We start from the raw sequence: 56,557 nt of genomic DNA on the forward strand, positions 1-56,557 counted from the left end.
AGCGTCGATCGCCAGCCGACCGACGCGGGACGGCTTGAGTCCTGCCGGGGGATTCTTCAGCAGCGGTTCAGCAACCTCCGCGGCCTTGTCCGGCGCATTGAGTTCGATCTGCGCTGCCAGTTCGTACAGCGCCGTGTTTCCCGGTCCGAACGTGAGATTGTGCTGCAACACGTCGGGGCCCTTGATCCGCTCGGCCAGCGTTGTTGCTCGCCTGACATGGTCCGCGGTGGCGTTCGTGTCTTCATGTCGAGACGCCAGGACGATGCCGCGGAGGTGGAGCGAACCGAGGTGGACGACGTGCTCTAGGCCATCACCCGGAGCGGACTCGTAACGCCCGATGGCCCGTTCGATGATCGCCAAACCGTCAGAGTACTCGCCAGCCGATTGGTACGTCCCTGCCTCGTTCCACGCGGCAGCGGCTTCGGCACTAGGGTTCCATGTCTGCTGTGCGGCCCATGTTTGGCGAGCCACGATCATGTCTGCCAGATCAGGCTGCCGGAAACGGTGCGCCACTGCATAGGCACAACTGTAAACGTCGGCCACCTGGCCCCACGCTATGGCGTCACCCTCGGACGCCATAGCGGTTGCAGTTGCCTGGCCGAGCAGCTTAGGGAGGCGTTGGAGCAGCGACAGGTAGTCGGTGTCTGCCCGCATCTGCGCAGCCTCTCTCAGGGAGGCAGCGAGTTCGGCGGGGGGCGGCACATCCTCTCTGGGCAGTGTGTGCCGACGGACAACGGCGCGAAGATCGTTCATCAGCTCGTGCTGCTTCGATGGATCCGCGAACGGATCACCGTAGATCCTCGCGGTCGTCACATGCAGGGCTGAGGCTGCGGCAGCCACGAGGGGTGGAGTAGCCGGACGAAGGCCGGTCTCGATCTTGCTCAGATACGAGAGCGAGATATCCATGAGACGGGCAAGTTTCGTCTGGCTTATCCCGCGAACCTTCCGCAGAACCGCGATGTTCTCACCCGCTGACGGCGCGCTGTGCATGGTCCCACCATCCCATGCGCAAGTCCGTTCGTCCTTGCCTCCAGCGGCATCTGACGCTCCGTTGTGCAACTTCCGTGTTAAGTGATCATGGTCCCTCAGTAGTTGCCTAGTTACCAACGGCAGTACCGACCGAGCCGGGGAGCGATCAGTGACTGAGGAAGTGGCCGCACCAACTCTCGCGTTCATCTACGACCGCGAGGCGACGTCTCAGACGGACAGCCTGAACCGTCGACTCGCGACCTGTCGCGCGTACGCGGCCCGTATGAAATGGGAGGTTGCCGGCCAGTGGATTGACCGTGGAGACGCCGCGCTGACGGACCGGCGGCCCCACTGGCGCGGCATGGTGGCCGCGATGGAGGCGCAGGGGCAGGGCAGTAGTTTCGTCTGCCTCGTCGCCGACTGGGGACGCATCAGCCACATCAGCGAGGAGAGCGTGCGTCTTTGCCAGCTCGTCAGCCTGGCGGGCGGAGTCTGTGTCACGGCCGGTGGGGAGGACGACTCCGAGGAAGGCGCCAGTCGTGGACGCCTCACTGCTCCGCCCCCGCCGCACGGCCGAGCGTTTGACGACGCTGGCAAGCTCCTGCGCAGGCGCGGCCAAGTGTTGGCGCCCGGCGTGACGCTGATGCCACGCGAGTCATGAGCGACGACCTGACACACTCCGCGAGCGGCATTGGCGCGTACCGCGTAACGCCCAGCGGGAAGATGATCGCCCTGCCGGACAGTTTGGCGCTGGGTCTGCTGACGGCGCTGGCAGAGCGGACAGAGAAGTCTGAGACGTCGAAGGCGGACAAGGGCAGAGCCGCACTGGCCGAAGCGGCGCGGGTTGCGGCGGATCCGACGGCCTCGCCGGACGACCTCCGTGCCATGGTCACGCTGCTCAGATGCAATCTCGCCGACATGATCATGGTGGCTGAGTCCCGTGCTCGTCAGATGGTGCGGATCACGGGCGACGACCACGACGTGGACGACCGCCCCACATAGACCCCCTGCCAGGCTCACGGCAGGGTGACGGCCCGGAGGTGCTTTGGTCGGCTCCCATCCGGGCCACGGCCCCCGACCCACTCCCTGTCACGTCTGTGACGGGCGGGGGCCGCTCAAAGCTCCGCTCGCTGGACGACGACGGCGGACCCGTCCAGCGGGCGGCCGGTGGGGCGCTGGTGAGGTCATCGTCAGCTTCCAGCGCCCCACCACACAAGAAGCCCCGCCCCGGTCGCGTGCTTGCAGGCCGGCGACCGGGACGGGAACCGCGCACCACCCACACAGAGAGGTAGGCGCATGAGTGACGCTACCGGCTTATTGGTCGGCAAGGAGCGGGCCGGAGTGATCCGGACCGTACTCAGCAACAACCCCGGCATGGCCGACGACATGGCGGAACGGATCGTCGACGAGGCGGTCAAGTTCACGGCCACCTGCGCGAAGTTCCCCCAAGCCCGGCTTCGGTCCCGGGTCGTCGACGAGGGATGGCACGCACTCATCCTCCACACCCGCGTGTACAAGGAGCTGTGCGACGACTTCGGGGTTTTCGTGCACCACACCCCGGAGCCGCCGGACCCGTCGCGGTACAGCCCGGGTGATCTGACCCGGACGCAAGAGATGATCGTGAAGACCGGCTTCACGGTTGACGACGCGCTGTGGCTCGCGCCGACGGATGAGTCGATCCCGGTCGCGGCCGACTGCTAGCACTCGCCCCCTGGCCCGTACGGGAGTTGCACAGGAGACGGTGGCGACGGCCCCAGCGATCCGAACTGACGAAGCCCTGACTGGTCGGGCAGACGCCCTCTACCATCGTCACAGGAGGTGTCCAGGATGATGCCATGGGTGAACCCGGAGAGGGCTGCTCTCGTGAATCTCGTAGACCAGCTCCGGGCGTCGGCCAAACGGCCGGGCAACGCGTGCGGCTGCACGAAACGCCGCAGGATGCCTGCGGTCGTCTTCGTCGGCCATGACGTCCGCCCGTTCCTGGTGCCGTGCAATGCCTGTGGTGGTACAGGTATCGTCCCGTAAGTCAGACCGAAAGCGGCCCCGTCCGTGCGTTCCCCGTGGCGCAGGGCGGGGCTTTTTCATGTCTGGAACTACATCCCTGGTCGATAGCGAAGGGGATGGTCTTCCGGCACCTCCACGAGAACGATCTTGACCCCGTCCGGATCGGCGATCCACATCTCGATCAGCCCCCAGGGCTCCTTCAGCGGTGGGCGCAGCACCTCCACGCCGTGGGCCGTGAGCTCCGCGTGGGCCGCCGTGACGTCGGCGACCTGCAGCCACAGCTGGAGGCCCGGGGCCGGCGGGGTGTCGGAGCGGCCGGAGACCTCGAGGAAGCCGCCGCCGAGGAAGTAGACCGTGCCGCGCTCGGGGCCCTCGCCGAACTCCCGGTAGACCGCGAGTCCCAGGGCCTCGCCGTAGAAGGCACGGGAGCGTTCGGGGTCGGTCGGCCGCAGCAGGGTGCGGCCGCTCAGTACATGCACCATGGCGCGACCTTACGCAAGGGGGGCGAGTTAAGGTCGACTGCCGTCGCAGGACGGTGTCGCATACCCCAGGGAAAGGACATCCGACGCCATGGAGACCGTGGACGCCACCCGGCCCGCCGCCGAGCCGACCTTCCGGGCCGCGACCGAGGCCGATGTGCCGGGGCTGGTCGCGCTGATCGAGTCGGCCTACCGGGGGGACTCCAGCAGGGCAGGCTGGACGACGGAGGCCGACATCCTGGGCGGGCAGCGCACCGACCCGGAGGGGGTCGCTGCCGTGGTGGAGGGGGAGAACGGCCGGATGCTGGTGGTCGAGCAGGGTGGCGAGATGGTGGCCTGCTGCCAGCTGGAGCACCGCGGCGACCACGCGTACTTCGGGATGTTCGCCGTGCGGCCCGCGCTGCAGGGCGCCGGGCTCGGCAAGGTGATCATCGCCGAGGCGGAGCGGTGGGTGCGGGCCGAGTGGGGTGCGCGGGAGATGCGCATGACGGTGATCTCGGCCCGCGAGGAGCTGATCGCGTGGTACGAGCGGCGCGGCTACGCCCGTACGGGGGAGACGACGCCGTTCCCGTACGGGGACGAGCGCTTCGGCATCCCGCGCCGCGCCGGTCTCGAGTTCGAACTGCTGGTCAAGCCGCTGGGGTGAGGCCCGCCCGAACGGCGCGGGCGCGGTCGCCCCGCGGGGGGCCGGCGCCCGCCGGAAGGGCAGCGGCCCAGGTCGCGCCGCCCGGGTGGGAGGCCCCTCCGGGCGGCGCGCCGCCGGTCACGCGGTGTAGCGGGCCGCTCGCCGGATCTCCGGGTAGTCGGTGGTGCCGCCGTCGAGGCCGAGTCCGCGGGCCAGCTTCAGGTGGTCCGGGGTGTTCACCGTCCAGCCGATGACCTTGAGGTCGGCCGCGTGGGCGCGCTGGACGAGCTCGAGGGTGAGCCGGCGGATGTTGAGGACCAGCATCCCGGCGTCGACCGCCTGCGCCCGGTCGATCACATCGAGGCCGTAGCGGCTGGCGACGAGCGCGGTGCGGGCGGTCGGCAGGAGGGTGCGGATCTCGGCGATGGCCTGGTCGTGGAAGGACAGCACGTCCACGCGGTCCAGAAGGTTGCGGCGGGTGATCACCTCGGCGAGGGCCCGCGCGGCCGCGGTGTCCTTGATCTCCGCCTGGAGGGGCGCCTGCACGGCGTCCACGACCTCCTCGAAGACCGGGATGCGCTCGCCCTGTCCGGCGTCGAGCTCGCGCAGCTCGGCGAGGGTGAAGTCGCTGATGGGCCCCCGGCCGTCGGTGGTGCGGTCCACGTCGGCGTCGTGCATCACCACGAGCGCGCCGTCCTTGCTCAGATGCAGGTCGAGCTCGATGACGTCCAGGCCCTCGCGCTCCGCCCGGAGGAAGGACCTGAGGGTGTTCTCCGGCTCGACGCCCATCACTCCGCGATGTCCGATGGTGAGAAAGGTCAACGGTGTCTCGCTCTTCTGTCGGCTCTGCTGGTCGTGCTGAGGCGGCTGCCCGGACCGGCGCTCAGCGTAACGGCCCCCCGCGACGCGGAGGTTAAGACAGGGCCGCGGCTGATGCGCGGGCCGGCTACCGAACCATGGAGCGCAGGAAAAACATCGGTCGGGAGGGGGTGGGGCAGGATAATTTGCGGTGCACCACTTGAGCCGGAGAAGCGTCGATGGATACGGTGTCGTTACGCGAGTTTCTTCGGTGGAGGTGTAGCTGTGACGGAAATTCTTTCGTCTGTGGTGGCGGAGGGTGTCATTCTGCCTGCGGAGCGTAGAGATCGCGTCGTGGAGCACCCGGCCTGGCCCGCACTCAAGGACGCCGTCGAGACGATCAGGCCCTGGCAGTCCAAGGACGGCTCGATCGACTTCGAGGCCGAGGGCGCTCCACCCGGCGCCAGGGTCCGGGAAACCGTCGACCGGGTCGTCGCGGCCGTCGAGGAACTGGCCCCGCTGCTGCCGCACGACGCCGCGTACCACCAGGCACTCGTCGCCGATCTGCGCCGCTGGGCCGAGGGCGGCTTCGGCGTGCCGGACTTCCTCGACTCACTGCTCGCCTTCCAGCCGGCCCGCGGGCGCGCCGACGGACTGCAGCACCTGGTCGTCTTCCCGATGTACACGCAGAACGGCAACCCGGACCGCAACCTCGAGGCGCTTGTCGTACGCGTGGTGTGGCCGGACTGGCTGGCCGAGCTCGAACGCACCCGCTACGACAACCCGCTCTACATCGGCCTGGCCTTCGAGGACTTCACCTCCGGCTACGACACCAACTCCGCGGTGCTCTTCCCCGAGACCATCGCCGTCCGCGAGGTCCCGGAGCGGTTCAGCTGGGGAGGGATCTTCTGCGACCGCGAGGCCGCCCGCTTCCGGCGGGTGAGCGAGGCCGCCGTCCAGGCGCTGGGCATCGAGCTCCCCGAGGACGTCCGCGACATGCTCGCCGACCAGCGGCGCTGCCAGGAGGCGTTCGCCCTGTGGGACATGGTCCACGACCGCACCCACAGCCATGGCGACCTGCCCTTCGACCCCTTCATGATCAAGCAGCGCCAGCCGTTCTGGATGTACGGCCTGGAGGAGCTGCGCTGTGACCTCACCGCCTTCAAGGAGGCCGTGAAACTGGAGGCCGAGGGGGTCACCCAGGCCCGCGACGTGCAGTACGCCGTGATCTTCGACCGGATGTTCCGGTTCCCCGTCACCGGCGACCGCGTACGCAACTACGACGGGCTCGGCGGCCAGCTGCTCTTCGCCTACCTGCACCAGCACGACGTCGTACGCTGGACGGACAACACCCTGCACATCGACTGGGTCCGCGCCCCGCAGGTCACCAACCAGCTCTGCGGCGAGATCGAGAAGCTGTACCGCGACGGCATCGACCGCCCCAAGCTCGTCCACTGGTTCAAGGCGTATGAGCTGGTGTCGTCCTACCTGGCCCCGCACCCCGGCTCGGTGTGGGCCAAGGGCCCCGAGGCCCTCGACCTCACCCAGCCGCCGCGCAAACTGGTGGACGACGTGCTCCCCGACGAGTTCCCGCTCAGCATGTTCTACGAGGCGCTTGCCAAGAAGCTGCGCGGCGTGGTCGCCTCCACCAAGGGCATCACCGCCGACAGCGACGTCAAGGCGGCCGCGTGAAGCCGGTGGCAGGGATGAGCGGAGGGCCCGAGGAGGCAACGACCATGACCACACTGACGTCGAGCCCCACCCCGAACGAGCCGAACGGCAAGGGGCCCCTGGACGGGGCCGTGGTCGCGGTGGCCGGCGCGGCGGGCCCGGCGGGCCGCGCCGTGCTGCTCCGCCTCGCCGAGGCCGGGGCCACGGTCATCGCCTCCGACGCGGACCCCGCCCGGCTGGCCGAGGCCGTGGACGCCGCCCGCTACGCCCACGGCGGGGCCACCGTCACCGGCGACACCGTCGACCTGCTCGACCTGCGCGCGGCCCGCGAATGGGCCGACCGCACCGAGAAGGAGTTCGGCCGGGTGGACGGCCTGGTGCACCTGGTCGGCGGCTGGCGCGGCAGCAAGACCTTCGCCGACGCCCCGCTCGCCGACTGGGACACCCTGCACAACCTGCTGATCAGGACCGCCCAGCACACCTCGCTCGCCTTCCACGACGCCCTGCTGCGCAGCGGCAAGGGGCGCTATGTCCTGATCAGCGCGGCGGGCGCCTCCCAGCCCACCGCCGGGAACGCCGCGTACGCCGCCGCCAAGGCCGCGGCCGAGGCATGGACCCTCGCGCTCGCCGACTCCTTCCGGAAGCTGGGGGACGAGGCAGGCCCCGCCGCGGCCGCTGTCATCCTGGTGGTCAAGGCGCTGGTGCACGACGCCATGCGAGCGGAGCGCCCCAACGCGAAGTTCGCGGGCTTCACGGACGTCAAGGAGCTGGCCGAGGCCATCGCCGGACTCTGGGACCGGCCCGCCCGGGAAGTGAACGGAACCCGTCTGTGGCTGACCCCCAACCCGTGAACCCAGGGCGCACCGACGCCCGCCGCCACCACGACCCCGATCTGCGCGGATTCGCCAGCGACAACTACGCGGGAGCCCATCCGGAAATCCTCGCCGCGCTCGCCCTGGCCAACGGCGGCCATCAGGTCGCCTACGGCGAGGACGAGTACACCGAGCATCTGCAGCGGGTGATGCGCAGCCACTTCGGGGCCGCGGCCCAGACCTTCCCGGTCTTCAACGGCACCGGCGCCAATGTGGTCGCCCTCCAGGCGCTCACCGACCGCTGGGGCGCGGTCATCGCGGCCGACACCGCGCACATCCACGTCGACGAGTGCGGCGCTCCCGAGCGTGTGGGCGGGCTGAAGCTGCTCACCGTGCCCACCGAGGACGGCAAGCTCACCCCCGAGCTCATCGACCGCGAGGCGTACGGCTGGGACGACGAGCACCGGGCCATGCCCCAGGTCGTCTCCATCGCCCAGAACACCGAGCTGGGCACCGTCTACACCGTGGACGAGATCCGCGCCATCTGCGACCACGCCCACGAGCGCGGTATGAAGGTCCACCTCGACGGGGCCCGGATAGCCAACGCGGCCGCGTCCCTGGACGTGCCGATGCGCGCCTTCACCAATGTGGTCGGCGTGGACGTGCTGACCTTCGGCGGCACCAAGAACGGCATGCTCTTCGGCGAGGCCGTGGTGGTCCTCAACCCGGACGCCGTCCGCGGCATGAAGCACCTGCGCAAGCTCTCCATGCAGCTGGCGTCCAAGATGCGGTTCGTCTCCGTACAGCTGGAGGCGCTGCTCGCCCGCGACCTGTGGCTGCGCAACGCCCGCCACGCCAACACCATGGCCCGGCGGCTGGCCGAGGGGGTCCGTACGGTCGAGGGGGTGCGGATCCTCCACCCGGTCCAGGCCAACGCCGTCTTCGCCCGGCTGCCGCACGATGCGGCCGAACGGCTGCAAAAGCGCTACCGCTTCTACTTCTGGGACGAGGCGGCGGGCGATGTGCGGTGGATGTGCTCCTTCGACACGACGGAGGAGGACGTCGACGGGTTCGTCGCCGCGCTCCGCGAGGAGATGGGCAGGGCGTAGCGCCTGCCCGGCCCGCGCCCGCTCCCGTCCGAGCGGAGGGGCGCGGGCGCGGGCGCGCAGCGGTCAGCGGCGGCCCCGCCCGGCCGCCTGGGCCGGGGTGGGCGCGGTGCCGCCGAGGTGGGCCGGGACCCACCAGGTGTCGTCCTCGTTCTTGGGCCGCACCGGGTACGCCCGCTGCGCCGCCTCCAGCAGCTCCTGCACCCGGGCGCGCAGCCGCTCGGTGAGCGTGTCCGACGGCTCGGTCGGATCGGCCTCCAGGGGCGCGCCCACCCGCATGGTGATCGGGAAGTGGTTGCGGCCCAGATCGCGCTTGTGGCCCTTGGTCCACAGCCGCTGGGTGCCCCACAGCGCCATCGGCAGCAGCGGTACGCCCGCCTCCTGGGCCATCCGGGCCGCGCCCGTCTTGAAGTTCTTGAGCGTGAACGACTCGGAGATCGTCGCCTCGGGGAAGACCCCCACGATCTCGCCCGAGCGCAGCGCCCGCAGGGCGTGCCGGTAGGCATCCATGCCCGCCGCGCGGTCGACCGGGATGTGCTTCATCGCCCGCATCAGCGGCCCGGCGACCTTGTGCCGGAAGACCGACTCCTTGGCCATGAAGCGGACCAGCCGCTTGGCCGGGCGCGCGGTCAGTCCGGCGAAGACGAAGTCCAGATAGCCGATGTGGTTGCTCACCAGAACCGCGCCGCCCCGCTGGGGGATGTTCTCGGTGCCTTTGATGTCGAAGCGCAGGTCCAGCGCCTTGAACATGGTGCGGGCGACGCCGATCACGGGCGGATAGACGAGCTCTGCCATAGGGGACCCTTCTCTTTTCCTGGGAGGGCTCTCCCGACGAAAGTTACGCGGCCGTAGGTTCGGGCTTCTGGCAGATGGTGCCCCATGCCGCGCCCCTCTGCCTACCGGGCGGACCACTGGGGCCGGGAGATCCTCATCACGTCGGGGCCGGGCGTACGCCGGGGCGGGCGCGGGGAGGAATGTCCCCCGGGAATCCGGTGCTGCATCCGTCGAGGGACGATCGACAGGGACGATCGAAAGGACAGCGGGTGCGAGGCGGACAGGGCGAGACGGACCGGAGCGGGCGGCTGGACGCCGCGGAACTGGGCGCGCGGCTGGGGGAGCGGGCGACGCTCGTGCAGTTCTCCAGCGCGTTCTGCCAGCCTTGCCGGGCCACCCGGCGCGTTCTCGCCGATGTCGCCCGGATGGTGGACGGCGTGGCGCATGTGGAGATCGACGCCGAGGCGCGGCTGGACCTCGTGCGCAGACTGGATGTCGTACGGACCCCCACGGTGCTGGTGCTCGACGCCGGGGGCCGCATCGTGCGCCGCGCGGCCGGGCAGCCGCGCACGGCGGATGTGATCGCGGCCCTGGGTGCGGCGGTCTGAGCCGCCGACGGTCTTTCGTTGGCAAGGTCACAGTTCAACCGGGTTGATTACGGGGAACGAGCTGGATGTACTGACGAGTAATATCTCCATCGGTGCAGGGGCCGACCCGGTCGCCGACGGCCCGGAATCCGGGCCGGAAGGCGCCTATGCTGCCTGCACAAGGCAGCTGACGAAGAGACGATGCAGTAGGAGAGCCGGCGTGAGCTTGAGGATCGTTGTCTGTGTGAAGTACGTGCCCGACGCCACCGGCGACCGGCACTTCGCCGAAGACCTGACCGTCGACCGCGACGATGTGGACGGCCTGCTCTCCGAGCTGGACGAGTACGCGGTGGAGCAGGCGCTCCAGATCGCCGATGAGGCCGACGACGCCGAGATCACCGTGCTGACCGTCGGTCCGGAGGACGCCAAGGACGCGCTGCGCAAGGCGCTGTCCATGGGCGCCGACAAGGCCGTCCACGTCGAGGACGACGATCTGCACGGCACCGACGCGCTGGGCACCTCGCTGGTGCTGGCCAGGGCGATCGAGAAGACCGGCTACGACCTGGTGGTCTGTGGCATGGCGTCCACCGACGGCACCATGGGCGTGCTGCCCGCGCTGCTCGCCGAGCGCCTGGGCGTCCCGCAGGTCACGCTGCTCTCCGAGGTCTCGGTCGAGGACGGCACGGTGAAGGGCCGCCGCGACGGTGACACGGCTTCGGAGCAGCTGGAGGCATCGCTGCCGGCCGTCGTGTCCGTGACCGACCAGTCGGGCGAGGCTCGTTACCCCTCCTTCAAGGGCATCATGGCCGCCAAGAAGAAGCCGGTGACCTCCTGGGACCTGTCCGACCTGGAGATCGAGGCGGACGAGGTCGGCCTGGAGGGCGCGTGGACCGCGGTCGACAGCGCCGCGGAGCGCCCGGCCCGCACCGCGGGCACGATCGTCAAGGACGAGGGCGAGGGCGGCAAGCAGCTGGCCGAGTTCCTTGCGGGCCAGAAGTTCATCTGAGTCCCCCCGCACCGCCAACCGCCCGCACTTTTCCGCAGGAGATCGATTCCCATGGCTGAAGTCCTCGTCTATGTCGACCACGTGGACGGTGCCGTCCGCAAGCCCACCCTGGAGCTGCTGACCCTGGCCCGCCGGATCGGTGAGCCGGTGGCCGTCGCCCTCGGCGGCGGTGCCGCCGACACCGCTGCCACGCTCGCCGAGCACGGCGCGGCGAAGGTGCTCACGCATGACGCCCCGGAGTACGCCGACTACCTCGTCGTACCGAAGGTGGACGCGCTGCAGGCCGCCTACGAGGTGGTGTCCGCCGGGGGCTCCCTGGCCGCCGTGCTGGTGCCCTCCTCCGGCGAGGGCAAGGAGATCGCCGCCCGGCTGGCCGTCCGGATCGGCTCGGGCCTCATCACCGACGCCGTCGACCTGGAGGCCGGCGACGAGGGGCCAGTGGCCACCCAGTCGGTGTTCGCGGCCGCGTTCACCACCAAGTCCCGGGTCAGCAAGGGCACCCCGGTCATCACCGTCAAGCCGAACTCGGCCGCCGTGGAGGCCGCCCCGGCCGCCGGTGCGGTCGAGGAGCTGTCCGTGACCTTCTCGGACCAGGCCACCGGCACCAAGGTCACCGCCCGTACCCCGCGCGAGTCCACCGGCCGCCCGGAGCTGACCGAGGCCGCGATCGTGGTCTCCGGCGGCCGCGGCGTCGGCGGCGCGGAGAACTTCCCGCTCGTCGAGGCGCTGGCCGACTCGCTCGGCGCCGCCGTGGGCGCTTCGCGCGCCGCGGTGGACGCGGGCTGGTACCCGCACACCAACCAGGTCGGCCAGACCGGCAAGTCGGTCTCGCCGCAGCTGTACATCGCCACCGGCATCTCCGGCGCGATCCAGCACCGGGCCGGTATGCAGACCTCCAAGACCATCGTCGCCATCAACAAGGACGCCGAGGCTCCGATCTTCGACCTCGTGGACTACGGCGTGGTCGGCGACCTCTTCGAGGTGGTCCCGCAGCTGACCGAGGAGATCAAGGCCCGCAAGGGCTGACGCCTCTGCCGGGCGGCCCTGTGCCACTGGACGGCCCCCGTGTGCGGACGATGCGCCGCGCACGGGGGCCGCTGGGCTTCCGGGGGGTGTTGACCTGGGATCGAGCCGCCGGATAACTTCGCTGTGCGGATTGTAGATTCCGAAATGCGGAAAGGCTGGCGGCGTGATGGAGGGTATGCGGATGGGGCAGCAGGAGACGTTCGCGACCAGCCTGCCCAGCGCCGTACGGGACGGGATCGCCGCCTCGCTCGCGGGCGTCGACGCCGAGCTCGCCCGCCGCTACCCCGGCGACCCCGGCACCCGCCAGCCCGTCCACACCGTCTACGTCCCCGCCGACCTGTTCACCGCGGGCACCGTCCGCGACTGGGGCGACCAGGCGCTCGCCGCGCTCGACGAACACGCCCCTGACCCCGCCGCGCTGGCCGCCGTCCTCGGCATCCAGGACGACCTCGCCGAGCCGGTTTACGCGCGGATGCGCGCCAAGCTGGTGCGCGAGCCGATCGAGGACCTGCGCATCGACTTCGAGGACGGCTACGGCCCGCGCCCCGACGCCGAGGAGGACGCCGCGGCCGCCCGCGCGGCGTCCCTGGTCGCCGCCGCCGTCGCGCAGGGCACCGCACCGCCGTACGTCGGCATCCGCATGAAGTGCATGGAAGCCGCCGTCCGCGACCGCGGCATCCGCACGCTCGACATCTTTCTCACCGGGCTGACGGACGCCGGAGGACTGCCCGGCGGACTCGTCCTCACCCTGCCGAAGGTCACCTACGCCGAGCAGGTCACCGCCATGGTCCGGCTGTGCGAGGCGTTCGAGCGGGCACACGGCCTGGCCGCGGGCCGGATCGGCTTCGAGATCCAGATCGAGACCACCCAGGCCGTCCTCGGCCCCGACGGCCGGGCCACCGTCGCCCGCATGATCGACGCTTCCGAGGGCCGGGCCACCGGACTGCACTACGGCACCTTCGACTACAGCGCCTCCTGCGGGGTCAGCGCCGCCCACCAGTCCATGGACCACCCCGTCGCCGACCACGCCAAGGCCGTCATGCAGGTCGCCGCCGCCGGCACCGGCGTCAGGCTCTCCGACGGCTCGACCAACGTCCTGCCCGTCGGCTCGTCCGAGCAGGTCCACGAGGCCTGGCGGCTCCACCACCGCCTGGTGCGACGGTCGTTGGCGCGCGCGTACTACCAGGGGTGGGACATGCACCCCGGCCATCTGCCGACCCGTTACGCCGCCGTCTACGCCTTCTACCGGGAAGGCCTGCCCCAGGCCGCGGCCCGCCTGGCGGCCTACGTCAACCGCGCCGGAGGCGCCATCGCCGACGAACCGGCCACGGCCAAGGCCCTCAGCGGCTATCTGCTGCGCGGGCTGGACTGCGGCGCGGTGGACGGCGCGGAGGTGGAGCGCCTGACCGGCCTGGACCGCGCCACCCTGGACGGCCTGTCGGGCCGGGCCCCCGCCACGAGCTGATCCCGGCCGCGGGCCGGGAGAGCCCGCCTCCGTGCGCTTCGTGCTCGTGGGCGCTGCACGCGACCCGGCTCCACGGGTTCGCGCCGCATGAGTTCACTCTGACGCCTCACCCGGGATGCGGTGCCGCCGGGGAAGGCGGGAGATGTTGTCATGACCGGCGCCCCCGACGAGTCACCGGGCGGCCCCCCGACACCGAAGCCGCCGAAGCCACCGCACGACCACGCCGCCGCTGGGGCGGGCGGCGGCCGGGTGCGCCGCCGCGGGCGCCGGCGCGTAGGCCAGATCGCCCGGAGCGCCGCGTCGGGGCTGCTGCTGTCGCTCGCCTGTCTGCTCGTACCGGTGTCCCTGGTGTCGGTGTGGCTCCATGACATCGTCCTCGACACCGACCGCTATGTGGCGACGGTCTCCCCGCTCGCGAAGGACCCCGCCATCCAGGACGCCGCACTGCGCCACGTACAACGGGCCCTGGACGCCCGCCGCGACGGCCGTGACCTCACCTCCGACATCGCGTCCTGGCTGCGCCGCCAGGGGCTGCCACCCGCGGCGGCCGACGCCGTCGAAGGGCTCGGGCCCAAGCTGGGCCCGGCCGTCGACCAGGCGTTGACGAGAGTGGCGGCGCGCGTCGTGCGCGGCCACCAATTCCCGGCGGTGTGGGTCGGCGCCAACCGGGCCGGCCACTCCGCCCTCGTCCATGTGCTCACCGGCAAGGGACACGGACCGGTCGGGGTGGACGGCGACACCGTGACCCTGGACGTGGGCGCGGCCGTCGAGAAGGTCAAACGGCAGCTGCTGAACGCCGGACTCTCCTCGGCGAGCGCCATCCCCGACGTCGACCGGCGCATGGTCCTGTTCCACTCCGCCCACCTGGGCCAGGTCAGAGCCGGGGCGCGCTTGCTGGACCTGGCCGGCGCCTGGCTGCCCGCACTGCCCGCGCTCCTCGGCACCTCGGGCGTCCTGCTCGCGCGCCGGCGCCGCCGCGCCCTGGCCCGCGCCGCGCTGGGAACCGCCGTCACCTCCCTCGCCCTGGGCGCGGTCCTGGCCGTCGCCCGCCGCTACTGCCTCGACCACCTGCCGCCCAGCGTGCTGCCCGGGCCGGCAGCGGCGGCCGTGTACGACACGCTGGTGCGCGGACTGTGGACCACCCTGCGCACCACCGCGGTGCTCGGCCTCGCCGTCGCGCTGGGCGCCTACCTGGCGGGACCCGGCCGGCTGCCCCGCGCGCGCGTGCCCCGGACCCGCCCGGCCCGGCCCTGGGCGCGCACCGGGCCGGACAGCCGGTAGCCGGGGCGGCCGCGAAGTGCCGCCGGGAGGTGCCTCTAGGCGAGGACGAGCACGATGAAGAGCAGACAGGTGGCGATGGTGACCACCCAGCTGTGCGAGGTCAGCCACTCCCGCACCCGGGGCATGGTCCGCCGCCCGCGCTCGCCGGCGAGCAGATAGACCAGCAGCGGCAACGCCGCGATCAGCACGGTCAGGCCGATGAACGGCAGCGCCGCCTCAACACCCACGCCCTGCTGTTCCAGGGACGCCCCCACGGTCAGCATGACCATGATGTCGGACGGCATGACCAGGATGACCAGGAGGCCGACGGTGAAGGCCTTACCGGGCCCCGCCTCCATCAGCGAGCCCAGCCACTTCGGCGGCTCGGCCGTCTCCCGCTTCACATACGCCTTCACCGCCGCGAACACCAACAGCGCCACCAGCACGATCTGGACGACCGTGCCGGCCGATCCGCGCTCGGACGGGCTGCCCGGCGCGACCACTTGACCCAGCAGCGCGAAGACACCCCGGGTGATCGTCACCCCCGCCGTTGTCGCGACCGCCACCCCGAGGAGGAACGCCAGGGACACCCGCACCGGCCGCGGCGTGGTCACCAGGATGACCGCGGACACGATCTGCGGCCCCGCCATCATGGTGACGGCGAGAGGGAGGATCTGCAGGTCCATGGGGCGCCCTCTCCGGCCTCCGGCTCGCGGGGAGTCCGCTTCCTCCGGCCGACTCCGCTCTCTCTCCATTCGTACGCGCCCGTGCGCCGGCGGGGCATCCGGTGCTGCGCCGACCGGGCTCGGAAGGCGCCGTACGCTGGGAGTAGTCGGCGCGGGTGGGAGCTTTTGTCGGTCTCACCGGGCGCGTCCGATGGGAGGCGGATGATGGACTATCCCTTGTTGAACGTGTTCATGACCACGCTCTGGTTCTTCCTGTGGATCCTGTGGTTCATACTGCTCTTCCGCGTGATCGGCGACCTCTTCCGGGACGACTCGATGAGCGGCTGGGCCAAGGCGGGCTGGTGCTTCTTCGTCGTCGTGCTGCCCTTCCTCGGCATCTTCGTGTACCTGATCGCACGCGGCCGTGGCATGGGTGAGCGCGAGGCGAAGGCGGCCCTGAAGGCGGAGGCGGATCTGAAGGAGTTCGTGCGCGAGACCGCTGCCAGCGGTCATGCCGCGGAGCTCTCCAAGCTCGTGGAGCTCAAGAACCACGGCGACATCACCAGCGAGGAGTACGAGCGCGCCAAGGCCAAGGTGCTCGCGGCCTGAGTCCGTGGCCCGGGCTCACGGCCTGAGCCCGGGCAGGAGGGCGGCCACCGCCGCGCTCAGTACCGCACCGCGGCGCCGATCTGCGCCGTGAGGTGTCCGCTGAGCTTGCGGTGGCTGCGCGCGGTGGCCTTCTTCGACGAGCGGGGCTGGACCGAGGAGACCGTGAGCACGGTCACATCGAGCAGACTCCCCTTCGCGTCGCGGAAGTTCACCTCCACGGCGTACTTCGCCGCGTTGTCCTTTTTGTTGGTCACGGTGATCGGCGCGACGGCATGGCCGTCCTGGGCGATCGAGACGGCGCCGGCTTTCACATCACCCTTGGCCTTCACACCGTTCTTGATCTTGTCCAGCTCGGCCTTCGCGGAGGCGGTCGCCGAGACGATGGCCTTGGAGACCTTGGAGGCGGGGGACGACGAGCCGCCGCCAGAACAGCCGACCGCCACCAGCGCGGTGGCCGCCACCAGACTTCCCGCGCAGAACGTCCGTACCCGGCACCGGGCCATCGCGCCTCACCTCGTCCCGTCCGCGCCGTGTCGCGGCGTGCCGCAGCGTGCGGAGTGCCGCCGTCGGTCCCACCCTGACGGCAGGAGGGCGCCGTGGCGACCCGGATGGTCCATCCGGGGGTCGAGGGCCGGGGCCGAGGGCCGGGAAGGCGGTTACGCGGCCGGCGGCAACTCGCCCGAGCCGCGCGCGATCAGGCGGGTCGGCAGGACCACCCGCCGCGGCTCGCCCCCCGCCCCGTCGAGGCGGCGGAAGAGCAGGTCCGCGGCGGTGCGGCCGAGTTGGGCCGAGTCCTGGGCGATCACGGTGATGCCGGGGGAGAGGAGATCGGCGAGCTCGAAGTCGTCGAAGCCGACGAGGGCCACCGGCCCGGGGCGCCCGGCCAGGACCCGTACGACGGTGACCGTCACCCGGTTGTTGCCCGCGAACAGCGCGGTGACCGGCTCCGGGGCGTCCAGCATCGCGATGGCCGCGGCCCGTACCCGCTCGGGATCGGTGGGGCCGAGGGCCACCCACGCGTCGTCGATCGGCAGCCCTGCCTCGGCCATCGCCGTCCGATAGCCGCGCAGCCGCTCCTCGGCGGTGTGGATACCCGGCTGGTCGCCGAGGAAGCCGATGCGGCGGTGGCCGTGGGCGATCAGATGGGCGACGCCGTCCCGCGCGCCGCCGAAGCTGTCGGAGAGCACGGCGTCGGCGTCGATGCGGCCGGCCGGGCGGTCCACGAACACGGTGGCGACGCCGGCGGCTATCTCCGGGCCCAGATAGCGGTGGTCGCGGCCGGCCGGGATGACGACGAGGCCGTCGACCCGCCGGGCGCACAGCGCGAGCACGAGCTCCTGCTCGCGCTCGGGGTCCTCGGCGCTCGAACCGTTGATCAGCAGGGCGCCGTGCGCGCGGGCCACCTCCTCGACGGCGCGGCTGAGGGGCCCGTAGAACGGGTCGGCGAGGTCTTCGAGGACCAGTCCGATGCTGGCCGTGCGGCCCTTGCGCAGAATGCGGGCGCTGTCGTTGCGGCGGAAGCCGAGCGCGGTGATGGCCTCCTTGACGCGCCGTTCGGTGTCGGGCGTGACCCCCGGCTCGCCGTTGACCACCCGCGAGACCGTCTTGAGGCCGACCCCGGCACGCGCGGCGACGTCCTTCATGGTGGGCCGGGTGCCGTAGCGGCGCGGAGTGGTGGCGGTGCCCGGAGCGGTGTCGGTCACGGTGCGGTTGTCCCGTCGCTGGTCGTTCGCTGGCCGTCCGCTGGTGGTCGTGCGGAAGGGTGTCCGAGCATAGCCCCTGGACAACGTTGTCAGCGGCAGGGAAGACTGGTGCCCCACAGTGATACACCGAGAGCCCGCCGGGGGAGTCGACTCAAATGCCACGTGACCTCATCGCCGCACTGGACATCGGCGGGACCAAGATCGCGGGTGCCCTGGTGGACGGCAGCGGCAAGCTGGTCGTACGGGCCAGACGCGCCACCCCCGCCCAGGAGCCGGGCGAGACCGTGATGCGCGAGGTCACGGCGGTGCTCGACGAGCTGTCGGGCAGCGCGCAGTGGTCGCGGGTGGCCGCGGTCGGCATCGGCAGCGCGGGCCCGGTCGACGCCTCCGTCGGCACCGTCAGCCCCGTCAACATCCCCGGATGGCGGGACTTCCCCCTGGTCGCCGGGGTCCGGGAGACGGTCGGTGAACTGCCGCTCGCGCTCATCGGCGACGGAGTGGCGATGGCGGCTGCCGAGCACTGGCAGGGCGCGGCGCGCGGGCGTACGGGCGCGCTGTGCATGGTGGTGTCCACGGGCGTCGGCGGCGGCCTGGTGCTGAACGGCCGGCTGCACCCGGGCCCCACGGGTAACGCCGGGCACATCGGCCACATCAGCGTGGACCTCGACGGAGACCCGTGCCCGTGCGGCGCGCGCGGCTGCGTCGAGCGCATCGCCAGCGGTCCCAACATCGCCCGCCGGGCCCTGGAGGGCGGCTGGCGCCCCGGCCCGGGCGGCGATGCGAGCGCGGCGGCCGTGGCCGCCGCGGCCCGGACCGGCGACCCGGTCGCACGGGCCTCCTTCGAGCGCGCCGCGCAGGCCCTGGCCGCCGGGATCGCGGCCACCGCGACGCTCGTCGAGATCGAGGTGGCCGTGGTCGGCGGCGGGGTGGCGGGCGCCGGGGACGTGCTCTTCACCCCTCTGAGACGCGCGCTGCGCGACTACGCGACCCTCTCGTTCGTCGGCGGCCTGGAGGTCGTCCCCGCGCAGATGGGCACGGACGCCGGCCTGGTCGGCGCCGCCGCGGCGGCCGCCCAGCACGCCGGCCTCGACGGCTTCGGCACTCCTTCTTAGGGGCTCGGTTCTCTCCACCCGCCGGGCGGGCCCAGCGAGCCGAGCCAGCGACGCACAACCGACCCGACAGGGCCCGCACGCCCGCGAGTTGAGCGGGACTGTCGGCGCTTGCCCCTAAGCTGTTGCGCGACCACGGCTTACAAGGGGGACTGAGGCACGGTGTCACCGGGGGACATGAGCGGGGACCTGACCGGCAGGCTGCTGGGCGGTCGGTACCGCGTGACCGGCACGCTCGGCCGGGGCGGCATGGGCGTGGTCTGCAAGGCTGTCGACGAGGTGCTGGGCCGGGAGGTCGCGGTCAAGGTGCTGCGCGCCTACACCGACTCCTCCGGACCCGAACTCGCCGATCTGCGCGTCCGGATGCAGCGCGAGGCCCGGGCCGCGGCGCGGATCCGCCACTCCGGTGTGATCACCGTGCACGACGTGACCGAGGAGAGCGGGCTTCCGGTCATCGTCATGGAGCTCATCGACGGCCGGTCGCTGGACGACCTGATCGACGAGCGGGGCGTCGTGGCGCCCCTGGAGGCCGCGGCGATCGGCGCGAAGGTGGCGGACGCCCTCGGCGCGGGCCATCACGCCGGCGTGCTGCACCGTGACGTGAAGCCGGGCAATGTGCTGCTCGACCACGACGGCCGGGTCATCCTCACCGACTTCGGCATCGCGAGCATGGAGGCGCCGGGCGACGACGCGACGACCAAGCTGACCCGAAGCGGTGAGCTGATCGGCTCCCTGGACTATCTCGCGCCGGAGCGCGCCCAGGGGCAGGAGCCCGGCCCGGCCTCGGACATCTGGGCGCTCGGCATGACGCTGTACGCGGCGGTGGAGGGCTCCTCCCCCTTCCGGCGTACGTCGGTGTGGTCGACGCTCACGGCCATCGTCACCGAACCGCTTCCGGAGCCGAGGCGGGCCGGGCCGCTGGCGCCGGTTCTGCACGCGATGATGGACAAGGACCCGGCGGCGCGGCCGACCGCGGCCCGCGCGCGGGCCATGCTGGAGGCGGTCGCGGCCGGGGAGGAGCCCTGGGCCGCCGCGGGGTGGGCGGGGCGGACGCCGACGGCGCCGGACGTGCTGGGCTCCGCCCCGCCGCGCAGCGCCCGGACGGGCGACCCGTCCGGCGACCCGTCCGGGGGTTCGCCCGCCGGCTCGTCTGCAGGTCAGGCCGGCGGCCCGCCCGCCAGCCCGGCCGGCGGCCCGAGGTCCACCGAGCCGCAGCCACTCCCACCCCACCCTTCCGGCTCCCAGCCCGCCGCCCCGCAGCCTTCCGCCGCTCAGCCGCCCATTCCGCCGTCGTCCTCCCCCCTGCTGTCCTCGGCCCCGCCCGGCTTCGGGCCGCCGCGGGCGCCCGAGGAGCCGCTGGTGAGCGGCGGGGCTCCGGGCGGCGCGCCGCCGCCTCGGCCCGGGCGTAAGAAGGCGCTGATCGCGGCCATGGTCGTCGCCGTTCTGCTCGCCGGGGGAGGCGTGACGTACGCGCTCGTCGGCGGCGACGGCGACAAGACCGTGGCCGGGAGCCAGGAGGACACGTCCGGGTCCCCCTCCCACTCCGCCTCGCCGGACGGCGGGAAGGCCGGGGACAAGGGGAGCGCGGACGGCAAGGACGACCGGGACGGCAAGGGGGACAAGGGCGACAAGGGCGGGAAGAAGACCGCGGAGCCCTCGGGCTCCGGTTCGCCGTCCGCCTCGGGCAAGCCCGGCGACAGGGGAAACGGTGCGTCCGGCGGTTCGGACGGCGACTCGGACGGCGACGGCAAGGGCGGTAAGGGCGGAGGCGACGGGACGTCGGACGGAGGCGGCGACCACGGCGGCTCCGGCGGGGCGGGCGGGGCCGGCGGCAGTTCGGCGGACCCGGACCCGACCCCCTCGCCGGTCTGCCATGACGCCGGCGGCGGGAAGTACAACTGCGAGGTGTGGCGCACCGCCACGTCGTACACGGCATCCGGAGAGCCGGTCGGCACCCTCAACCAGGGGCTGAACTACTTCTACTGCCAGCAGAACCTGGGCCGCCGGGAGACCTACGGCAAGTGGACGAACGTGTGGTGGGCCAAGACCGACGACGACAGCGGCAACACCAACGTGTTCATCAGCGACGTCTACATCAAGGGCGGGGACAACGACCAGCCCCTCCCCGGGCTGCCCGTGTGCTGACGGGCGGGGAAGGGCCGGCCGGCCGCCGGGCGGAGCGCGGTGGCCGCGCCCGCGCGGCGGCGTCAGCAGCTGAAGGCCGCCTCCGCCCAGTCCCCGTGGTCGCTGGTGATGTCGTCCCCGCCGTCGGTGGTCACCAGCCGGACGGTCGTCGCGCCGCCGAGCGCGGCCGTGACGGTCGTGGCCGGGTCGGCGTTGGTCAGCGTGCCCGTCGAGGCGACCTTCTCGCCGTCCGCCCACACCTCGAAGGCGACCGTTCCTGCGGCGTCCTCCTCGTCGTCCACGCCGACCTGGGCCGTGAAGGCCGTGCACCGGCCGCCGGTGTAGTACGTCACCTCGCTCGGCGCATGCACGCCCAGGCCCTTGGCGTGGACGGTGCCGCCGATGGTGATCGGATGTCCGTCGCCCGCCGCGTTCTCGCCCACGCTGGTGTCCTTCTCCACCGGACCCCAGCCGTTGACCGCGCTCAGCCAGGGCAGATCGCTTGCGTACGAGGTCCCGGAGGGCGGGGCCACCACCACATGCACCGGGGCCGGCAGCTGTGCCGCGGCCCGGGTGCCCTGCGGGGAGCGGTAGTCCGCCGAGGCCTTCAGCTCGTACGCGCCGGCCGGGGTACCGGCGGGCGCGGTGACCCGCCAGCGCGTGGTCAGCTTCCGGCCGGTGGGCAGGGTGGCGGCCCCGGTCGGGGTGGCGGCCTCGACGCGCCAGCCGTCGGGGCCGGTGAGGCGGACCGAGACCCGGCGGGCCGGGGAGCGGCCGAGGTCGGTGACGGTCGTGGCGACCTCGGCGGTGGTCCCGGCCTCGGTCAGCGCGGCCGCGTCGGTGCCCAGTTCCACGGCGGGCGGGTGGGTGGCCCAGCGCCGGTCGGCCGAGACGCGGAACAGCACGGTGCCATGGGCCGGGACGGTGGCCGCCACGTCTCCCGCGGTGTTGTAGCTCCGGTGCTGCCACAGGTCGCGCAGCCGGTACGCGTCCGCCTGCGGCAGGCCGAGCGCGGCGGCCGTGGTGGCGATGTGACGGGGCCGGTCGGTCTCGTTGAAGAGCGCGACCGCACGGTCGCCGCCCGCGAGCTCCTTGGCGATGACCCAGCCCCCGCCCTCGGAGGAGAGCACCTCGCCCTGCTTGCCGAGCCGGTCCTGGTCGACGGCGACGACCTCGCGGTTGCCCAGGATCTCGTAGGTCTCAGGGGTGGCCTTGCGCAGATCGGTCCCGATCAGCAGCGGCGCCGCCATGATCGACCAGAGGGAGAAGTGGCTGCGGTACTCGGTGGGCGTCATCCCGCCGTTGCCGACCTCCAGCATGTCGGGGTCGTTCCAGTGGCCGGGCCCGGCGTACGGGGCGAGCGGGAGGTTCTTCTTGGCGATCGAGAGCATGCTGCCCCAGCTGTCGCTGATGTCGCCGGTGGTACGCCACAGCTGGCCCATGTCCGCGGCCCACTCCCATGGCTTGTTCTGGCCCCATTCGCAGATGCTGTAGACGATGGGGCGGCCGGTCGCCTGGAGCGCGTCGCGCATGGCGAGATAGCGCTGTTTGGCGTCCACGCCTTGGTTATTGCAGTTGTCGTACTTGAGGTAGTCCACGCCCCAGTCGGCGAACTGCTGGGCGTCCGACCGCTCATGGCCGAGGGCGCCGGGGAAGCCGGCGCTGCTGCAGGTCTTGGTGCCGGCGCTGGTGTAGATGCCGAACTTCAGCCCCTTGGAGTGCACATAGTCGGCGACGGCTTTGATGCCGTTCGGGAAGCGCACCGGGTCCGGGACCAGTTTGCCGTCCGCGTCGCGCTGGGGCAGCGCCCAGCAGTCGTCCAGGTTGACGTACTGGTATCCGGCCTCCTTCAGGCCCTTGGTCACGAAGATGTCGGCGATGTCCTTGACCATCGCCTCGTTGAACTCGGCCCGGCAGTAGGTCGAGTTCCAGTTGTTGAAGCCCATCGGGGGAGTGAGGGCGAGCCCGCCGCCCGGCGCGGCGGCGGGCGGTGCCGCGTCTGGGGAGGCGGCGGGCTGGTTCGCGGGCTGGGCGGCAGCCGGGACGGTCAGTCCGGCCGCCCCGGTCGTACCGAGTAGTGCGGCGGCCACTCCTCCGATGATTCTTCGGCGGATGGCCAGGGAAGAGAGATGGCGCATGATGCGGGTCCTCCGTTTTCGACGGGGTGACGCTGCGTCAAAGCACGTAACTCGCGGTCGTTTACGGTAGAGCGTGTTGGAGTCTGTTGGAAGAGAACCGGTAACGGTTGTTCGATATCTCGTCATAACTCTTGACTGGGCCCCGTCCGACGGGTGAGATCCACTCACTCGCGTTCGGTTGTGTTCGATTGAACCTCCTTGGAGGGGCACATGGCACAGTCATCGTTAGAACATCGGATCTCCCGTCGCACTCTGTTCCGGGGCGCCGCGATCGGAGCCGGCGCGGTCGCGCTCCCGGCGCTGCTCACCGCCTGCGGCGGACCCAGCGACGAGGTGAAGATCGGATCCAACGCCTCGGACGCCGTGCCGCGCAAGGCGTTCGCCGAGGTGTTCGACGCCTACGAGAAGAAGTCGGACAAGAAGCTCAAGGTCAACACCGTCAACCACGAGTCCTTTCAGGAGAACATCAACCGCTATCTCAAGGGCACCCCCGACGACGTCTTCATGTGGTTCGCCGGCTACCGCATGCAGTTCTTCGCCAAACAGGGGCTGCTCGCCGAGATCAGCGACCTCTGGAAGGGCTTCGAGGGCTTCTCCGACGCGCTCAGGCAGCAGTCCACCGGCGAGGACGGCAAGCAGTACTTCGTGCCGTATTACTACTACCCGTGGGCCGTCTTCTACCGGAAGAGCGTGTTCCAGCAGCACGGCTACGAAATCCCCAAGACCTTCGACGAGTACCGCGCGCTCGCCAAGCGGATGGACAAGGACGGCCTGGACGCGATCGCCTTCGGCGACAAGGACGGCTGGCCCGCCATGGGCACCTTCGACTACCTCAATATGCGGGCCAACGGCTACGACTTCCACATCTCCCTGATGCGGGGCGAAGAGTCCTGGACGGACCCCAAGGTCAGGGGCGTCTTCGACCTGTGGCGCGGTCTGATGCCGTACCACCAGAAGGGGGCGAACGGGCGCACCTGGCAGGAGGCCGCGCAGAGCCTGGCGCAGAAGAAGTCGGGCATGGCCGTCTTCGGCCTGCCGCACCCGGGCCAGCAGTTCCCCGCGGCCGACCGCGACGACCTCGACTTCTTCCCCTTCCCCGAGATCGACTCCGCCTACGGCCAGGACGCCGTCGAGGCGCCGATCGACGGCTTCCTGCTGTCCAAGAAGTCCAAACGGCAGAAGCAGGGCAAGGAACTGCTGAAGTACCTCGCCACCCCGGCCGCCGAGGAGATCTACCTCAAGCGGGACCCCAACAACATCGCGGTCAACGAGGGCGCGTCCACCTCCTCGTACAACACGCTGCAGAAGAAGGCCGTCGAGCTCATCGCCGACGCGAAGCAGATCTCGCAGTTCATGGACCGCGACACCCGCCCCGACTTCGCGTCGCAGGTGATGATCCGGGCCATCCAGCAGTTCATCAACAACCCGGACGACATCGACTCGCTGACGAAGAGCATCGAGTCCCAGAAGAAGACCATCTTCACCAGCGACTAGGAGACACGCGCCGTGCCGCACACCACCGCGCGGCGTGCCAGGCGGCGGGGCCCGCGGAAGTTCACCACCCGCGACCTCGCCGTCATCGGCGTGCTGCTGGGCATCCCCGTACTGCTCGACCTCACCCTCGTCTGGGGCCCGACCCTCGCCTCCATCGGCCTGTCCTTCACCAGCTGGGACGGCATCGGCGACATCCACTGGGTCGGCGTCGACAACTACCGCACCCTGTTCACCGACTATCCGCCGTTCTGGCCGGCCGCCCGCAACAACCTGCTGTGGCTGGCGTTCCTGGGGTTCGTCGCGACCCCCTTCGGGCTGCTGCTGGCCGTACTCCTCGACAAGGGCGTCCGGTTCAGCCGCTTCTACCAGTCCACCCTCTACATGCCGGTGGTGCTCTCGCTCGCCGTCGTCGGCTTCATCGCCCAACTGGTCTTCTCCCGCGACCAGGGCGTGCTCAACGCCATCCTCGGCAACACCGACGACCCGGTGGACTGGCTCGGCGACCCCGACCTCAACATCTGGGTGGTGCTGCTGGCCGCCGCCTGGCGGCACACCGGGTATGTGATGATCCTCTACCTGGCCGGGCTGAAGTCCGTCGACCCCTCCCTCAAGGAGGCCGCGGCCCTCGACGGGGCGGGCGAGCGGCAGACCTTCTTCCAGGTCGTGCTGCCCACGCTGCGGCCCGTCAACGTCATCGTCGGCGTCATCACCGTCATCGAGGCGCTGCGCGCCTTCGACATCGTCTACGCCATCAACCACGGGCGCAACGGCCTGGAACTGCTCTCCGTGCTCGTCACGGACAACATCATCGGCGAGGCCAGCCGCATCGGCTTCGGGTCCGCCATCGCCGTCGTCCTGCTCACTGTGTCCCTGGGATTCATCGTGACCTATCTGGTCCAGGAGCTGAGAGGGGAGAAACGACGATGAGCAGGGGGATGACCAGGGGGATGACCGCGAGCGCCCGGACCACCCCCGTCCGGCCGCCCGCCCCCGCGGCGCCCAAACAGGGCGGGCGCCGCAGGACGCGCCCCGGGCGCCTGGGGCTGCACGCCTTCTTGATGACCGTCTCGCTCGCCTTCCTCGCCCCACTGCTGCTGGCCGTCTACGCCTCGCTGCGCCCGTACGAGGAGACCGCGGAGCACGGCTACTTCTCGCTGCCGCGCCATCTGTCGTTCGACTACTACAAGCAGGCGTTCAACGACTCGGGCATGAGCAAGTACTTCGTCAACTCGCTCATCATCGCGGTGCCCGGGGTGCTGCTGACGCTCTTCTTCGCCTCCTTCGTCGCCTTCGCCGTCTCGCGGCTGAAGATGCGCGGCGGGCTGGTGCTCCTGATGGTCTTCACGGCCGGGAACCTGCTGCCGCAGCAGGTGATCGTCACCCCGCTGTATGTGCTCTTCACCAAGATCAACCTGCCGTACTGGATGTCGGAGTCGATGACGATGTACGACTCCTACTGGGCGGTGATCGCCGTTCAGGTCGCCTTCCAAGTCGGCTTCTGCGTCTTCGTCCTGGCAAACTTCATGCGCACCCTGCCGCTGGAGATCCTGGAGGCGGCGGTGGTGGACGGAGCCGGGGTGTGGACCCAGTACTGGCGGATCACCCTGCCGCTGTGCCGTCCGGCGCTGGCGGCGCTCGGCACGCTCCAGTTCACCTGGATGTACAACGACTTCCTGTGGGCGCTGGTCTTCGTCTCCGACGGCGACAAGCTCCCCATCACCTCCGCGCTCAACAATCTGCGGGGCCAGTTCTTCACCGACTACAACCTGCTGGCGGCCGGCTCGGTGATCGTGGCGCTGCCCACCGTGCTGGTCTTCCTGCTCCTCCAGCGCCACTTCATCGCGGGCCTCACCCTCGGCGCGAGCAAGGGCTGAGGGGCGGCGCCCCGGTGCGCTGACGGTACATGCCGTGCCGCGCCGCCGCCCCGGCGGCGGCGCGATCCGTCACTCCCCGGCCTCCGGGCGTTTCCGCAACAGGGTGATGCGGGCAACTGACAGGGGGCGATGGAATAGGGGGAAATGTGATCGTCTGGCTGAACGGTGCGTTCGGCGCGGGCAAGACCACCGCGGCCCGCGAGCTGGTGGACTTCTTGCCCGGCAGCACGTTCTACGACCCTGAGCTGGTCGGCGACGGCCTGCGGATGATGCTGCCGCGCAAGCGCCTTGACGAGGTGTCCGACTACCAGGACCTGCCGTCCTGGCGGCGGCTGGTGGTGGACACCGGCGCGGCGCTGATCGCCGAGGTCGGCGGTCCGCTGGTGGTGCCGATGACAGTCCTGAGGCAGGAGTACCGCGATGAGATCTTCGGCGGCTTCGCGGCCCGGCGCATCCCCGTGCGGCATGTGTTGCTGCACACCGACGAAACGATACTGCGCGAACGAATAGCGGAGCGCGAGGCCGTCCCGGGCGACGCGGACGCCAGTGAATCCGTCCGCCGCTGGTGCCTGGAGCACCTCGCGCCCTACCGCTCGGCCCTCCAGTGGCTCGTCGACGACGCGCATGTCGTGGACACCACCGGGCTCACCCCCCGGCAGACCGCCGAGCACATCGCCGACGCCGTCCGCGAGGGCGCGGGCAGCTGCGACATCGTGCAGACCCCGGAGCCCAGGGCCGAGACCCTGGCGGCCGGGGTTCTGCTCTTCGACGAGGACGACCGGGTGCTGCTCGTCGACCCCACCTACAAGCCCGGCTGGGAGTTCCCCGGCGGCGTCGTCGAGCCCGGAGAACCGCCCACCGGCGCCGGCGTCCGGGAGGTGGTCGAGGAGCTGGGCCTCAGGCCGGCCGAGCCGCTGCGGCTGCTGGTCGTCGACTGGGAGCAGCCCCGCCCGCCCGGCTACGGCGGCCTGCGGCTGCTCTTCGACGGCGGACGGCTGACCGCCGAAGCGGCCCGCGAGGTCCTGCTCCCGGCCTCCGAACTGCGCGGCTGGCGTTTCGTCACCGAGAAGGAGGCGGCCGAGCTGTTGCCTCCGGTCCGGCTGAGCCGACTGCGGTGGGCGCTCCGCGCCCGCGAGCAGGGCCGCCCCCTGTACCTCGAGGCGGGGACGCCTGCGGACTGAGCGCGGGAGGTTGGGCGCGGTATGGCTCCGTGCCGCCCGTGCGGCGCTGCGATACGGGGCGGCTTACGGCCCGCCGTCCGGTCCGGTGGCGAGCCCGCCGCCCGATCCGGCGGCTCCCGGCCCCGGGGCGGCCCGGGGGCGGCTGTGGCTGGTCGGGCCCTGAGCCGGTTCGCTCTGTCCCGGACCGGGTGCGCCTCGGCCGGGCCCGACCGGCGCTGTCGTGAACCGGCCCTGTTCCGGCTGGGCCGCCGGAACCGGCCTGGCCGGGCACCGGCCGGACCGGCGCCGGGGGCGTTCCGGCGCCGGGCGTGACGCCGGGCCCGGCGTCACGCCCGGCGCGGGGGCTACCGCGTCCCGGCGGCCGTGGCCTCGTCCGCGTAGGACCGCAGGAACAGCGCCTCCGCGAGCGAGAGCCGCTCCAGCTCCTGCGGTGAGACGCTCTCGTTGACGGCGTGGATCTGCGCGTCCGGCTCGCTCAGCCCGATCAGCAGGATCTCCGCCTCCGGGTAGAGCGAGGCGAGCGTGTTGCACAGCGGGATCGAGCCGCCCGCCCCCGCGATCGCCATCCGCTGCCCGTCGTACGCCTCGCTCAGGGCCCGCCCCATCGCCGTGTACGCGGGGCTGGCGGTGTCCGCACGGAACGGCTGGCCCTGGCCGACCTGCTCGACGGCGACCCGCGCGCCCCAGGGCGCGGCGGACTGCAGATGGGCGGTCAGCAGCTCGGCCGCCTTTCCCGCGTCCACGCCCGGCGGCACCCGCAGGCTCACCGCCGCCCGCGCGCTCGCCTGCACCGACGGGGTGGCGCCGACGACCGGAGGGCTGTCGATGCCCAGGACGGTGACCGCGGGGCGGGCCCAGACGCGGTCGGCGACCGTGCCCGAGCCGATCAGCTCGACTCCGTCCAGCACCTTGGCGTCCTTGCGGAAGTCCTCTTCCGGGTACTGGAGTCCGTCCCAGGTCTCGTCGGCCGCCAGCCCCCGGACGGTCGTGGAGCCGTCCTCGGCCCGCAGCGAGTCCAGGATGCGGATCAGCGCGGCGAGCGCGTCCGGGGCGGCGCCGCCGAACTGGCCGGAGTGCAGATTGCCTTCCAGGGTGTCCACCCGCACCCGCAGCAGCGCCATGCCGCGCAGCATCGCGGTGACCGTCGGCAGCCCGCAGCGGAAGTTGCCGGTGTCGCCGATGACGATCGCGTCGGCGGCCAGCAGCTCGGGGTGCGCCTCCGCGTAGCGCTCCAGGCCACCGGTGCCCTGCTCCTCCGAGCCCTCCACGATCACCTTGACGTTCAGCGGGACCCCGCCGTGCTCCTTGAGCGCCCGCAGCGCGGTGAGGTGCATGATCAAGCCACCTTTGCAGTCGGCGGCGCCGCGCCCGTACCAGCGCCCGTCGCGCTCGGTCAGCTCGAAGGGCGGGGAGATCCAGGCGGCCTCGTCCAGCGGCGGCTGGACGTCGTAATGCGCGTAGAGCAGCACCGTCGGGGCCCCGGCCGGGCCGGGCAGCAGTCCGTAGACCGACTGGGTGCCGTCGGGGGTGTCCAGCAGCGCCACGTCCGTGAACCCCTCGGCGCGCAGCGCGTCGGCGACCCAGGCCGCCGCGGCCTCGCACTCGCTCCTGGGGAACTGCGCCGGGTCCGCGACCGACTTGAACGCCACGAGCTCGGCCAGTTCGGCCTTGGCGCGGGGCTGCAGCGCGGCGACGGTGGCGGCGATGGCCCGGCGGTCGGCCGGGGCGGTGGCCGCGGGGCCGTCGGGTCGGGCGGAAGGTGCCTGCTCCATGTGGGGACGCTCCTGTGGGATGCGCGCGATGGCACGTATGTGCGGCTTGATGATGTGCCGCCGATCATCCCACAGCGGGGTCACTCCCAGGTGAGCCGTAGGATGCCACGGTGGCCCGCGGCGGTGGTGGCGCAGGGCGATCAGGTCGGTCGAGTGGGAGCGGAAGCACACGTGAGCAGCGACAACGCGGCCCGGAACGGGGCCTCCCCGGCGGAGTCGGCGGACGAGTCGGTATGGGACGTCGTCGTGGTGGGGGCGGGCCCGGCGGGTGCCTCCGCCGCCTACGCCGCCGCCTGCGCGGGCCGTCGGGTGCTGCTGCTGGAGAAGGCCGAACTGCCGCGCTACAAGACGTGCGGCGGCGGCATCATCGGCCCCTCGCGCGAGGCGCTGCCGCCCGGCTTCGAACTCCCGCTGCGCGAGCGGGTCCACGCCGTGACGTTCTCGCTGAACGGCAAGCTGACCCGTACCCGCCGCTCCAAGCAGGTCCTGTTCGGGCTGATCAACCGGCCCGAGTTCGACGCCGGGCTGGTCGAGGCCGCCAAGGACGCGGGCGCCCGGGTGCGCACCGGCACCGCGGTGGCGCGCGTCGAGCAGCACGGCCCGTCCGTGCCCGACCGGCGCACGGTGGCCGTGGTGCTCGCGGACGGCGAGACGGTGCTGGCCCGGGCCGTGGTCGGGGCGGACGGCAGCGCCAGCCGGATAGGCGCCCATGTCGGGGTCAAGCTCGACCAGGTCGACCTCGGCCTGGAGGCGGAGATCCCGGTGCCGCCGACCGTGGCGGAGGACTGGTCGGGCCGGGTGCTCATCGACTGGGGCCCGCTGCCGGGCAGTTACGGCTGGGTCTTCCCCAAGGGCGACACGCTGACCGTCGGGGTGATCTCGGCCCGTGGCGAGGGCGCCGGGACCAAGCGCTATCTCGAGGACTTCATCGCCCGGCTCGGGCTCGCCGGGTTCGAGCCGAGTGTCTCCTCCGGCCACTTGACCCGCTGCCGCTCCGACGACTCGCCGCTGTCCCGTGGCCGGGTGCTGGTGTGCGGGGACGCGGCGGGGCTGCTGGAGCCGTGGACCCGCGAGGGCATCTCCTTCGCGCTGCGCTCGGGGCGGCTCGCGGGGGAGTGGGCGGTACGGATCGCCGAGGCCCATGACGCGGTGGACGCCCGGCGGCAGGCGCTGAACTACGCCTTCGCGATCAAGGCGGGGCTCGGGGTGGAGATGGGGGTCGGGCGGCGGCTGTACTCGGTGTTCGCGCGCCGCCCCGGAATGTTCCACGCGGCGCTCACGGGCTTTCGGCCGGCGTGGCGGGCGTTCACGAAGATCACGCGCGGCACGACGACCCTCGCGGAGATCGTCCGTACCCATCCGGCGGCCCGGCGGGCGCTGACCGCGTTCGACCGCAAGTAGCGGCGCGGCCGGTCCGGCGCCCGGGGCTCACGCCCTGGCGGCCGGGGCGTCGGCGGCGTCGGTGGTGGTGGCGTCGGCGGTGGTGGTGATGCGGAAGACCGGGTGGAGCGGGGAGATCCGCGCCAGCTCGTCGTCCGAGGACTTCGCGGTCGCTCCGTCGAAGAAGCTCTTCACCTCCCAGCCCCAGCGGTCGAGGTAGGCGCGCAGCGCCTCGGTCTTCTCCGCGCCCTCCGGCAGCTCGGTGGCGGTGAAGGTCTGCCGGCGGCGCCCGAGCTGCAGTCGTCCGCCGCCCGCCGCGCGCATGTTGCGCACCCACTGGGAGGCGCCGCGGGGGGAGACCAGATAGCGCTCGCCGTTCAGCGACAGCGGATTGACCGGCACCCGCCGCCATTCACCGGTCTTCCGGCCGACGACAGACAGTTCGGCGGTGCCGAAGAAGCTCACCCCGCGCCGGGCGAGCCAGCTGACGGTGGCGTTCATGGCGCTGTCGAACCGGCCGGGCTTGATGTGGTGCTCCGACATGGTGTCCTCCCGTGCTCCATTGGGAGAGCGGTGCTCTCTCTTGAGATCAGTGTGCATGAAGCGGTGCGCTCTTGCAAGAGCACTGCTCTCGTTATTGGCCGGTGCTCCGACAGGATGAGAGACTGTCTGCCATGAGTGCGATCCGAGGGGCCAGGGAACGGGCCCGTACCGAAGTGACCGCCGCCATCAAGGAAGAGGCGCGCAGCCAGCTCGCCCGCGAGGGAGCGGCCAAGCTGTCGCTGCGCGCCGTCGCGCGCGAGCTCGGCATGGTCTCCTCCGCCCTCTACCGCTACTTCCCGAGCCGCGACGACCTGCTGACCGCGCTCATCGTGGACGCGTACGACGCCCTGGGCGCGGCGGCCGAGGCGGCCCTGGCGGAGACGGACGGCCGGGAGCCCGGGGAGCGGTGGGGCGCGGTCTGCCGGGCCGTACGGGAGTGGGCGCTGGCCCATCCGCACGAGTACGCGCTGATCTACGGCTCCCCGGTGCCCGGCTACTCCGCGCCCCAGGACACCGTCGTGCCCGCCTCCCGGGTGGGCCTCGCCCTGCTCGCCGTCGCGGGTGAGGCCCACGCCGCGGGCACCCTGCGCGTCCCCGGGGAGAGCGAGGTCCCCGAGGCGGTGCGGGCCGACGCCCGGGCCCTGGCCGCGACCCTGGGGACCGGGCTTCCCGACGCGGCGCTCGCGGCGTTCATCGCGGCCTGGGCGCAGCTTTTCGGCCTGGTGAGCTTTGAGCTCTTCGGCCAGTTCAACAACGTCGTCGAGGCGCGCGAGGAGTTCTTCGCCCAAGCCGTGGCGGGGCTCGGCCGCACGGTCGGCCTCCCCTAGGCCGGCCGCTCGACGTGCCGCTCGCCGTACTGCCCGGCGCGGGTGTCTATCGGGCCGGGCGTGGCGTGAAGCGCACCACCGTGCCCGGGACGGCCTGGGCGGCCGCGGCGAGATGGGGTTCGGGGACGACGCCGACGACGGGGTAGCCGCCGGTCGTGGGGTGGTCGGCCAGGAACAACACCGGGCGGCCGTCCGGCGGGACCTGGAGCGCGCCCAGGGCCATGCCCTCGCTGGGCAGTTCGCCCTCCCGCGCGCGCTCCAGCGAGGGCCCCTCGGTGCGCAGCCCGATGCGGTTGCTCGCGGCCGACACCCGGAACTCGCCGGTCGCCAGGGTGCGCAGCGCCCGGGCGGTGAACCAGTCGTCGCGCGGGCCGAGCGCCACCGGCAGGACCAGCTCGCGCGGCGGCCCCGGGCAGGGCGCCGCATCCACGGCGGGCGCCGGGCCCACCGGCGCGCCCAGCCGCAGCACCGCGCCGTCGGTGAGCGGGGGCGGGCCGAGGCCGGAGAGCAGATCCGTGGAGCGGCTGCCGAGCACCTGCTCGGCCGCCACGCCGCCGCCGAACGCCAGATAGCCGCGCACGCCGTGGGTGGCGGCGCCCACGTCCACCAGAGCGCCCGCCCGCACCCGCACGGGAGCGCCCCATGCGGCGGGGCGGCCGTCCACGGTGACCGGGCAGGGCGCGCCGGTGACCGCCACCGTGGCCTCGCGGCGCAGCCGTACGGCGCAGCCGGTGAGCGTGGTCTCCAGGGCCGCGGCCCCTTCGGGGTTGCCCACCAGGCGGTTGGCGAGCCGCAGCGCGGGCTCGTCGAGCGCCCCGGAGCGCGGCACGCCGAGGTGGGCGTGGCCGATCCGGCCGAGGTCCTGGACGGTGGTCAGCGCGCCGGCCCGCACCACCGCGAAGGCGTGGTCCGTCATGCGGAAGTCTCTTTCGCCGCGGGCTTTTCCGGTGCGGGCTTTTTCCCTGTCCCTATGGGCTGTTCCGTTGTCCCCTGGGACTGCTTCGTTGTCTCCCGGGGCTGGTCCGCCTCCTCGGCGGGGCGCGCCGGTACGAAGCGGACGCGTGTGCCGGGGGACAGGAGCGCGGCCGGGGTGCGCGCGGTGTCCCACAGCACCGCGTCGGTGGTGCCGATCAACTGCCAGCCGCCGGGGGAGGAGCGCGGATAGACGCCGGTGTACGGGCCCGCGAGGGCGACCGAGCCGGCCGGGACCCTGGTCCTCGGGGTGGCGCGGCGCGGCACATGGCAGCGCTCCGGCAGACCGGTCAGATAGCCGAAGCCGGGGGCGAAACCACAGAAGGCGACCCGGAATTCGGTCTCCCCATGGATGCGCGCGGCCTCCTGCGGGGTGACCCCCCACAGCTCGGCGACATCGGCCAGGTCCGGGCCGTCGTAGCGCACCGGGATCTCGACGGTGGCGCCGTGGCCGCCGGCCGGCGGGGGGACGTCCCACCGCGCCACCTCGGCCGCGAGGGCGCGTGGATCGGCCACCCCGTCCAGCAGCACGGTGCGCGCCGCGGGCACGATCTCCCGCACCGCGGGCAGCGTCCGCGCCTCGGCGCGGCGCAGCAGCTCGGCGTGGAGGGCCAGGGCGGCCTCGCCGGTGTCCACCTCGAGCAGCAGCGCGTGGTCCCCCACCGGCAGGCCGCGCACGCGGACCCGTCCGCCGGAGCCGGTCATGCGAACGGCTCCACGCGCACGCCGGCGCCCTCCAGTTCGGCCCGGACCCGGCGGGCGATGTCGGCCGCCCCGGGGGTGTCGCCGTGGACGCACAGGGACCGTACGTCCACCTCGACCGGCCGGCCGTCGATCGAGGTCACCGACCTGTCGCGGGCGAAGGCGAGGGAGCGCTCGACGACGGTGCCCGCGTCGGCGACGACCGCGCCGGGCTCGCCGCGGGGGACCAGCGTCCCGGCCGCCGTGTAGGCGCGGTCGGCGAACCCCTCGCGCACGACGGGCAGTCCGGCCGCGTCGGCCGCCTCGTGCAGCCGGGAGCCGGGCAGCCCCAGGACGGGCAGCGGGGCGTCGGCGGCCAGCCGTATGCCCTCGACGACGGCGGCGGCCTGAGCCCGGTCGTGTACGCAGCGGTTGTACAGCGCGCCGTGCGGCTTGACGTAGGCCACATCCGCCCCCGCGGAGCGCGCGAACACCCGCAGGGCGCCGATCTGATAGGCGATCTCGTCGGTCAGCTCGTGCGGCGGCACGTCCATGGTGCGCCGGCCGAAGCCCGCCAGATCCCGGTAGGAGACCTGCGCCCCGATGCGCACCCCGCGCTCGGCGGCCAGCTCGCACACCCGGCGCATGGTCGAGGGGTCGCCCGCGTGGAAGCCGCAGGCGACGTTGGCGCTGGTGACGACGGACAGCAAGGCGTCGTCGTCGGTGAGCTGCCAGCGTCCGAAGCCCTCGCCGAGGTCGGCGTTGAGGTCGATGGTGAAGTCCGCCATGGCACGACAAGGTAGGCGATCGTTGAACGATACGACAAGAAGAATGTTGTTCCGCTGGGTGTTCTGGGATTGACTTCTCGCCAAACGGGATTCAGAAGCGGCGAAAGGTGACCAACGGTGAGAAACGGGGCGGATGGGCGGATCGTGGAGGCGTCCGCGTTGGCCGAGCTGGAGGGCGACCGCGTACTGCTGGGGCGGACGAGCACCGCCGAGCGCGTCGCGGACATCCTGCGCGACCGCATCGCCGAAGGGTTCTTCCCGCCCGGCGCCCGGCTGTCCGAGGACAGCGTCAAAGGGGCGCTCGGCGTCTCGCGGAACACCCTCAGGGAGGCGTTCCGTCTGCTCACGCACGAGCGGCTGCTGGTGCACGAGCTCAACCGGGGCGTGTTCGTGCGCATCGTGACGGTGGACGACCTGAACGACATCTACCGCGTGCGCGCGCTGGTGGAGTGCGGCGCCGTACGCGGCCTCGGAAAGCCGCCGTACCCGCTGGAGGCGGTCGAGTCGGCCGTCCTGGCCGGGGAGCGCGCCGCGCAGGCGCGGGCCTGGCAGGACCTGTCCACCGCCAACATCCGCTTCCACCAGGGAATCGTGGCGCTCGCCGGCAGCCCGCGCGCCGACGAACTGATGCGCGGCGTGCTGGCCGAACTCCGTCTGGTCTTCCACGTCATGGACGACCCCCGCCGCTTCCACGCGCCGTATCTGGTCCGCAATCGGCACATCCTGGAGGTGCTGCAGTCCGGGGACGCCTCAGAGGCCGAGCGGCTGCTCGCCTCCTATCTCGAGGACTCCCGGCTCCAGTTGGCCGACGCCTACGCCCAGCGGGTTTCCGAGTCGTAAACGATCGGAGAGCCAAGAAACAACTGCATACCGAAGTCTTGTCGGATCGTTCAACGATCGCCTAGCCTCCGGTGCATTCTTCCTCACGGCGTCGCTCGTGAGGTCCTGCGCACGGAAGGCGGGACGCATGATCGTTCTCCTCGGCGTCCTGGTGGTGGTCCTCGGATTCGCCACCCGACGCAACCCGTTGCTGGTGGTGGGCGTCTCGGGCATCGTCACCGGGCTGCTGGGCAAGCTCTCGCCGCAAGAAGTCCTCGCGGCCTTCGGTGACGGCTTCGCCTCCAGCCGCTCGGTGACGATCTTCGTCATCACCCTCCCGGTCATCGGCCTCCTGGAACGCAACGGCCTGCAGGAACAGGCCCGCGTCCTCATCGGGCGGCTCGGCAAGCTCACCGCCGGCCGCTTCCTCGCCCTCTACCTGGGGCTCCGTCAGCTCACCGCAGCCTTCGGCCTCACCAGCATCGGCGGGCCGGCGCAGAGCGTGCGGCCCATGGTCGCGCCGATGGCCGAGGGGGCCGCCGAGCGCCGCCACGGCCCGCTGCCCGAGCGGATGCGCGAGCGCGTCCGCTCGTACGCCGCGAGCGCCGACACCGTCGGCCTCTTCTTCGGCGAGGACTGCTTCCTCGCCATCGGCTCGATCCTGCTGATCACCGGCTTCGTCAACACCACTTACCACACCCACCTGGAGCCGCTGCAGCTGGCGCTGTGGGCGATCCCCACCGCCGTGTGCGCCTTCCTCATCCACGGCGCCCGGCTGCTGCGCCTGGACCGCACCCTGGACCGCGACCTGGCGGCCGCGGGCGCGCGCTCCGCCCGGGCCGGCGACCGCACCCCGGAGGATGCCAAGTGATCAAGGTCGAGTGGTTCTACTGGCTCGTCGGCGCCGTCTTCCTCGCCATGGCCGCGCAGATGGTGGCCGACCGCAGCAACCCCAAGCGCCTTGGCTCCGCGGCCTTCTGGGGCCTGCTGGGCGGATGCTTCCTCTACAGCACCTGGGTGGTGAAGAAGCAGGCCCCGGCCGAGCCGCTGGGCCTCGCCGTGCTGGTCATGGTCTGCCTGGCCGGCTTCGGCCGCACCGGGCGCGGCACCCCGCGCACCACCACCACCGAACAGCGCACCGCGCTCGCCGCGCGGCTGCGGGGCAAGCTCTTCGTCCCCGCCCTCACCATCCCCGTCGTGGCGGTGGTCTGCGCCTCCGCCCTCAAGCACTGGCGCGTCGGCGGCGAGCCGGTGCTTGAGCCGGGCAGCGAGACCGTCCTCGGCCTCGGCTTCGGCGCCGTCGCCGGTCTCGTGGTCGCCATGCTCGTGGTCCGCGAGCGCAACCCCGCCGTACCGCTGCACGCCGGGCGCGGTCTGCTGGAGTCCATGGGCTGGGCGCTGCTGCTGCCCCAGCTGCTGGCCGTACTCGGCTCGATCTTCCAGGTGGCCGGGGTCGGCAGCCAGGTCGGCAAGATCACCGAACAGCTGCTGCCGGACGGCCAGAAGTACGTCGCCGTGGCCGTCTACTGCGTCGGCATGGCCCTGTTCACCACGATCATGGGCAACGCCTTCGCCGCGTTCCCGGTGATGACCGCCGCGATCGGCTGGCCCGTGCTCATCCAGCAGATGCACGGCGAACCGGCGGTCGTCCTCGCCGTCGGGATGCTGGCCGGCTTCTGCGGAACCCTCGTGACCCCCATGGCCGCCAACTTCAACCTCGTGCCCGCCGCCCTGCTCGAACTCAAGGACCAGTACGGGCCCATCAAGGCCCAGATCCCCACGGCCGGGGCGCTGCTGGCCTGCAACATCGTCATCATCTCGCTCTTCGCCTTCTGAGGGGGCACGCGTGACGCCAGCGACCCCAGTGATCCCCGCGGCCCGTGTGCTCCTCACCGGCTTCGAGCCCTTCGGCGGCGAAGACGTCAACCCCTCCTGGCAAGCCGTCTCGTTGGTCGCCGCCGGCCCTCCGCCCGGCATCCAGGTCACCGCTGCCCGGCTGAGCTGCGTCTTCGGCACGGTGCTCGACGAGCTGGCCGCGGCGGTGGAACAGACCGCGCCCGACCTGGTGCTGTGCGTGGGGCAGGCCGGGGGCCGCACGGGCATCAGCGTGGAACGCGTCGCGATCAATGTGGACGACGCCCGTATCCCCGACAACGCCGGGCGGCAGCCCGTCGACGAGCCGGTCGTCGCGGGCGGCCCCGCCGCCTACTTCGCCGCCCTGCCCGTCAAGGCGTGCGTGGCGGCGGTACGGGCGGCCGGAATTCCCGCCTCCGTGTCCCAGACGGCCGGCACCTTCGTGTGCAACCACGTCTTCTACGGGCTCGCCCACCTGATCGCCACCCGCAGACCGGCGCTGCGCGGGGGATTCGTCCACGTCCCGTACGCCCCTGGGCAGGTCGTGGACCGGGCCGAGCCCTCACTGCCCACCGACACGGTGGCGCAGGCCCTGCGGGCGATCATCACCACGGCCGTGACCACGCGCGAAGACCTCCGAGTCGCCGAGGGAGCCACCCATTGAGCAGCGTCCGACGCGATACGACGCGACCTGGGACCGCGGAGGCGGCGGAACCTGTCGGACTCGCCCAACTCGCCCAACTCGCCGACCGGTTCGCCGCCGTGGCCACGGCCAACGTGACCCGGCCCTACCCCTACGCCCCGGCCCATCTGCTGCGCGGCCCCGAGGACCTGGTGCCGCCGCGCCATCACCACCCCGCCTTCTACGGCTCGTACGACTGGCACTCCTCGGTGCACATGCACTGGCTGCTGGTCCGGCTGCTGCGCCGCTGCCCCGCCCGGATCCGTGTCGGCGAGGTCACCGAGGCGCTGGACCGCCACCTCACGGCCGAGCACCTGGCGGCCGAGGCGGACTATCTGCGCGCCCACCCGTCCTTCGAGCGGCCCTACGGCTGGGCCTGGCTGCTGGCGCTGACCGCCGAATGCCGGGCCCTGGGCCCGGCGGGCAGCCGGTGGGCGGCCGCCCTGGAGCCGGCGGCCGCCGCCGTGGAGACGCTGCTGCGCGACTGGCTCCGGCGGGCCACCTACCCCGTCCGGCACGGCACCCACACCAACAGCGCCTTCGCTCTCGGCCTGATCCTGGACAGCGCGGCCGCGGCCGGGCGGGCGGCACTCGCCGAGCCGATCGCGGCGGCGGTCCTCCGCTGGTTCGGCGACGACCACGATGCCCCGGCCCACTGGGAACCCTCCGGACAGGACTTCCTCTCCCCGGCCCTCAGCGAGGCGGAGGCGGTCTGCCGAGTGCTTCCGCGGGACGGGTTCGCCGCCTGGCTGGACGGCTTCCTGCCCGGTCTCGAACGCGGCGGCCCGGACCGGCTGCTCACCCCGCCGGTCGTCTCCGACCCCACCGACCCGCAGATCGGCCATCTCATCGGGCTCTCGCTCAGCAGGGCCGCGGCGCTGCGCCGGCTCGCCGCGGCGCTGCCCGGGAGCGACCCGCGCGGCCCCGTCCTGGTCTCGGCGGCGGAGGACCACCTCGCCGCCGGGCTGCCGCACGTGGTCTCCGGAGACTTCACCGGCGACCACTGGCTCGCCACCTTCGCGGCGCTCGCCCTGGGCGAGGGCCCGCGCGGAGGCTGACGGGGCGCAAGGAGTTGACGGCCGACGGCTGACGGCCGACGGCCGACGAGGACGGGTCCGAGCAGTGGCCCGACGGGTCTCCGCACAGCGTCTGGGGACGCGTCGTAGACTGATGGATCCGTCCACGCGCCCGGCCGCTCCGCGCCGTTTCGTCCGTTGTCGGTGCGAGCGCCTAATCTGTGCGACGTGACTTCTCCACCGCCTGGAGCCGCCGCGCCCCAGCTCAACGGGTACGCCGGGGCCGCACGCCCGGCCCCGGGTCCGGCCGCAGACGAAGGCCTGGCCCGGCGGCTGCGCGCGCTCGCCTGCACCGCGCCGCTGCACGACCTCGACGCGCGCAAGGGCAGCCTCGCGGGCGAGTACTCGGTGTACACGATGGCGGAGGTCGCTCTCGCCGCCATCGACCTCGTCACGCTCAACATGGACTTCGACACCGGCGCCGACCACGACCAGATAGTGGCCAGGCTGCTGCCCCGCGTCGCCGCGCAGGCCCCGGACCGGCCCGTCGCCGAGCACGAGCGCGTCGCGCGCTGGGTGCTGGAGAACCTGATCAACGTCGGCAGTGTGGACCGCGGCTTCCGCGCCGTGTACGGCACGTTCGGCCCCGACGGCGTCTATGTGCGCCGTGACTACGACTTCAAGCTGGTCGAGGAGGTGCCGGGGCCCGGCGGCAGCGTCTATCTGCGCACCACCGACGAGGCGGTCAACGTCCTGGTCGGCGCGCTCGACACGGACGTCACCAGCGCCCAGATCGCCGCCGAGGTGAAGCTGGAGGTGCTGATCAGCCGCGGCCGCCTGGCCGACGCCCAGCTCGCCGCAGAACAGGCCCGCTACCGCACCGTGCAGTACTCCGAGACGCTGCGCCGCACCCTCGACGCCACCCGGCGCAACGTGCGCGCGGTCGACTGGCTGCGCACGGTCCCCGACCTGATCAGCGAGGCCCTGGACCACGTGGCCGACCGCTACCGCCATGAGAACGCGATCCTGACCAACATCCGCAAGGCCCGCGACGAGGCGGAGAGCGCCGAGAACAAGCGCCGCGCCGCCGAGCTCGTCGACATAGTCAAGGACTGCATCCGCCGCCACACCCAGCTGCAGTCCCGGCTGCTGGAGGCGGGGCCGCTCTTCCGCGCCGAACAGGACCGCCAGGCCTTCGCCACACCGGCCGCGCACGCCGGACTCGACCTGTACGGGCAGCTCCTCGCGCCCGTCCTGCCGCTGCCCGTGGACCGTGCCCTCCGCGTCACCGACGCCTTCTTCGCCCGCGGCACGGGCTATCGCACCCCGACCTCCGTGCGCGTCGGCGACCTCGTGGACATGCTGCTGACCCCGCCCGTGGAGCGCGAGCACCTGGGCGCGGAGATGCCGGAGCCGGACCTGATCGCCACCCCCGACGACAGCCGCTTCAGCGAGGAGCAGCTGGCGGTCGCCATGCAGCTGCTCGACCTCCCGGCCGACGCCCCCCGCAGGCTCTCCGGCCTCCTGGCCGACGCCCGCCGCCGCGACCCCGAACTCCCTTACCTCATCGCCCTGCTCGCGGTCCACGCCGCGAGCCCGCCCGTCGGCACCGCCTATCGCCAGGGCGAGGAGCGGCTGCTGTTCGCCGTCGACGACGGCACCGAGCTGGACGACCCGGAGTTCGGCGGCGCCGACCTGATAGTGGGGATGGCGATGCTGGACGCGGCCGGGATGGCGGCGGACCGCGCGGAGGTGGCGTAGTGCCCGCGCCGTGCGGATACCGCGGGGCGGATCGTGGCGGCCCCGGCGCCGCCGCGCCGCGCCGGGCAGCACCTTCCACCGCGCAGGCGAGCGAGCAAGCCGGCGCCGGCCGGCGCCACCGGATCCACCGCGACACGCGGCCCTGACCAGGCCGCAGCCCACAAGGAGCTTCACCCGTGAGCGAGTACGACCCCACAGACGGCACGCAGCCCGACCTGACGTCCTCGGCGCAGAGCGCGCCCGGCGTGTCGGGCGTGTCGAGCAGGTCGGACGCGGCGGAAGGTGGCCCCCTCACGCCCGCCGACGCGGCCGACGCGGCGCGTCTGGTCGCCTTCGGGCTGCAGCCGAAGCTGCTGCCCGCCCGTGACGTCGAGTACGCCGAACTGCTCCGCCGCCACCGCGACGACCCGGCGTTCGCGCGGCTGGCCGACGCCGTGGCCGCCGGGCTCGGCCTGATCGTGCTCGAGGTCTCCACCCGGGCCGGGATGGCCCTGGCCGCCGCGGAGGACTCCGTCTTCGCCGTCCGCATGGGCGACTACGCCCGCCGCGCCTCCACCGACTCCGCCGACCGCTTTCTGCACGGCCTCGCCCATCTCGCCGTCGCCGCCATGGCCTTCCCGCGCCCCGAGGACCTGGCCGACGACGGCTACATCGGCCGGGTCACGGTCAACGGCATCGACGCCTTCGTACGGCAGGCCTGCCGCCGCCTGGAGCAGCGCGCCGAGGAGCAGGGGGAGAACACCGACCCGGCCACCGACGCCCCCGGCCTGGAGGCAGCCTGGCGGGTGTACGCGCGGCGCAGCGCCACCGGCGCCACCAAGGACGCGCGGCGGCTCGCCGGTTCGACGACCGGCATCGTCGGCAAGGCCGTCGCCTTCCTCGTCGACTCCGGCTTTCTGCAGCGCACCGGGGACGACGCCGGAGGCGCGTACCGCACGACCGCCCGCTACCAGCTGCAGGTGCGCGACATGGCGGGCAGCGCCGCCATGGCCGAGCTGCTCGAACTGGGCGTCGTGCCCATGAGCGACGGCAGCGCGTCGCTGTTGCCGCCCGACGACAGCGACGACCTGGACCTGGTCGCCGACGCGGGTCTGCCGTTCCACGCGCCCTGACCAGGCACCATCCGACCCCGCTTCCCGGCCGTCCCCCTGTTCCGCCCCTCCCCGCCCCGATCCCGTTCCCGACTTCCTGACCGCCTTCACGACAACGAGAGTCCGCCGCCATGTACGAGCTGTCCCGGATCCGCCTCTACTCCATCGGGCCGGCCGGTGCGCGCTATGCCGACACCGTGCTGGACCTGCGCGGAGTCGGCGAGCCGGTGCCCAGCCCCGCCCCCACCCAGGCGGAGTTCTTCGAGGAGGAGCCCGTCGGCCCGCCGCGGCGTCCCGCGCCCGCCGGCGTGCTCTTCCTGGAGAACGGCGGTGGCAAGTCCGTCCTGCTCAAGCTGATCTTCTCGGTGATGCTGCCCGGCCACCGCAACACCCTGGGCGGCGCCAGCTCCGGCGTGCTGCGCAAGTTCCTGCTCGCCGACGACTGCGGGCACGTGGCGCTGGAGTGGCAGCACACGGTCACCGGTGAGACGGTCGTCGTCGGCAAGGTCAGCGAGTGGCGCGGCCGCCAGGTGTCCAACGACCCGCGGAAGTTCGCCGAGGCGTGGTACTCCTTCCGCCCCGGACCGGGGCTGAGCCTGGACTCCCTGCCGGTGGCCGAGTCCGCGGCCGTGCGGCCCCTCGTCGAGGGCGCCTCCACCGCTCGCGGCCGCCGCCGCACCATGAAGGGCTTCCGCGACGCCATCACCGAGGCGGGCAAGGCCTATCCGCACCTCGACGTGTCCTGGGTGGAGATCCACGAGCGCTGGAACGAACACCTCGGCGACCTCGGGCTCGACCCCGAACTCTTCCGCTACCAGCGGGAGATGAACGCGGACGAGGGCGAGGCAGCCGGCCTGTTCGCCGTCAAGAACGACTCCGACTTCACCGATCTGCTGCTGCGCGCCGTCACCGACACCCGCGACACGGACGGGCTCGCCGACCTCGTCCACGGCTTCGCCCACAAGCTCGGCCGCCGCGCGGAGCTCACGGCCGAGCGCGACTTCACGGCCGGCTCGCTCGACCTGCTGTCCCGCATCGCCGACGCCGCGGAGCGGCGCGAGCAGGCCCGCGGGGTGCACGCGGGCGCCGAGCGCCGCACCCGCACGCTCGCGAGGCGGCTGTCCGCGCGCGGCGCCGAGGAGCGCGAGCGCGCCGCCGAGCTCGCCCAGCAGGTCGCCACCGCCGCCCACGCCGTCACCGAGGCGGAGGGGGCGCGCGGGCGCAGCGCCCTGGTCGCCGCGGAACTCGCCTACCGGCACGCCTCCCTGGCGCTCGCCGCCGCGGAGAAGGGCGCGGCCGCGCAGCGGCGCGAGATCAACGACGCCCGCACCCTGCACTCCGCGTGGCAGGCCGCCGAGACGGTGCTGCGCCACCGCGCCGCCGCCGACCGCTCGGCGCGCGTCGCCGCCGCGATCCGCGAGGCCGAGCGGGACGCCGCCCCCGCGCTCGCCGCCCGCGCCAAGGCCGCCGCCGATCTCGTACGGGCCCTGCACGCGGCGGCCGAGGACGGCGAGCGGCTGGCCAACGAGGAGGAGGAGCGCTCCGCCGCCCTCCAGGAGACGGGCGAGGTCGCCCACCGCGACGCCACGGCGGCCGCCACGGCCGCCCAGCGCGCCCGCAGCGAGGCCGAGCACCTGCGGCAGCGGCTCGCGGAGGTCGAGCAGGAGACCGCCGAGGCGGTGCGCGCCGGCTGGCTGGACGACTCCGCCCCCGACGCCGACCCGGCCCGCGCCGCCCTCGCCGCCAGCGACGCCGAGAAGACCGCCGTCGCCGCCTGGGACGCCGCCCGCGAGGCCGCCCGCCGCACCGCGGACGCCGCCAAGGCGACCGCCGCCGAGCAGTCCCGCACCGAACTCGCCGCCGCCCGCGCGGCCGACGCGGCCGGCGCGGCCGTGGCGGCGTACGACGCGGAGCGCCGCGCGGCGGAGTCGCTCGGCTCCGAACAGCGCCTCGTCGAACTCCTCGGCCTCCCCGCGGCCACCCCGTCCGTCCCGACCCCGCGCGCCGGGCGCCCGTCGGCGGCCGAGGCCGGGCGGCCGAGCCGGGTGACGATGCGCGTCGACGACCTGGACCAGCCGCACCCCACCCACAACACCCCAAGCCACCCCGCCCGCTCCCTGCCCGCCGACGCCCGCCCACCCGGCCGCGTCTCCGCCCACGTGGACGAGGCGGAGAACGGCGCGCGGCCGGCTGACACCCCGTATACCCCGCCGGCCGTCGACCCCGACGAGCGCACACAGCCCGCCGACGAGGGCGAGGACTGCTGGGACCCCGAAGCGGGCGAGCCCGCCACGGCTGACGGCGACGGGAGCGGCGAAGGCCCGGCAGACAAGGCCGCCGCGCGCCGGGGCGTGACCGGCGGGCGGCGGGACGCCGGCGGCGATGGTGGCGCGCCGGCGGAGGGTGGCGGCGTGCGGCGGCCGGCCGGTGACGGGCCGCTGAGCGCCGAGGAGCTCGACCGGAACGCCGACGCGCTGCGGGAAGTGCTCGACGAGAGCGTCGCCTCCGCCGAGCGGCACCTCTTCGACCTGCGTACGGCCGCGGCCGACGACGCGCGGATCCTCGGCGCGCTCGGCGACGGCGGGCTGCTGCCGCCGAGCCCCGATGTGCTGGCGGCGGTGGAGTACCTGGGCGAGCACGGCATCCCCGCGCTGCCCGGCTGGCGGTATCTGGCGCAGGCCGTGGACCCCGTCGACCACGCCGCGGTGCTGGCCGCACGGCCGGAGCTGGTCGACGGGGTGGTCATCACCGACCCCGACACGCACGCGCGGGCGCGCGAGGTGCTGGGCACGGCGTCGCTGCTGCCGCGCTCCGCCGTGGCCGTCGGGACGGCGGCCGCGCTGCTCGCGCCGACGCCGTCGCCCGGGGCGCAGGACAGCGGGGTGTTCCTGGTGCCGCCGAACCCGGCGATGCACGACGAGCGGGCCGCCGACGACGAGCGGCGGGAGCTGCGGGCGCGGGCCACCGCGCGGGACGAGGAGATCAGGGCGCTCGCGGCCCGGCTGGCGGGGGACCGGGCGCTGGCAGCGCGGCTGTCGGCATGGCGTACGGGCTGCCCGCCCGGACGGCTCGCGGAGCTGGCGGAGGCGGCCGAGGCGGCTCGCGAGGCGGCGGACGCCGCGCAGCGGGAGCTGGCGGAGGCCCGTACGGCGAGGGCGGAGGCGGACGAGGCGGCCGGCGAGGCGGCCCGGGTGCGCGACGAGCGGCAGGAGGCGGCGCAGCGGGCCCGCCGGGCGGCCGACGCGCTGGCGGGGCTCGCGTTCCGGCTGCGGGAGCGCGCCGCCTGGCAGACCAGGCTGCGCGAACTGGCCGACGAGGCCGCGGAGTACGAGGAGCGGGCCGCCGCCTGTGTGGACCGGGCGCGCGCGGCGGACGAGGACCGGCGCGCCGCCCAGCGCGCGGCCGACGACGCGCACCGCACCGCCCGCGCCCTGCGCGCCGAGCGCGCCGAGATCGCGGGCGCCCCCGACGACGTGGCGGACGGCGCGCCGCCCACCGCCTCGCTGCCCGCGCTCCGCGAGGCGTATCGCGCGGCCTCGCAGGTGTACGAGAAGGTCGGCGTCGGCGCCGATCTGCGCGCCGAGCAGGCCCGCGCGGAGAGCGACGAGAGCGCCGCGCTGGCCGCCCTGGACCGGCTCACCAACAAGGTCCGCACCCGCGCCGCACAGCTCCTGGAGAGCACGGACGGCGCGGACGGCCCGTCCCGCCAGGCGGCCGCCGCCCGCGCCGAGTCGCTGGTGCACATGCTGGAGGCGCGCGCGTCGGCGGCGAGCGAGCAGCTGGGCCGGCTGCGCGGTGAGGCGGAGCGGCTGGCGCCCGAGGACGGCGAGGCGCACACCGAGCTGCCGGAGGGGATGGTCCCTCAGGACGCCGAGCAGGCCAAGGAGCTGCTGCGCACGGCGAACGCGGAGCTCAGCACCCGTACGGACGCGCTGGAGACCGCCCGCACCACCCACAGCGAGCTGCTGCGCGCCCACCGCGCCGCCGAGGACGCGGCGGGCGGCTTCGAGGAGACCGCCGCCCTGCTGCGGGATCTGCTCCGCGACCACCAGGACGCGGACGGCGAGCAGCAGCCCGACGCGTACGCCGGGAGCCTCGCGGAGGCCCGGCAGGCGGCCGCCGAGACCCGCCGCTCGCTGCGCGGCTGCGCGGGCGACCTCTCGGCGGCCGAGGCCGCCGTCCGGGAGGCGAGCGATGTGCTCGTACGGCACGCCAACGCGACCCGTTACGAGCAGGTGCGCACCCCCGCCCGGCAGCAGATCCGCGAGCTGCCCGCGTCCGCCCTGCCGGAGCACGCCGCGGCGTGGGCCGACGCGTTCGCGCCCCGGCTGCGCGTGCTGACCGACGAGCTGGCCCAGTTGGAGCGCAACCGGGACAGCATCGTGGACCGGCTGCGCGGCCTGGTCGAGTCGTCGCTGGCGACGCTGCGCTCGGCCCAGCGGCTCTCCCGGCTGCCCGAAGGGCTCGGGGAGTGGTCGGGGCAGGAGTTCCTGCGCATCCGCTTCGAGGACCCGGACCAGGCGACGCTCGCCGAACGGCTTGGCGAGGTCATCGACGAGGCGACCCGCTCCGCCGTGCGGAAGAACTCCGACCTGCGCCGCGACGGCATGTCGCTGCTGCTGCGCGGTGTGCACGCGGCGCTCCAGCCGCGCGGCGTGGCCGTCGAAATCCTCAAGCCGGACGCGGTGCTGCGCGCCGAGCGGGTGCCGGTCGGGCAGATGGGCGATGTCTTCTCCGGCGGCCAGCTGCTGACCGCCGCCATCGCCCTGTACTGCACGATGGCGGCGCTGCGCAGCAACGACCGGGGCCGGGACCGGCACCGCCACGCGGGCACGCTGTTCCTCGACAACCCCATCGGGCGCGCCAACGCGACGTATCTGCTGGAGCTGCAGCGGGCGGTCGCGGATGCGCTGGGCGTCCAGCTGCTCTACACCACGGGCCTGTTCGACACGACGGCGCTCGCCGAGTTCCCGCTGGTCATCCGGTTGCGCAACGACGCGGACCTGCGCGCGGGGCTGAAGTACATCAGCGTCGAGGAACACCTGCGGCCGGGACTCCCCGAGCGGGACCCCGAGGACGGCCAGGTCCACGGCCAGATCACGGCGACCCGAATGTACCGCCGCCCGGACGCCCCCACCGGGGCGGAGGCCCCGGTCGGGTAGCCGGGTCCGCGCCGCCTATGGATACGGCGGGGCCTGCGGCTGTCGTCGGGGAGAGTCACCGTCGCCCGCCCCAGCCGTCACGCCGCCGCGCCGTGCGCCGTCACGCGGCCCCGCCACACCACGCGACCCCAACGCACCCCGCCGCGCCCCACCGCATCACGCACCGCATCACCCCACCGCATCACGCCGCCGCCCCGCGCGCCCGCCCGCGCTCCGCGGGGCGCGGCGAGCCGACCGGGCCCGCCTTGCGGGCCCGGCGGCGCTGCCGGCGCAGCTGCCGCGCGGTGCTGCTGGGCCGGGACACCACGCCGTAACGCTGGTTCCACACCTGCCGCGTCACCCATACGTCCAGCACGCCCCAGGTGGCCAGCACCGTGCTGCCCACCGTGGTCAGCACCGAGGGGAACGCCAGCCACGAGCCCGCCAGCGCGCTCAGCACCGCGATCATCGCCTGCACCAAGGTCACCGCGACGATGATGACCGCGCGCACCGCCGCCGTACGGACCGGATCGGGCAGCCGGCGCCTTCGGGCCGGCTCCTCTGTCCACAGCGGTCGAACCGCGCGCTGCGGGATGTCGCGATCCTTGTCCATGGCGTCCATGAAGCCCCTACACCTTTCAGCGGCTGCCCAGGTCCTGCGGTTTCAAAAAGCGGGACATGGGTCGTATTCCCCCTTAGTGTGCCCCCTCAGTGCACGAATAACAGCGGCGGTAGGTTCCCCCAGAGAGGGGAAATCCAGCCAAGGGTTGACTCATTCCAGCCTGTCGAAGTCAGCAAAAGAGGGTCGGGCGGCGGGGGGTAAGTCAGCCCATCACCGGACAACTCGTGATGGCGCCGGGGGGACCGGTCCCGGCATCAAGCGGACAGGCCTTCGAGTTGTCGAACGGGCAGTAGTAGGCTCGCGCCGCTTGTTGTCGGAACTCGAACACCGCCCCCGTACAACGGGGTTGACGTTGGGGAGGCCATGCGCTTTCGCGGGAAATCGATCCGCCGGAAGATCGTGGCGCTGTTGCTGGTGCCACTTGTCTCGCTGACGGCAATCTGGGCCTTCGCTACAGTGATCACCACTCGTGAGGCGATTCGGCTCCTGGACGCCTCCGACATCATCGACAAGGCCGGTCAGCCGGCCGAGGAGGCCGTTCACGCCATTCAGAAGGAGCGCCGGCAGACCCTCGTCCTCCTGGCCGATCCGCGCCAGGCCGACGCACTTCCCGTGCTCCACGCGCTGCAGCGCAAGACCGACGAGGTCTTCGGCGTCCTGAGGGACGCCGCCGCCGACAGCGATGTGCGCGACATGATGAACTCCGAATCGGAGGATCAGCTCTCCGCCATCCTCAAGGCCGCCGAGGGCCTGGACGGCCTGCGCCGCAAGGTGGAGGACCGCGGCACCAACCGCGCGGCAGCATATGAGTATTACAACAAACTCGTCGACCTCTGCTACACCTTCCGCAGCTCGCTGCACGCCGTGCCCGACACGGACCTGGACAAGCAGGGCCGTGCGCTGGTCGCCATGATCCGTGCCCGCGAGGCGCTCTCCCGCGAGGACGCGCTGTATGTCTCGGCGCTGACGGCGCGCAAGATGACCCCGGAGGATCTGCACGCGATCTCCGACCTCATCGCCGAGCGCAACCTGCTCTACGAGACCAACCTGCCGATCCTGCCCGCCTCCGAGCAGAAGATCTTCTCGGACTACCGGCGCAACAACGCCGCGCCCGCCGCCCTGCGCCTGGCCGAGGGCAAGCTCATGGCCTCCACCAAGCCGTCCGACGCGCTCCGCGCCCTGGACCGGAAGCACTGGGAGGCCGCCGCCCAGCCGATGCTCAACGACTACGACCGGCTGGGCAAGGACGCCACCGACCGCCTCCAGAAGCGCATCGACCCGGTGGCCGACGACGTCATGCTCAGGGCCGGTGCCGCCGGAATCCTCGGCCTGCTGGCCCTGCTCGTGTCGATCTTCGTGTCGTTCAGGATCGGCCGCAGTCTGATCCGGGACCTGTCCCGGCTGCGCAAGGACGCCCAGGAGGCCTCCAGCGTGCGGCTGCCGAACGTGATGCGCCGCCTGGGCGCGGGCGAGCAGGTCGACGTGGACACCGAGGCGCCCCGCCTCGAGTACGGGCAGGACGAGATGGGCCAGGTCGGCCTGGCCCTCAACACCCTGCAGCGCGCCGCCGTCGAGGCGGCCGTCAAACAGGCCGAGCTCCGCCAGGGCGTCTCCGACGTCTTCGTCAACCTGGCCCGCCGCAGCCAGGTGCTGCTGCACCGCCAGCTGACCCTGCTGGACGCGATGGAGCGGCGTACCGAGGACACCGACGAGCTCGCCGACCTGTTCCGCCTGGACCATATGACCACCCGTATGCGGCGGCACGCCGAGGGCCTGGTCATCCTCTCCGGCGCGGCCCCCTCCCGGCAGTGGCGCAAGCCGATCCAGCTGATGGACGTCGTCCGCGCCGCGGTCGCCGAGGTCGAGGACTACGAGCGGATCGAGGTCCGGCGCATGCCGCGGCTCGCCGTCAACGGCCCGGCGGTCGGCGACCTCACCCACCTCATCGCCGAGCTCCTGGAGAACGCCACCGTCTTCTCGCCCCCGCACACCGCCGTCCAGGTGCACGGCGAGCGGGTCGCCAAGGGGTTCACGCTGGAGATCCACGACCGGGGCCTGGGCATGACCTCGGAGGCGCTGCTGGAGGCGAACCAGAGGCTCGCCGAGACGCCGGAATTCGAGCTGTCCGACACCGACCGGCTCGGCCTGTTCGTGGTCAGCCGACTCGCCCAGCGGCAGGGCGTACGGGTCTCGCTGCAGCCTTCCCCGTACGGCGGTACCACCGCGATCGTGCTGATCCCCTCGTCCCTGCTCACCGACACCGGCGAGACGGGGCAGGAGGCCGACGACGCGTACGAGAGCGCCACGTACGAGACCGGCACCTACGAAAGCGGCCGGGAGCGCGGGGTCTCCGACATCAGGCTGGGTCCTGACAGCAGGCTGCAGGCCGTCGAGGAGGCGCCGGTCTCCTTCTCGGACTTCTCCGACCGGGCCGGCCGCAAGGTGTCGGTGGTCGACGGACCGGTCGAACTCGAGCCGTCCGCCGCGCCGCTCGCACAGGCCGGTGCCGAGGACGTCGTGGAGGACGACGACGAGGCGGGCGCCATCTTCCGCGCCCGCGGCCTGTCCCAGACGCCGCCCGCGGCCGCCAGGCCCACCGGGCCCGTGCCGCACCAGCGGATGCCCGAGGAGCAGCACCAGGAGGCGCAGCACCAGCAGGCGCGGGACGGCGTGCCGGGCGGCCGGGACCAGGGCCCCGCGCCGCTGCCCCGCCGCGTCCCGCCGGTGCTGGTCTCCGACCACGGCCGCCCGGTGCGGGGCGCCCCGGGCGGCGGCCGGCACGCCCGTCCGCAGCAGGGCGGCGGCCAGCCGCCCCGGGACGGCGGACAGCCGGCCCGCTCCCAGAGCGGTGCACAGCAGGCCCGTCCGCAGAGCGGTGCGCAGCCGTCCTGGGCCCAGAGGGAGGGCCGTTCCGACGGCCCGGGCCCGGACGACGGCCAGGGCAGGTCCGCGTCCCGCAGCGCGGGCCGCGGCCCCGGTCCCGGTCCCGAGCGGCAGGCGCGGACGGCCTGGAACGGGGAGCGCACCAGACCGGAGCGCCCGGTGCCGGCCCAGCGGTCGGCGTCCGGTCTCCCCAAGCGGGTGCGGCAGGCCAGCTTGGCACCCCAGTTGAAGAACGACCCCGCTCCGCAGACCGAGGCGGACCGATACCCTGCCGAGACCGACCCCGAACGCGACGCCGAACAGGCGAGGGCCACCATGGCCTCGCTGCAACGGGGATGGCAGCGCGGCCGGCGCCAGACGGCCACTGGGAACGGCGGGGCCGACACAGCACCTGGAACGACATATGAGGGGGACGGTCGATGACCGCACCGCACGCAGCACGGAACGCCTCGCCGAGAGCTTCGGGCGAGCTGAACTGGCTGCTCGATGAACTGGTCGGACGCGTCGGCAGCATCCGCAAGGCGCTGGTGCTCTCCGGGGACGGCCTGCCCACCGGCGGATCCCGTGACCTGTCCCGCGAGGACGGCGAGCACCTGGCGGCCGTGGCCTCGGGCTTCCACTCCCTCGCCAAGGGAGTCGGCCGTCACTTCGACGTCGGGCGGGTCCGCCAGACCATCGTCGAGCTCGACGACGCCTTCCTGTTCGTCACCGCGGCCGGCGACGGCAGCTGCCTGGCGGTGCTCGCCGACGCCGACTCGGACGTCGGGCAGGTGGCCTACGAAATGACGCTGCTGGTCAAGCGGGTGGGCGTGCATCTGGGCAGCGCGCCGCGATCCGGCGGGTAACGGGGGAGGGGGGAGATGACCGCAGACGGCGAAGGCGACGCCCGCTGGTTCGACGACGCGGCGGGACCGGTGGTCCGGCCCTACGCGATGACACGGGGTCGCACCCGCAGCGCCGCCGAGGGGAAGCTCGACCTCATCGCGGTGGTCGTCGCCGACAGCGTCACTCATGTGTCCGTCGCCGACCAGACGTTGTCCCCGGAGCACATCGACATCGTCGAGATGAGCCGGGACTCCCCTCAGTCCGTCGCCGAGCTGGCGGCCGAACTCGACCTGCCGGTCGGCGTCGTCCGGGTGCTCATCGGGGACCTGTTGCACGCGGCACTCGTCCGAGTGTCCCGGCCCGTACCTCCGGCGGAACTGCCGGACGAGAGGATTCTGCGCGAGGTGATCAATGGTCTACGGGCACTCTGACCTGGGCCGCTCTCCTGTCAATGACCCGATCACGCTGAAGATCCTGGTGGCGGGCGGGTTCGGCGCGGGCAAGACGACTCTGGTGGGCGCGGTGAGCGAGATCAAGCCGCTGCGCACCGAGGAACTGCTCAGCGAGGCGGGTCGGCCGGTCGACGACATCGCGGGGGTGGAGGCCAAGACGACCACCACCGTGGCCATGGACTTCGGGCGCATCACGCTCCGCGAGGACCTGGTGCTCTATCTGTTCGGCACCCCGGGACAGGACCGCTTCTGGTTCCTGTGGGACGAGTTGGCGACGGGCGCGCTGGGTGCCGTCGTCCTCGCCGACACCCGACGGCTGGAGGACTGCTTCGCCGCGGTCGACTACTTCGAGCGGCGCGGCATCGCCTTCACGGTCGCCGTCAACTGCTTCGAGGGCGCCACCCGCTACCCGGAGGACGCGGTGCGCGACGCGCTCGACCTCGATCCGGGCACACCGGTCATCCTGTGTGACGCCCGGGAGCGGGAATCCGCCAAGAACGTGCTCATCTCGGTCGTCGAGCACGCGATGATGGCCTCCGCGGCCAGGCGCTAGAACGGGCGCCGCCAGGTCGGCGTCCGGTGATACGGCCCGTACCCCGCCGTCCGGGGTGCGGGCCGCGGTGTGTCTCGGGTCTTCCCCGGCCGGGCAGGTCGCCCGCCGGGTATCTGGTAGGAGGGGCTGTGGAGCCGGAACTGGAGCTGGAGCTGGCGGCCGAGGAGCTGACCGCGGTGCTGAACCGGCTGCGCCGGGCCCAGGGGCAGATCGCCGGGGTCGTCAGGATGATCGAGGAGGGCCGGGACTGCGAAGAGGTGGTCACCCAGCTGGCGGCCGCGTCCAGGGCGCTGGACCGGGCCGGGTTCGCGATCATCGCCAGCGGTCTGCAGCAGTGCCTCGCCGAGGAGAACGGCGCCCGGCCGCAGACACGGGAGCGCACGCGGGCGCGGCTGGAGAAGCTGTTCCTGTCGTTGGCCTGACGCACGGCACGCGCGCGGACGGTGATCACCGGCACGCGCGGCACCCCAGGCGGACTGCGCGGACACGACACGCGCGGGAGGGCTCAGCGAACCGCGATCACCGACGACCCGTGCCCGAACAGCCCCTGGTTCGCGGTGATTCCGGCCCGCGCCCCGGCCACCTGCCGCTCCCCGGCCAGGCCCCGCAGCTGCCAGGTCAGCTCGCACACCTGGGCGATGGCCTGCGCCGGGACCGCCTCGCCGAAGGACGCGAGGCCACCGCTCGGGTTGACCGGGAGCCGCCCGCCGAGCGCGGTGGCGCCCGAGTTCAGCAGCTTCGCGCCCTCCCCGGCCCCGCACAGCCCCAGGTCCTCGTACCACTCCAGCTCCAGCGAGGTGGACAGGTCGTACACCTCCGCCAGTGACAGGTCCTCGGGCCCGAGCCCCGCCTCCTCGTACGCCGCCCGCGCGATGGCGGCCCGGAAGCTGTCGGGCTCGGGGTCCAGGGCGGCCGCCGCCGAGTCGGTCGCGATGTCCGGCAGGTCCAGCGCGGTGCGCGGATAGCGCGGGGTGACGGTGGAGACCGCGCGGATCCGCACCGGCCGCCGGACGCCGTGCCGCTGGGCGAAGTCCACGCTGCTCAGCACGAGCGCCGCCGCCCCGTCGGAGGTCGCGCAGATGTCCAGCAGGCGCAGCGGGTCGGCGACGACCGGGGAGGCGGCGACGTCCTCGGCGCTGACGGCCGTGCGGTAGCGGGCGTGGGGGTTGGCGGCTCCCGCGGCCGCGTTCTTCACCTTGACCCGCGCGAAGTCCTCGGGCGTGTCGCCGTATACGGCCATCCGGCGGCGGGCCCAGAGCGCGAAGTACGCGGGGTTGGTCGCGCCCAGCAGCCGGAAGCGCAGCCAGTCGGGGTCGTCGGGCCGGTCGCCGCCCGCAGGGGCGAAGAACCCCTTGGGCGCCGCGTCCGCGCCGACGACGAGGACGGTGTCCGCCAGGCCGGCCAGGATCTGGGTGCGGGCGGTGTTGATGGCCTGCGCACCGGAGGCGCAGGCGGCGTACACGCTGGTCACGCGCGCCCCCTGCCAGCCCAGCGCCCGCGCGAAGGTCGCGCCCGCCACCTGCCCGGGGTAGCCGCACCGCAGGGTGTTGGCGCCGACCACGGACCCGATGGCCGGCCAGTCCAGGCCGGCGTCGGCGAGCGCGGCGCGCGCGGCCACCGTGCCGTACTCGACGAAGCCGCGGCCCCATTTGCCCCAGGGGTGCATCCCCGCGCCCAGCACCGCCACCTCGCCGCCGCCGGTCATGGCCGCACCTCCCCATCAGAACTGACGGGCCGCCAGTTCCAGGTGGTCCAGATGTGCTCGGCGTCCTCGTTCAGCACCCCGGGCACGGCCTCGACCTCCATCCCCACGGCCAGGTCGGCCAGGGTCACCCCGGGCGCGCCCTGCCCGAGCACCACCATCCGCTCGGCCGCCAGCTCCACGGCGATCAGCGTGTACGGCCGCCACTCGGTGTCCGGGTCGCTGACGTACGGCGCGGGCGGCCGGTAGCGCCCGTCGGTGTACGACCAGACGCGGCCGCGCCGGGACAGCGGCACCTCGTCCAGTTCGGTGCCCGCACAGCCGGGGCTGCGGCAGAAGGAGTCCTCGCGCGGGAAGAACACCGAGCCACAGGCCCGGCACCGCGTCCCCAGCAGCCGGAACTCCTCGCCCTCGGTGGTGAACCACCCGGGGACCACCGGGGTACGGGTGCGCGGCACGACGCCTCCCAGAAAGCCAAGTCGATTAACTGACGGGACGTCAGAAGTGTGGCACAGCGGCCGCGGGGCACGTAACCCCGGTACGAGGGCGCCTCCCGGCACGGCCGGGGCGCGTGATCGACAGCCGGGAGGGCCCTCATGACCCCCATGAAGGGAGCAGGCGTGGCCATGACGGAAGCGGCGGTCCGGCTGGTGGCCGTGGTCAAGGACTTCGGCTCCGTACGGGCGGTCGACGGCGTCGACCTCTCCCTCGCCGACGGCGAGTTCTTCTCCCTCCTCGGCCCCTCCGGTTCCGGCAAGACCACCCTGCTGCGCCTGGTCGCCGGCTTCGAGCGGCCCACCACGGGCCGCGTGGAGCTGTCCGGCCGCGATGTCACCGCCCTGCCGCCCCACCGCCGCGATGTGCGCACCGTCTTCCAGGACTACGCCCTCTTCCCGCATATGAGCGTCGAGCAGAACGTCGCCTATGCCCTGACGGTGCGCGGCGTGCGCAAGGCCGACCGGCTCGCCCGCGCCCGCGACGCCCTCGCCACGGTCCGTCTCGACGGCTTCGGGCCGCGCCGCCCCGCCGAGCTCTCCGGCGGCCAGCGGCAGCGCGTCGCCCTGGCCCGCGCCCTGGTCGACCGGCCCGCCGTACTGCTGCTCGACGAACCCCTCACCGCGCTCGACCTCGGTCTGCGGCGGGAGATGCAGACCGAGCTGAAGGAGCTTCAGCGCACCACCGGCATCACCTTCCTCCTGGTCACCCACGACCAGGAGGAGGCGCTGACCATGAGCGACCGGGTCGCGGTGGTCTCGGACGGCCGGATCGAACAGATCGGCCCGCCCGTGGAGGTGTACGAACGCCCCGCCACCGCCTTTGTCGCGGGCTTCATGGGTACCACCAACCTGCTGCGCGGCCCGGCGGCCGTCCGCGTGGTGGGCCGCCCCGGCGCCTACAGCATCCGGCCCGAACGCATCCGCCTGGCCCACCTCGCCGAGCCGCCCGCCGACGGGGAGCGGACCGTGACCGGGCGCATCGCGGACATCGTGCACGCCGGGGCGCACACCCGCTTCACCGTCGCGCTCCCGGACGGCGACCGGCTGACCGTGATCCGGCAGAACCTGGCCGACCTGCCGCGCACCGTCCGCCCGGACGCCGAGATCCGGCTGCTGTGGGACGACAGCGACGCCTTTCCCGTGCCGAGCTGAACCGCGGAGCGACCAGCGCATTTGACCCGGACATGACTTGATGAGGCCTCGAGGCGCTCTGGTGAAGCGGAATCCCCCCACCGATACTGGCGAGATCCCGGACAGCCATGTCGTAGGGGAGGACCAAGATGCGGAAGACATCTGCGGGGAGGTCCGCGGCCGCGGTGTGCGCCCTGCTGCTGGCCGTCACGGCCTGCGGTTCGGACGACGGCGGCAAGCGGGCGAAGGCCCCGGAAAAACTCGGCAAGGGCGAGGGCAAGGTCAACATCATCGCCTGGGCGGGCTACGCGGAGGACGGCTCCAACGACCCGAAGGCCGACTGGGTCCATCCCTTCGAGAAGAAGACCGGCTGCCAGGTCAACACCAAAGTCGCCGGGACCTCCGACGAGATGGTCTCGCTCATGAAGACCGGGCAGTACGACACCGTCTCCGCCTCCGGCGACGCGACCCTGCGCCTCATCGCCTCCGGCGACGCCGCCCCCGTCAACACCAAGCTGGTGCCCAACTACAAGGACATCTTCCAGGGCCTCAAGATGCGCCCGTTCAACTCCAAGAACGGCCAGATGTACGGCATTCCGCACGGCCGCGGCGCCAACCTCCTCATGTACCGCACCGACAAGGTCAAGCCCGCCCCCGACTCCTGGCGCGCCGTCTTCGACGACGCCGACGCCTACCGCGGGCACGTCACCGCGTACGACTCGCCCATCTACATCGCCGACGCCGCGCTGTACCTGATGAAGGCCAAGCCGTCCCTGGGCATCAAGGACCCGTACGCCCTGGACCGCACCCAGCTCGACGCCGCCGTCGCGCTGCTCAAGAAGCAGCACAAGGCGGTCGGGGAGTACTGGAGCGACTACCAGAAGGAGATCACCTCCTTCAAGGGCGGCGACAGCGTCATCGGCACCACCTGGCAGGTCATCGCCAACCTCGCCCAGGCCGACAAGGCACCGGTCAAGGCCGTGCTGCCGAAGGAGGGCGCCACCGGCTGGTCCGACACCTGGATGGTCTCCACCAAGGCGGAACACCCCAACTGCGCCTACAAATGGCTCGACTGGATCGTCTCCC

52 protein-coding genes (2 of these 52 only partly in view) are annotated in these 56,557 nt (G+C 72.7%); 36 read left to right on the top strand and 16 right to left on the bottom strand.

Features of this window, described 5'->3' with window-relative positions:
* Positions 1–990, bottom strand: partial view of a helix-turn-helix transcriptional regulator gene (locus ACFZDL_RS39455; protein WP_353591730.1) — the 5' portion only. Its footprint begins 192 nt before the window's first position; the window shows 990 of its 1,182 coding nt (coding positions 1–990); the start codon lies at positions 988–990; the stop codon falls past the left edge of the window.
* A 148-nt stretch (positions 991–1,138) separates the two neighbouring features.
* Here ACFZDL_RS39455 and ACFZDL_RS39460 point away from each other — a divergent pair, with 148 nt between their 5' ends.
* The 3 genes from ACFZDL_RS39460 to ACFZDL_RS39470 all read left to right on the top strand — a co-directional run bounded on the left by ACFZDL_RS39460 (position 1,139) and on the right by ACFZDL_RS39470 (position 2,670).
* On the top strand, positions 1,139–1,630 hold the full coding sequence (locus ACFZDL_RS39460) for a recombinase family protein (protein WP_353591729.1): 492 nt from the start codon (positions 1,139–1,141) through the stop codon (positions 1,628–1,630).
* Positions 1,627–1,971 (top strand): hypothetical protein, encoded by a 345-nt coding sequence (locus ACFZDL_RS39465; protein WP_353591728.1) that lies wholly within the window; start codon positions 1,627–1,629, stop codon positions 1,969–1,971. Before ACFZDL_RS39460 ends, ACFZDL_RS39465 begins: the two co-directional genes overlap by 4 nt.
* Positions 1,972–2,265: 294 nt before the next feature.
* The gene (locus ACFZDL_RS39470; protein WP_353591727.1) at positions 2,266–2,670 is read left to right on the top strand and encodes a hypothetical protein; all 405 of its coding nucleotides are present in this window, start codon (positions 2,266–2,268) and stop codon (positions 2,668–2,670) included.
* 392 nt (positions 2,671–3,062) lie between these two features.
* Here the strand turns inward: ACFZDL_RS39470 and ACFZDL_RS39475 are convergent, their stop codons facing one another.
* Positions 3,063–3,455, bottom strand: coding sequence for a VOC family protein (locus tag ACFZDL_RS39475; protein WP_353591726.1), 393 nt, complete (start codon positions 3,453–3,455; stop codon positions 3,063–3,065).
* An 88-nt stretch (positions 3,456–3,543) separates the two neighbouring features.
* Here ACFZDL_RS39475 and ACFZDL_RS39480 point away from each other — a divergent pair, with 88 nt between their 5' ends.
* Entirely contained in the window at positions 3,544–4,098 is a 555-nt protein-coding gene (locus tag ACFZDL_RS39480; RefSeq protein WP_353591725.1) for a GNAT family N-acetyltransferase, read from the top strand.
* A 117-nt stretch (positions 4,099–4,215) separates the two neighbouring features.
* Here ACFZDL_RS39480 and ACFZDL_RS39485 read toward each other — a convergent pair whose 3' ends face one another.
* On the bottom strand, positions 4,216–4,899 hold the full coding sequence (locus tag ACFZDL_RS39485; protein ID WP_353591724.1) for a glycerophosphodiester phosphodiesterase family protein: 684 nt from the start codon (positions 4,897–4,899) through the stop codon (positions 4,216–4,218).
* Between the two features lie 261 nt (positions 4,900–5,160).
* On the opposite strand from ACFZDL_RS39485, the gene ACFZDL_RS39490 reads away from it, so the two are divergent.
* Genes ACFZDL_RS39490 through ACFZDL_RS39500 form a run of 3 tightly spaced genes read left to right on the top strand, consistent with a single transcriptional unit; the run spans position 5,161 to position 8,467 of the window.
* Positions 5,161–6,567: a DUF6421 family protein gene (locus ACFZDL_RS39490; protein WP_353591723.1), complete on the top strand. Its 1,407-nt coding sequence runs from the start codon at positions 5,161–5,163 to the stop codon at positions 6,565–6,567.
* Positions 6,568–6,611: 44 nt separating this feature from the next.
* Positions 6,612–7,397, top strand: a complete 786-nt coding sequence (locus ACFZDL_RS39495; RefSeq protein ID WP_353591722.1) for an SDR family oxidoreductase — start codon at positions 6,612–6,614, stop codon at positions 7,395–7,397.
* On the top strand, positions 7,376–8,467 hold the full coding sequence (locus ACFZDL_RS39500; RefSeq protein WP_391193702.1) for a beta-eliminating lyase-related protein: 1,092 nt from the start codon (positions 7,376–7,378) through the stop codon (positions 8,465–8,467). Before ACFZDL_RS39495 ends, ACFZDL_RS39500 begins: the two co-directional genes overlap by 22 nt.
* 63 nt (positions 8,468–8,530) lie before the next feature.
* Here ACFZDL_RS39500 and ACFZDL_RS39505 read toward each other — a convergent pair whose 3' ends face one another.
* Positions 8,531–9,259 (bottom strand): lysophospholipid acyltransferase family protein, encoded by a 729-nt coding sequence (locus ACFZDL_RS39505; protein ID WP_353591721.1) that lies wholly within the window; start codon positions 9,257–9,259, stop codon positions 8,531–8,533.
* A gap of 248 nt (positions 9,260–9,507) precedes the next feature.
* Between ACFZDL_RS39505 and ACFZDL_RS39510 the strand changes: the two genes are divergently transcribed.
* From ACFZDL_RS39510 to ACFZDL_RS39530, 5 genes are all read left to right on the top strand, one after another.
* On the top strand, positions 9,508–9,846 hold the full coding sequence (locus ACFZDL_RS39510) for a thioredoxin family protein (RefSeq protein ID WP_353591720.1): 339 nt from the start codon (positions 9,508–9,510) through the stop codon (positions 9,844–9,846).
* A 199-nt stretch (positions 9,847–10,045) separates the two neighbouring features.
* Complete coding sequence (locus ACFZDL_RS39515; protein ID WP_353591719.1) at positions 10,046–10,831, top strand: electron transfer flavoprotein subunit beta/FixA family protein; 786 nt, start codon at positions 10,046–10,048, stop codon at positions 10,829–10,831.
* Positions 10,832–10,882: 51 nt separating this feature from the next.
* A complete protein-coding gene (locus ACFZDL_RS39520) occupies positions 10,883–11,857 on the top strand; it encodes an electron transfer flavoprotein subunit alpha/FixB family protein (RefSeq protein ID WP_353591718.1) in 975 nt (324 codons plus the stop codon).
* A 181-nt stretch (positions 11,858–12,038) separates the two neighbouring features.
* Positions 12,039–13,322: a DUF6986 family protein gene (locus ACFZDL_RS39525; protein WP_353591717.1), complete on the top strand. Its 1,284-nt coding sequence runs from the start codon at positions 12,039–12,041 to the stop codon at positions 13,320–13,322.
* Positions 13,323–13,472: 150 nt separating this feature from the next.
* The gene (locus ACFZDL_RS39530) at positions 13,473–14,603 is read left to right on the top strand and encodes a hypothetical protein (RefSeq protein ID WP_353591716.1); all 1,131 of its coding nucleotides are present in this window, start codon (positions 13,473–13,475) and stop codon (positions 14,601–14,603) included.
* A 35-nt stretch (positions 14,604–14,638) separates the two neighbouring features.
* Here the strand turns inward: ACFZDL_RS39530 and ACFZDL_RS39535 are convergent, their stop codons facing one another.
* Entirely contained in the window at positions 14,639–15,268 is a 630-nt protein-coding gene (locus tag ACFZDL_RS39535; protein WP_353591715.1) for a GAP family protein, read from the bottom strand.
* A gap of 204 nt (positions 15,269–15,472) precedes the next feature.
* Here ACFZDL_RS39535 and ACFZDL_RS39540 point away from each other — a divergent pair, with 204 nt between their 5' ends.
* Positions 15,473–15,856 (top strand): SHOCT domain-containing protein, encoded by a 384-nt coding sequence (locus tag ACFZDL_RS39540; RefSeq protein ID WP_353591910.1) that lies wholly within the window; start codon positions 15,473–15,475, stop codon positions 15,854–15,856.
* A gap of 56 nt (positions 15,857–15,912) precedes the next feature.
* On the opposite strand, the gene ACFZDL_RS39545 is transcribed toward ACFZDL_RS39540, so the two are convergent.
* Together ACFZDL_RS39545 and ACFZDL_RS39550 are read right to left on the bottom strand one after the other, a co-directional pair.
* Entirely contained in the window at positions 15,913–16,359 is a 447-nt protein-coding gene (locus ACFZDL_RS39545; protein ID WP_353591714.1) for a hypothetical protein, read from the bottom strand.
* Positions 16,360–16,512: 153 nt separating this feature from the next.
* Entirely contained in the window at positions 16,513–17,559 is a 1,047-nt protein-coding gene (locus tag ACFZDL_RS39550) for a LacI family DNA-binding transcriptional regulator (RefSeq protein WP_353591713.1), read from the bottom strand.
* Between the two features lie 155 nt (positions 17,560–17,714).
* On the opposite strand from ACFZDL_RS39550, the gene ACFZDL_RS39555 reads away from it, so the two are divergent.
* A complete protein-coding gene (locus tag ACFZDL_RS39555) occupies positions 17,715–18,671 on the top strand; it encodes an ROK family protein (protein WP_353591712.1) in 957 nt (318 codons plus the stop codon).
* A gap of 174 nt (positions 18,672–18,845) precedes the next feature.
* Positions 18,846–20,813 carry a protein kinase gene (locus ACFZDL_RS39560; protein ID WP_353591711.1) on the top strand — a complete coding sequence of 656 codons (1,968 nt, stop codon included), beginning with the start codon at positions 18,846–18,848 and terminating at the stop codon, positions 20,811–20,813.
* Between the two features lie 62 nt (positions 20,814–20,875).
* On the opposite strand, the gene ACFZDL_RS39565 is transcribed toward ACFZDL_RS39560, so the two are convergent.
* Complete coding sequence (locus ACFZDL_RS39565; RefSeq protein ID WP_353591710.1) at positions 20,876–22,930, bottom strand: NPCBM/NEW2 domain-containing protein; 2,055 nt, start codon at positions 22,928–22,930, stop codon at positions 20,876–20,878.
* Between the two features lie 210 nt (positions 22,931–23,140).
* On the opposite strand from ACFZDL_RS39565, the gene ACFZDL_RS39570 reads away from it, so the two are divergent.
* The 4 genes from ACFZDL_RS39570 (at position 23,141) to ACFZDL_RS39585 (ending at position 27,479) form a co-directional block, all read left to right on the top strand.
* Positions 23,141–24,424, top strand: coding sequence for an ABC transporter substrate-binding protein (locus ACFZDL_RS39570; RefSeq protein ID WP_353591709.1), 1,284 nt, complete (start codon positions 23,141–23,143; stop codon positions 24,422–24,424).
* 12 nt (positions 24,425–24,436) lie between these two features.
* A complete protein-coding gene (locus ACFZDL_RS39575; protein WP_353591708.1) occupies positions 24,437–25,351 on the top strand; it encodes a sugar ABC transporter permease in 915 nt (304 codons plus the stop codon).
* Positions 25,352–25,371: 20 nt separating this feature from the next.
* Entirely contained in the window at positions 25,372–26,298 is a 927-nt protein-coding gene (locus tag ACFZDL_RS39580) for a carbohydrate ABC transporter permease (protein ID WP_353591909.1), read from the top strand.
* A gap of 146 nt (positions 26,299–26,444) precedes the next feature.
* Entirely contained in the window at positions 26,445–27,479 is a 1,035-nt protein-coding gene (locus ACFZDL_RS39585; RefSeq protein WP_353591707.1) for an NUDIX domain-containing protein, read from the top strand.
* A 344-nt stretch (positions 27,480–27,823) separates the two neighbouring features.
* Here the strand turns inward: ACFZDL_RS39585 and ACFZDL_RS39590 are convergent, their stop codons facing one another.
* Positions 27,824–29,251 carry a dipeptidase gene (locus ACFZDL_RS39590; protein ID WP_353591706.1) on the bottom strand — a complete coding sequence of 476 codons (1,428 nt, stop codon included), beginning with the start codon at positions 29,249–29,251 and terminating at the stop codon, positions 27,824–27,826.
* A gap of 171 nt (positions 29,252–29,422) precedes the next feature.
* Between ACFZDL_RS39590 and ACFZDL_RS39595 the strand changes: the two genes are divergently transcribed.
* Complete coding sequence (locus ACFZDL_RS39595; RefSeq protein WP_353591705.1) at positions 29,423–30,652, top strand: geranylgeranyl reductase family protein; 1,230 nt, start codon at positions 29,423–29,425, stop codon at positions 30,650–30,652.
* Between the two features lie 27 nt (positions 30,653–30,679).
* Here ACFZDL_RS39595 and ACFZDL_RS39600 read toward each other — a convergent pair whose 3' ends face one another.
* Positions 30,680–31,174: a nitroreductase family deazaflavin-dependent oxidoreductase gene (locus ACFZDL_RS39600; RefSeq protein ID WP_353591704.1), complete on the bottom strand. Its 495-nt coding sequence runs from the start codon at positions 31,172–31,174 to the stop codon at positions 30,680–30,682.
* Between the two features lie 131 nt (positions 31,175–31,305).
* Here ACFZDL_RS39600 and ACFZDL_RS39605 point away from each other — a divergent pair, with 131 nt between their 5' ends.
* The gene (locus ACFZDL_RS39605) at positions 31,306–32,001 is read left to right on the top strand and encodes a TetR/AcrR family transcriptional regulator (protein ID WP_353591703.1); all 696 of its coding nucleotides are present in this window, start codon (positions 31,306–31,308) and stop codon (positions 31,999–32,001) included.
* A gap of 46 nt (positions 32,002–32,047) precedes the next feature.
* Here the strand turns inward: ACFZDL_RS39605 and ACFZDL_RS39610 are convergent, their stop codons facing one another.
* The 3 genes from ACFZDL_RS39610 to ACFZDL_RS39620 are packed head-to-tail and all read right to left on the bottom strand — an operon-like array spanning position 32,048 to position 34,442.
* Positions 32,048–32,917 (bottom strand): biotin-dependent carboxyltransferase family protein, encoded by an 870-nt coding sequence (locus ACFZDL_RS39610; protein WP_353591702.1) that lies wholly within the window; start codon positions 32,915–32,917, stop codon positions 32,048–32,050.
* Positions 32,914–33,678 (bottom strand): 5-oxoprolinase subunit PxpB, encoded by a 765-nt coding sequence (pxpB, locus tag ACFZDL_RS39615; protein ID WP_353591701.1) that lies wholly within the window; start codon positions 33,676–33,678, stop codon positions 32,914–32,916. The genes ACFZDL_RS39610 and pxpB overlap by 4 nt, the downstream gene beginning before the upstream one ends.
* Complete coding sequence (locus ACFZDL_RS39620) at positions 33,675–34,442, bottom strand: 5-oxoprolinase subunit PxpA (protein WP_353591700.1); 768 nt, start codon at positions 34,440–34,442, stop codon at positions 33,675–33,677. The genes pxpB and ACFZDL_RS39620 overlap by 4 nt, the downstream gene beginning before the upstream one ends.
* A 117-nt stretch (positions 34,443–34,559) precedes the next feature.
* Between ACFZDL_RS39620 and ACFZDL_RS39625 the strand changes: the two genes are divergently transcribed.
* The 8 genes from ACFZDL_RS39625 to ACFZDL_RS39660 all read left to right on the top strand — a co-directional run bounded on the left by ACFZDL_RS39625 (position 34,560) and on the right by ACFZDL_RS39660 (position 46,827).
* Positions 34,560–35,282 (top strand): GntR family transcriptional regulator, encoded by a 723-nt coding sequence (locus ACFZDL_RS39625; protein ID WP_353591699.1) that lies wholly within the window; start codon positions 34,560–34,562, stop codon positions 35,280–35,282.
* A gap of 127 nt (positions 35,283–35,409) precedes the next feature.
* Positions 35,410–36,132, top strand: coding sequence for a DUF969 domain-containing protein (locus ACFZDL_RS39630; RefSeq protein WP_353591698.1), 723 nt, complete (start codon positions 35,410–35,412; stop codon positions 36,130–36,132).
* The gene (locus tag ACFZDL_RS39635; protein WP_353591697.1) at positions 36,129–37,097 is read left to right on the top strand and encodes a DUF979 domain-containing protein; all 969 of its coding nucleotides are present in this window, start codon (positions 36,129–36,131) and stop codon (positions 37,095–37,097) included. The genes ACFZDL_RS39630 and ACFZDL_RS39635 overlap by 4 nt, the downstream gene beginning before the upstream one ends.
* A 10-nt stretch (positions 37,098–37,107) precedes the next feature.
* Complete coding sequence (gene pcp / locus ACFZDL_RS39640; RefSeq protein WP_353591696.1) at positions 37,108–37,779, top strand: pyroglutamyl-peptidase I; 672 nt, start codon at positions 37,108–37,110, stop codon at positions 37,777–37,779.
* 98 nt (positions 37,780–37,877) lie between these two features.
* Complete coding sequence (locus ACFZDL_RS39645; protein WP_353591908.1) at positions 37,878–38,855, top strand: DUF2891 domain-containing protein; 978 nt, start codon at positions 37,878–37,880, stop codon at positions 38,853–38,855.
* A 186-nt stretch (positions 38,856–39,041) separates the two neighbouring features.
* Positions 39,042–40,574: a hypothetical protein gene (locus ACFZDL_RS39650; RefSeq protein ID WP_353591695.1), complete on the top strand. Its 1,533-nt coding sequence runs from the start codon at positions 39,042–39,044 to the stop codon at positions 40,572–40,574.
* A gap of 176 nt (positions 40,575–40,750) precedes the next feature.
* Positions 40,751–41,686: a hypothetical protein gene (locus ACFZDL_RS39655; protein WP_391193720.1), complete on the top strand. Its 936-nt coding sequence runs from the start codon at positions 40,751–40,753 to the stop codon at positions 41,684–41,686.
* A 110-nt stretch (positions 41,687–41,796) separates the two neighbouring features.
* Positions 41,797–46,827 carry a hypothetical protein gene (locus ACFZDL_RS39660; protein ID WP_353591694.1) on the top strand — a complete coding sequence of 1,677 codons (5,031 nt, stop codon included), beginning with the start codon at positions 41,797–41,799 and terminating at the stop codon, positions 46,825–46,827.
* A 181-nt stretch (positions 46,828–47,008) separates the two neighbouring features.
* On the opposite strand, the gene ACFZDL_RS39665 is transcribed toward ACFZDL_RS39660, so the two are convergent.
* Positions 47,009–47,428, bottom strand: a complete 420-nt coding sequence (locus ACFZDL_RS39665) for a hypothetical protein (protein ID WP_353591693.1) — start codon at positions 47,426–47,428, stop codon at positions 47,009–47,011.
* Positions 47,429–47,791: 363 nt separating this feature from the next.
* Here ACFZDL_RS39665 and ACFZDL_RS39670 point away from each other — a divergent pair, with 363 nt between their 5' ends.
* The 5 genes from ACFZDL_RS39670 (at position 47,792) to ACFZDL_RS39690 (ending at position 52,563) form a co-directional block, all read left to right on the top strand.
* Positions 47,792–50,734 carry a nitrate- and nitrite sensing domain-containing protein gene (locus ACFZDL_RS39670; RefSeq protein ID WP_353591692.1) on the top strand — a complete coding sequence of 981 codons (2,943 nt, stop codon included), beginning with the start codon at positions 47,792–47,794 and terminating at the stop codon, positions 50,732–50,734.
* Positions 50,731–51,156: a roadblock/LC7 domain-containing protein gene (locus ACFZDL_RS39675; protein ID WP_311726776.1), complete on the top strand. Its 426-nt coding sequence runs from the start codon at positions 50,731–50,733 to the stop codon at positions 51,154–51,156. Before ACFZDL_RS39670 ends, ACFZDL_RS39675 begins: the two co-directional genes overlap by 4 nt.
* A 15-nt stretch (positions 51,157–51,171) precedes the next feature.
* Complete coding sequence (locus tag ACFZDL_RS39680; protein ID WP_353591691.1) at positions 51,172–51,567, top strand: DUF742 domain-containing protein; 396 nt, start codon at positions 51,172–51,174, stop codon at positions 51,565–51,567.
* Positions 51,548–52,141, top strand: a complete 594-nt coding sequence (locus ACFZDL_RS39685; RefSeq protein ID WP_353591690.1) for an ATP/GTP-binding protein — start codon at positions 51,548–51,550, stop codon at positions 52,139–52,141. The genes ACFZDL_RS39680 and ACFZDL_RS39685 overlap by 20 nt, the downstream gene beginning before the upstream one ends.
* Before the next feature lie 140 nt (positions 52,142–52,281).
* Entirely contained in the window at positions 52,282–52,563 is a 282-nt protein-coding gene (locus tag ACFZDL_RS39690) for a metal-sensitive transcriptional regulator (RefSeq protein WP_353591906.1), read from the top strand.
* 83 nt (positions 52,564–52,646) lie between these two features.
* Here ACFZDL_RS39690 and ACFZDL_RS39695 read toward each other — a convergent pair whose 3' ends face one another.
* Positions 52,647–53,846 (bottom strand): lipid-transfer protein, encoded by a 1,200-nt coding sequence (locus ACFZDL_RS39695; RefSeq protein ID WP_353591689.1) that lies wholly within the window; start codon positions 53,844–53,846, stop codon positions 52,647–52,649.
* Entirely contained in the window at positions 53,843–54,301 is a 459-nt protein-coding gene (locus tag ACFZDL_RS39700; protein ID WP_353591688.1) for a zinc ribbon domain-containing protein, read from the bottom strand. The genes ACFZDL_RS39695 and ACFZDL_RS39700 overlap by 4 nt, the downstream gene beginning before the upstream one ends.
* A gap of 138 nt (positions 54,302–54,439) precedes the next feature.
* Between ACFZDL_RS39700 and ACFZDL_RS39705 the strand changes: the two genes are divergently transcribed.
* On the top strand, positions 54,440–55,492 hold the full coding sequence (locus tag ACFZDL_RS39705; RefSeq protein ID WP_353591687.1) for an ABC transporter ATP-binding protein: 1,053 nt from the start codon (positions 54,440–54,442) through the stop codon (positions 55,490–55,492).
* 128 nt (positions 55,493–55,620) lie between these two features.
* Positions 55,621–56,557: the 5' portion of an ABC transporter substrate-binding protein gene (locus tag ACFZDL_RS39710; protein WP_353591686.1), read on the top strand. It continues 236 nt past the right edge of the window; 937 of the gene's 1,173 nt are visible here — the first part of the coding sequence; its start codon is at positions 55,621–55,623; its stop codon lies beyond the right edge, outside the window.

The organism is Streptomyces sp. NPDC007917 (genome assembly GCF_042959105.1).
GTDB lineage: Bacteria > Actinomycetota > Actinomycetes > Streptomycetales > Streptomycetaceae > Streptomyces.

Excerpts from the sequence above, each read along its gene's own strand:
- ACFZDL_RS39480 (WP_353591725.1), top strand. The coding sequence starts at position 3,544 with ATGGAGACCGTGGACGCCACCCGGCCCGCCGCCGAGCCGACCTTCCGG.
- ACFZDL_RS39660 (WP_353591694.1), top strand. The coding sequence starts at position 41,797 with ATGTACGAGCTGTCCCGGATCCGCCTCTACTCCATCGGGCCGGCCGGT.
- ACFZDL_RS39580 (WP_353591909.1), top strand. The coding sequence starts at position 25,372 with ATGACCGCGAGCGCCCGGACCACCCCCGTCCGGCCGCCCGCCCCCGCG.
- ACFZDL_RS39475 (WP_353591726.1), bottom strand. The coding sequence starts at position 3,455 with ATGGTGCATGTACTGAGCGGCCGCACCCTGCTGCGGCCGACCGACCCC.
- ACFZDL_RS39675 (WP_311726776.1), top strand. The coding sequence starts at position 50,731 with ATGACCGCACCGCACGCAGCACGGAACGCCTCGCCGAGAGCTTCGGGC.
- ACFZDL_RS39670 (WP_353591692.1), top strand. The coding sequence starts at position 47,792 with ATGCGCTTTCGCGGGAAATCGATCCGCCGGAAGATCGTGGCGCTGTTG.
- ACFZDL_RS39620 (WP_353591700.1), bottom strand. The coding sequence starts at position 34,442 with ATGGCGGACTTCACCATCGACCTCAACGCCGACCTCGGCGAGGGCTTC.
- ACFZDL_RS39600 (WP_353591704.1), bottom strand. The coding sequence starts at position 31,174 with ATGTCGGAGCACCACATCAAGCCCGGCCGGTTCGACAGCGCCATGAAC.
- ACFZDL_RS39680 (WP_353591691.1), top strand. The coding sequence starts at position 51,172 with ATGACCGCAGACGGCGAAGGCGACGCCCGCTGGTTCGACGACGCGGCG.
- ACFZDL_RS39665 (WP_353591693.1), bottom strand. The coding sequence starts at position 47,428 with ATGGACGCCATGGACAAGGATCGCGACATCCCGCAGCGCGCGGTTCGA.
- ACFZDL_RS39495 (WP_353591722.1), top strand. The coding sequence starts at position 6,612 with ATGACCACACTGACGTCGAGCCCCACCCCGAACGAGCCGAACGGCAAG.
- ACFZDL_RS39695 (WP_353591689.1), bottom strand. The coding sequence starts at position 53,846 with ATGACCGGCGGCGGCGAGGTGGCGGTGCTGGGCGCGGGGATGCACCCC.
- ACFZDL_RS39540 (WP_353591910.1), top strand. The coding sequence starts at position 15,473 with ATGGACTATCCCTTGTTGAACGTGTTCATGACCACGCTCTGGTTCTTC.
- ACFZDL_RS39570 (WP_353591709.1), top strand. The coding sequence starts at position 23,141 with ATGGCACAGTCATCGTTAGAACATCGGATCTCCCGTCGCACTCTGTTC.
- pxpB (WP_353591701.1), bottom strand. The coding sequence starts at position 33,678 with ATGACCGGCTCCGGCGGACGGGTCCGCGTGCGCGGCCTGCCGGTGGGG.
- ACFZDL_RS39470 (WP_353591727.1), top strand. The coding sequence starts at position 2,266 with ATGAGTGACGCTACCGGCTTATTGGTCGGCAAGGAGCGGGCCGGAGTG.
- ACFZDL_RS39565 (WP_353591710.1), bottom strand. The coding sequence starts at position 22,930 with ATGCGCCATCTCTCTTCCCTGGCCATCCGCCGAAGAATCATCGGAGGA.
- ACFZDL_RS39605 (WP_353591703.1), top strand. The coding sequence starts at position 31,306 with ATGAGTGCGATCCGAGGGGCCAGGGAACGGGCCCGTACCGAAGTGACC.
- ACFZDL_RS39520 (WP_353591718.1), top strand. The coding sequence starts at position 10,883 with ATGGCTGAAGTCCTCGTCTATGTCGACCACGTGGACGGTGCCGTCCGC.
- ACFZDL_RS39530 (WP_353591716.1), top strand. The coding sequence starts at position 13,473 with ATGACCGGCGCCCCCGACGAGTCACCGGGCGGCCCCCCGACACCGAAG.
- ACFZDL_RS39560 (WP_353591711.1), top strand. The coding sequence starts at position 18,846 with ATGAGCGGGGACCTGACCGGCAGGCTGCTGGGCGGTCGGTACCGCGTG.
- ACFZDL_RS39705 (WP_353591687.1), top strand. The coding sequence starts at position 54,440 with ATGACCCCCATGAAGGGAGCAGGCGTGGCCATGACGGAAGCGGCGGTC.
- ACFZDL_RS39610 (WP_353591702.1), bottom strand. The coding sequence starts at position 32,917 with ATGACGGACCACGCCTTCGCGGTGGTGCGGGCCGGCGCGCTGACCACC.
- ACFZDL_RS39630 (WP_353591698.1), top strand. The coding sequence starts at position 35,410 with ATGATCGTTCTCCTCGGCGTCCTGGTGGTGGTCCTCGGATTCGCCACC.
- ACFZDL_RS39465 (WP_353591728.1), top strand. The coding sequence starts at position 1,627 with ATGAGCGACGACCTGACACACTCCGCGAGCGGCATTGGCGCGTACCGC.
- ACFZDL_RS39685 (WP_353591690.1), top strand. The coding sequence starts at position 51,548 with ATGGTCTACGGGCACTCTGACCTGGGCCGCTCTCCTGTCAATGACCCG.
- ACFZDL_RS39545 (WP_353591714.1), bottom strand. The coding sequence starts at position 16,359 with ATGGCCCGGTGCCGGGTACGGACGTTCTGCGCGGGAAGTCTGGTGGCG.
- ACFZDL_RS39535 (WP_353591715.1), bottom strand. The coding sequence starts at position 15,268 with ATGGACCTGCAGATCCTCCCTCTCGCCGTCACCATGATGGCGGGGCCG.
- ACFZDL_RS39505 (WP_353591721.1), bottom strand. The coding sequence starts at position 9,259 with ATGGCAGAGCTCGTCTATCCGCCCGTGATCGGCGTCGCCCGCACCATG.
- ACFZDL_RS39555 (WP_353591712.1), top strand. The coding sequence starts at position 17,715 with ATGCCACGTGACCTCATCGCCGCACTGGACATCGGCGGGACCAAGATC.
- ACFZDL_RS39525 (WP_353591717.1), top strand. The coding sequence starts at position 12,039 with ATGGGGCAGCAGGAGACGTTCGCGACCAGCCTGCCCAGCGCCGTACGG.
- ACFZDL_RS39590 (WP_353591706.1), bottom strand. The coding sequence starts at position 29,251 with ATGGAGCAGGCACCTTCCGCCCGACCCGACGGCCCCGCGGCCACCGCC.